Consider the following 40,825-nt stretch of genomic DNA (forward strand, 5'->3'; position numbering starts at 1 on the left):
CGATAAGCCCGAGGGAATCTGAAGGAAAGGCCAAAGGCCTTGACGAAGATGACGAAGGGGCAGTCCGGAGCGAAGGCTCCGGACCGCAATCGTTGCCCCGCGCGCCCCAGGCCCCCGACGCCCCAAGCGCCCTAAGAACCTGCAACGTCCCGCATAAAAAGGCCACCTCAAGGCAACCGATACCGCTCTTCCCGATAAGCCCAACTAGCCCACAACGCATGCGCCAAGGCCTCTTCCGAGAGCTGAGAATCCAAAGGCTCCACCGGCGCATAAACCTCGTCACGCCCCACCGGCGCCGCCTCATACCGAAACTGCCGCGGCGGCTTCGAAGGCTCCAGCACCAGCAGTTGATCCCCCTGCAGATACCCGAAATTATCCGCGTACTGCATCATCGCCCGGTTCGGATCCCGCTGCGTCAGATCCGCGCCCAGCATCGGATTCACATTGTCCAGCCCAATCAAGGACAACATGGTAGGCGCCATGTCGATCTGACTCACCAGCCGCTCATCCTGCCGCGGCGCAACCCCCGCCCCCAGAATCAGCGCAGGAATCTGGAAATGCCGCACCGGCACCGGAATGGAGCCATAGACCCGCGAATCGTGATCCGCGATCACCAGGAACACCGTGTTGTCCCAGTACGGCGCCTTGCGCGCCTTATCGAAAAACTGCCCCAGCGCCCAGTCCGCATAGCGCACCGTGTTGTCCACCGTCGCCGGATCTCCCACCGGCTTGATGCGCCCTTCCGGATATTCCCACGGCGAATGGTTGGATACCGAGAACGCCAGCGTGAACACCGGCTTGTCGCCATCCGCACGCAGCAGCCGGTCCAGTTGGTTGAACATATCCTCGTCCGACGCCCCCCAAGACCCCTCGAACACCGGATTGACGAACTTCGGACGATCCACGATCTCATCGAAACCGTTGCCCAGGAAAAACGCCCGCATATTGTCGAAGTGCGACTCGCCCCCGTACACGAAGCGCGAGTGGTAGCCGTGCTTGCCCAGCACCTGAGCCAGCGTGAAGAACCCCGTCTGCGAACGCGGCAGCTTCACCACCGCGTCCGCCACGCTCGGCAGGAAGCCCGCCGTGACCGCCTCGATGCCCCGCACCGAGCGCGTACCCGTCGCATAGGCCCGGTGGAACATCCAGCCTTCCTTGCCCAGCCGGTCGATATTCGGCGTCAGATCGCGCCCGCCCAGACTGCCCACATACTGCGCGCCCAGGCTCTCCTGCAAGATGATCACCAGGTTCAGCGGCTTGTCCCGGCGCACCGTCGCCTTCTGCTCGTGCAGGCTGGGATAGCGCGGATCCAGCGGCGCGCCCGTCAGCCCGGCCTTCTCGCGCACGATGGCATTCATCTCATCCACTGCCATCTTGGGATACATGGCGGCAGAGGAACGCTCATCGCGCATCCGGTAGGCGGCGTCAAACACGCTGTACAAGGAATTCAGCGCCAGCGAATTCACCATGGCATCGGAGCTGTAGGCCACCTTGGCCGGATTGATGGGACGATGCTCCAGCGTGCCGCGCGCACCCAGGAACACCAGCGCCAGGATCACGAACGAAGCCACCGGCCGCTTCCACCAGGACATGAACGGATCGCGCACGCGGGTGGGGAACAGCCGGACCGACAGCCAGGCGGCCAGCACCAACACCACCAAAGCCGCCAGCAGCACGCCTTTGTAGCCCTGCCACAGCATCGACCCGACTTCCTTCGGGTTGAGCAGATAGATGAAATAGAGCCGGTTGGGCCGCGTGTCGTACTCCGCGATGAACTGCGGCGTGGAGACTTCCAGCAGCACATACAGCATCCACCAGACGCGGAACCACCAGGCGGTGATACGGGCCGCCAGCGGCCGGTGTCCGAACCACGGCGAAAACACTGCCGGCAGCGCGATCACCATGGACATCAGGCAGACATCGATGCGCAGCCCGCCCAGCAGCAGCGGACCCAGCCCGCCGGCCGCCTCGACCCGGTCCCACATCCAGAAGGCCAGCCCCAGCCGCGACAGCGTCAGCAGCGCCAGGACGGCGATAACAAACCGTAGCGTCAGACGGCGCATGCTAGCGCCCTCCGCTGGCGCCGCAACGCCCGTTCAAATGTGGAAATACCGCCGTGTATGCCGAGCAGAGCCATGCCGCCTCGTGGTCAGAAATTTGAAAACGCGCAAAGATTAACGCGGTTTGGCGCGAGCCACCGGCTGCCCTTACTGGGCGCGGCGCAGCCGCTCCCGGCTGTTGCTCAGATGCGTGCGCATGGCCGCGCGCGCAGCCTCCGCGTCCTGGCGCTGAATCGCGCCGTAGATATCCTCGTGTTCGAGATTCACGCGCGCCAGATAAGCAGCGCGGTCCTCGTGCGCGAACTTCGCCGAATTGATGCGGGTGCGCGGGATGATGGCCGAGCCCAGATGCGACATGAGATCCGCGAAATAGCGGTTGTCCGTGGCTTGCGCGATCAGCAGATGGAACTGGAAATCCGGCGTGACAGTGTCTCCACCGCCGTCCAGCGCGCTCTTGAAGGCATCCAGCGCGCGCCTCATCTCGAGCAGTTGCTCCGGGCTGCGCCGGGCAGCGGCCAGGCCGGCCGCCTCGCTTTCCAGGCAGATGCGCAGCTCCAGCAGCACCAGCACGTCGCGCACCGTGGCGATATCGGCGGGATCCACGCGGAAATCGCCGCCGCCGCTGGGCTCCAGCGCATAAGTGCCCACGCCATGATGCGTCTCGACCAGGCCAGAGGCCTGCAGCCGGGACAAGGCCTCGCGCACCACCGTCCGGCTGACGCCGAACTGGCGCATGATCTCGGACTCCGTCGGCAATTTGTCGCCGGGCCGGATGTTCCCGCCACGGATGCGTTCCGTGATGCTCTCGACCAGCCCCTGGGCCAGGTTCCGGGGACGACGCCGCGGCGTGACGGGAGTATCGGCGGGAACGTTCATTGGGAGTTGTCCGGAAGCAGTTGAGCACGGCCCGGGGCCGAGCATCGGCGCCCATTGTACTTTGGGGCGCCCTGCGGCTAGTGGTCCGAGCGGCTGGCGGCCGGCCGGGCCACAATGAGGGGATAGAAAAACAGGGTCGCCAGGAACCACATCAACGCCGCGGACCAGAGCGTCTGGCTGAGGAAATGGGCGCCCTGCAGAATGCGCACCACGGAAAAGCCTACGCCGGCCGCGATGCCGACGGCCAGGCCCCACCAGCGCCAGGTTGGGCGCCCCAGCGCCCAGCCCACGAAATACAGGGTCAGCATCGAAAAGCCCGCGCCGGCATGGCCACTGGGCAAGGCGCCGCCCGCCCCGGTTCGCGCCCAGGTCCACCAGTGCGACGGATAGGGGGTATAGCCGCCCAGGAAGTCCAGGTCATACGGACGGGGCAGCGTCGTGTAATGCTTCAACTGGTTCACCAGCACTTGCCCGGCCAGGCAGGTCGCCGCCAGCGCCAGCGCCGGCCCGCGCCACGCCCGCCAGGCCGGGATGCGATAGCTTGCCGCCGCCACGCCCACGGCGGCCAATCCTATTCCGATGGGCAAGGCCAGCACCATGCGGTGACCGACCAGTTCCAGCCAACGATTCAGCCGCAGTGGAAAATCGTCCAGCGCCGGGTCGAACAGCGCCCGGGCGATACGCAGATCCAGCCCGGAAGCGTTGGCCCACCACGCCAGACAGGCCAGTGCCAGCGTGACCGCGGCGATATGGCTGAACAGATACGAGGCCGGCGTCGGCTGGCGCAGCGCGGGCGGCGATAAGGGCGGCATGGTGGGCGGCAGGCGGTCCGTCAGGCAAACGAGCAGCTTAGGCCCCGGACAGTCGAACTTTCGTCAAATTTGACCTTGCGCCCCGCCGGCCGCCTCCGTCGCCTGGTCCTCGCGGATATCGAAGCGCAGCGTGAAGCGGGTGCCGCGCTGCTCGCCCTGCCGGGAGGAATCGACGGTCAGCGACCAGCCTTGCATATCGCAGACGCGCTTGGCGATCGCCAAGCCCAGGCCGCGCGCCGTCTCGTCGGGGCTGCCCGCCCCGGAATCCCGCATGCGGCCGCTGTAATAGCGGCGGAACAGGAACGGCAGGTCCTCGGCGGCGATACCCTTGCCGTCGTCGCGCAATTCCAGCGCGCCGTCGGCCGCAATGCTGGCGGTCAGCGTCGCTGGCGCGGCGTGCTCGACCGCGTTGCGGACCAGATTGCGCAATACGGTCAGCAAGGCGTAGCGGTCCAGGGAGCGAACCTGGCCGGCGGAGATGCGGTTCTCGAACCCCAGCTTGGCCAAGCCCGCCTGGGCTTCATAGCCGCGCCAGGCATTGTCCATGCATTCCGCGAGGTCGACCGGCTCCGCCGGGCGCAGTTCATCGCGCGCCATGGCTCGCGCGCTCTCCAGTGAAACGATCACATCATCCACGTTGTCCACCACGCGGGTCAGGCGCTGGCGCTGGTCCGGAGTCAGCGCTTGCGTCAGCAGCATCAATTCGCTGTCCGAACGGATCGCGGCCAAGGGCGTGCGCACCTCGTGGCTGAGATTGCCCGCGAACTCGCGCTCCCGGGCAATCGACCTGTCCACCTGGTTCTGCACCCGGTTGAAGGCCTCTATCAGCCGGCCCGCCTCGTCGTCACGCGTCACCGCCATGTCGGGCGACCCCGGCGCCCAGGTCGCCAACCGGTCGGTCAGGTCCAGCAGCGGGCCGACCGCGATGGCGGCCACGCGCCGCGACAGCGCATAGGCGCCCACCACGCAAATGGCGCCCACCCCCAGAACAATCAAGCCGAAGTCATGCACCCGCCCCTCGTTCTCGGTGGCGTCGTACAGCAGGTACACCTTGGCACGCGCCGTTTCGGCCACCATCACGTGCCAGGTGTAAGCGCCCGGCTCGACCAGGTGCAGGCCGCTATCCAGGGATTCGATTTCCTGGGGCATGCCGGCGGGGCGCTTGCCCTCCACGCTGACCCAGGCCCGCATGGAACCGCCCAGCTCGCGCACGCCGTCGCGCGGCAGGAAACCGTCGCTGACGCGCGCATGCTGCACCAGCCGGTCCATTTCGGTATTGAGGATGTCGTTGACCAGATCGTCTTCCATCTGGTCGAAGGTCAGGTAGGCCAGCAGAGCCAGCGCCGTCACGAACAGCGCCACCGTTCCGGTCAGCGCCCACACCACGCGCTGAGTCAGGGTGCCCCCGGCAGAGGCCGAAGAAACGCCGCTCATCTCGCCGCCCCGGCTTCCAGCGTCAGGCGCCAGCCGGTGCCGTGTATGGTCTCGATGCCGTCGAAACCGGCATCGGCCAAGGCGCGGCGCAACAGGTGGACCTGGCTGCGCAAGGCGTCCGACGAAGGCGGCTCGTTGCCCCAGAGCGTGGATTCCAGCTCCTCGCGCGACACCACCCTGCCGGGATCGCGCAACAGCGCTTCGATGATGAGGCCGGCCTTGCGCGTCAGGTGCACGGGGTTGCCGTTGACCGACACGGCGCGGTTACGGGTGTCGTAGGACAAAGGGCCGAACGCCCGCACCGAGTCCACCGTCGCGCCCTTGGCGCGCTGGATCAGCGCGATCAGGCGCGCTTCCACCTCCAGCAGCGCGAAGGGTTTGGTCAGGTAATCGTCCGCGCCATGCGAGAACCCGGCCAACTTGTCTTCCAGGCTGTCGCGCGCCGTCAGCATCAACACCGGCACGTCCACGCGCATATCGTTGCGCAGCGTGTGCAGCACCGCGTTGCCGTCCATGCCCGGCAGGCCGATGTCCAGGACCAGGGCGTCGAAACGCTGCTCTTTCAGCCGCTCCAGCGCGGCCGGACCTGAATAGGCGGCATCGGGCAGGAAGCCGCGCGCCTCCAGGAAGATGTACAGATTGCCGGAGATGACGGGGTCATCCTCGACGATCAACACCCTGTAATTCGCGCCCGCCGCGGGACTGGTTGCCATGGTTGCGATCCTCTGTCGTGCGCGGTCAGGCCCGCAGCACCTTGCCCGGATTCATCAGCCCTTGCGGGTCCAGCGCGCGCTTGATCCTGCGCATCAGATCCAGTTCGACGGCGCTCTTGTAGCGCGGCAGCTCGTCGAGCTTGAGCTGACCGACGCCATGTTCCGCGCTGATCGAACCGTTGTGCGCGTGCACGCTGTCGTGCACCACGCCGTAGATATCGCCTTGCAGCGCCAGCAGCTCGGCCTCGGTCTGCCCCGGTGCGTGGGCCACGTTGTAATGCAGGTTGCCGTCGCCCAGGTGGCCAAAGATCACGTGGCGCACGCCCGGAAAGCGCGCCTGCAGCAAGGCGTTGGTCTTGTGCACGAAAGCGGCGATGGCGGAGATCGGAATCGACACGTCATGCTTGACCGACTTGCCCAACTCCGCCTCGGCCAGCGGAATGCTCTCGCGCAGATGCCACAGCGCCTTGCTTTGCGCCACGTTCGCGGCGATGGCGGCATCGTTCACCAGCCCGCTCTCGATGGCCTCGCCCAACACGGTCTCGAAGCGTTCGCGCGCATGCGCCTCGCTTTCGCTGTCGGAGAGCTCCAGCAGGGCGAACCACGGCGAGGCGGCGGAATTTCCCTCGAAGGGCAGGCGCTGCTGCGGAAACAGGCGCACGACCGCCTGCAGGCAAGCGCCGCTCATCAGTTCAAAACCGGTCAGCGCGGCGCCGAAGCCCGCGCGGGCGCGCGACAGCAGCTCGACTGCCTGGTCGATGCCGTCCAGCGTCAGCAGTGCCGTGCACGAAGCCACCGGCCTTGGAAACAGTTTCAGCGTTGCGGCGGTGATGATGCCCAGCGTACCTTCGCTGCCTATGTACAGGTCGCGCAGGTCGTAGCCGGTATTGTCCTTGCGCAGGCCGCGCAGGCCGTTCCAGATCTCGCCTTCGGCGGTCACGACCTCCAGGCCCAGCGTCAGTTCGCGCGTGTTGCCATAGCGCAGCACCTGCGTGCCGCCGGCATTGGTCGCGAGGTTGCCGCCGATGGTGCAGCTGCCTTCCGCGGCCAAGCTCAACGGAAACAGCCGGCCGGCGGCGGCCGCCGCCTCCTGCACCGCCTGCAGGACGCAGCCCGCCTCCACGATGATCGTGTCGTTGTCGGTATCCAGGGCGCGCACGGCCGTCAAGCGGGCGGTGGACAGGATCACCGCGCTGCCGGAAAGGTCGGGCGTGGCCCCTCCGCACAAGCCGGTATTGCCGCCTTGCGGCACTATCGGCACGCCATGTGCGGCGCACAGTTTCACCGCTGCCGCCACCTCCGCGGTCGAGCCTGGACGGATCACCGCCAGCGCCGCGCCTCGATAGCGGCGCCGCCAATCCAGCACATATGTGTCGGCGTCCGTGCCCGTCAGCACGTGAGAAGCGCCCAGAAGGGACTGTAGATCGCTCAGCAAGGTCATATGCGCCGCACTCGTAAGGCCTGGTCGCCCCAGGCTAGGGATGTGCGGACTATTGTAGGGGCTGAAATGCCCCGGGCGCGGCCCGGCGGACTCGCGCTGTCCGCCGGAAAAAACAGTTCAGCCGACCGCCTGGTCCAGCCGCGCCCCAGTCAGGCCTGAGCAATAGGCCCGGGAGGCGATGCGGTTCATGAGAAAAGCCCGATCCACGCCCGCGGGGCCGGGCATTTCCGACAAGGCGCGATAGGCGCGGCGCAAGACCTCGCCCCGGGTCGCGCCGCATACCAGCAGCCGCGTGCACGGCAGGCGGCGGTCCACGCAGCCGTCGATACGCACTTCCAGCGCATGGGCGGCGACGGGCTCGCAGTCATGCACGGCCGCGCCGGAATGAGCCTGCGCCTGCGCGTCGATCACGCGGAACACGCCGCTGCGGTCGTCCAGCGCGAAGGCGACGGTGCCCATGCCCTGCCAGCCACGGTCCCGCGCCACGTCGGCGGCGACGGTGCGCAAGGCGGTTTCCACGGAAACAGGAAGATGCGGCGCCGGGGATTCGGCGATCAGGACGCGAGCGTCGCGCCAGACGCAACGCTCCCAGGCCCGGCCCGTGACCAGGCCGCCCGCTTCGGAAACGAACACGTGGATGTCGAGCCGGCGCTCGCGGCCTGCGGCCGGCCCGGCGTGATCCGTGGGCGGACCCCGCCGGCTTGAGGCGCCCCTGGATGACATGACAGTAGAAACTTTGGCGCCCATGGCCCCTCCCGGTCTTTCTGCTTGCATAGCAAGCGTATCACCTTCGGACGAAGAGCAACTTTTATGCCATGCCCCGCTCCCTGGGCCAGACCCAGGAACGTGGGCTCGATCCGCACCAGAACAAGGCACCCATGCCCGCGCGCGCACCAGATCAGCGCATACGCCCTGCCGTGCCGCCAGGACGGAAAACGCCCTACGCCGTCTGCCGGATGAAGGGGGAGCGCCAATGGGGGATAATTCCGCTTTATTCCCTAGCCAGGCGCGTTTTGATACACGGGTTTGCCAGAATCCGCGCCAGAACCCGAACTGCAACCCCTCATCAAGGAACCGCCGTGGGCAACAACACGCAATTTCCGGGATCGGTCTTCAAGGCCTATGACATCCGCGGCACCGTGCCCGACCTGATCGACGCCCGCTTCGCCCGCGCCCTGGGCGCGGCGCTGGCCGCCCGCGCGCGCGAGCAAGGCGTGCAGACCCTGGTCGTCGGCCGCGATGGCCGCCTGAGCAGCGAAATGCTATCGGTGGCGCTGCAGGAAGGCATGCTGGAAGGCGGCGTGGACACCCTGGACATCGGCATGGTGCCCACCCCCCTGGTCTACTTCGCCGCCAACGTCATGCAAACCGGCTCGGGTGTCGCCATCACCGGCAGCCACAACCCGCCCAAGTACAACGGCTTCAAGATGATGATGGGCGGCCGCGCGCTCTACGGCGAGGACGTGCAGGCCCTGGCCGCCAGCATGAACGGCGCCGCCAGCATGAACGGCGCCGCCAGCGCCCCGGCGGCGCGGCCCGGCGTGCGCCGCCAGCTGGACCTGGTGGCCGCTTACATCGCGCGCGTGGCATCGGGCATCCAGCTGGCGCGACCCATGAAGATCGCCATCGATTGCGGCAACGGCGTGGCCGGCGCAGTCGCCCCGGCGCTGTTCCGCGCCCTGGGCTGCGAAGTCACCGAACTGTTCTGCGAAGTGGACGGCACCTTCCCCAACCATCATCCCGATCCTGCCGAGCCCAAGAATCTGCAGGACCTGATCAAGTGCGTGGCCGAGACCGACTGCGAACTGGGCCTGGCATTCGACGGCGACGGCGACCGCCTGGGCGTGGTGACCAAATCGGGCCAGATCGTCTGGCCGGACCGTCAACTGGTGCTGTTCGCCCGCGATGTGCTGGACCGCAACCCGGGCGCGACCATCATCTATGACGTGAAGTGCAGCCGGCATGTCGGCCTGTCGGTCGAGGCCGCCGGCGGCGTGCCGCTGATGTGGAAGACCGGCCATTCGCTGGTGAAGGCCAAGCTGGCCGAGACCGGCGCTCCGCTGGCCGGCGAGATGAGCGGCCACATCTTCTTCAAGGAGCGCTGGTACGGCTTCGACGACGGCCTCTACACGGGCGCCCGCCTGCTGGAGATCGTGTCACGCGACGCCGACCCCTGCGCGGTGCTGGAAGCTCTCCCGCAAGACGTTTCCACGCCCGAACTGAAGCTGGAAATGGAAGAAGGCCAGCCTTTCACCCTGGTCCAGGCCCTGCAGGACCAGGGGCAGTTCCCCGGCGCGGACCGCGTGATCACGATCGACGGCGTGCGCGCGGAGTATCCGGACGGCTTCGGCCTGGCGCGCCCCTCGAATACCACTCCGGTAGTCGTGCTGCGCTTCGAAGCCCAGACGCCCGCGGCGCTGCAACGCATACAAGCCGACTTCCGCCGCGAGCTGAGCAAGCTCGCGCCCCAAGCCGATCTGCCTTTCTAGATTGCCTATGTCCTTATCGAACAGCCCTGCCTGGCAACAGTTCATCACGGCCACGCGCGCCGCGCCATGCCGCGGCGAGCAATTGCGCCTTATCAGTGCGCCCGGGCTGCGCCTGGATCTGAGTGCGCAGGCGTATTCTCCAGACCTGCAACAAGCCGAGGCCGCGCTGCTCGCGCAACAAGGCTTCGACGCGGCCCGGGCCTGCCTGTTCGACGGCGGCAACGCCAACTGGACCGAGCAACGCCCCGCCTGGCACACGGCCTTGCGCGCGCCGCAACCGCCCGCCAGGGTGGCCAAGGCCGTGCTGGCCGAGCGCGAGCGCATGCGAGAATTCGTGCGCCAGGCCGACGCGGCCGGACGCTATGGCAGTGTGCTGCACCTGGGCATAGGCGGCAGCGACTGGGGTCCGCGGCTGGTCACGCGCGCCCTGCGCCACGGCGGCGCGCGGCGCGAAGTGCGTTTCGCGTCCAACGTGGATTCGCATTCGGTTGCGGACGCGATGAGCCGGCTGGATCCCCACGACACCCTGGTCATCGTCGCCTCCAAGTCATTCACCACGACCGAGCCGCTGGCCAACGCCGAAGTCGCCATGAACTGGCTGCGCGACGCCGGCGTGGCCGATCCGATCAAGCAGGTCGTGGCGGTCACCGCCAACGTCGAGGCGGCCCTGAATCTGGGCATCCTGCCCGACCACATCTTCCAGATCTGGGACTGGGTGGGCGGACGCTATTCGCTCTGGTCCGCGATCAGCCTGCCGGTCGCGCTGGCGCTGGGCACCGACGCGTTCGACCAGTTGCTGGCGGGCGCCGCCGCCATGGACGAACATTTCCGCACCGCCCCCATCGAGGAAAATGCGCCCGTCCAGCTGGCGCTGGCGGGCGTCGTGAACCGCAGCGTGCTGGGCTACGACTCCCTGGTGATCGCACCCTACGATTCGCGGCTCTATCACATCGTGCCTTGGGCCCAACAGCTGGAAATGGAATCGCTCGGCAAGGTCGCCACCGCTGACGGCAGCCCGGCAGGCGTGCCCACCGGCCCGGCGGTCTGGGGCATGTCCGGCACCGACTGCCAGCACACCTTCTTCCAATGGCTGCACCAGGACACCCGGGGCGCTCCCGTCGACTTCATCCTGTGCGAAAAGCCCGACCACGCCTACGCGCGGCATCATGAACTGCTGATCGCCAACTGCCTGGCGCAGCGTTCCGCGTTGCTGCGCGGCAAGTCCTTCGACGAAGCGCTGGCCGAAACCTCCGCCATCGAAAGCGATCCGGACCGCGCGCGACTGCTGGCGCAGCATCGCGTCCACCCGGGCGGGCGGCCGTCCTCGCTCATCGTGCTGCCGCACCTGGAGGCCTACACGCTGGGCGCGCTGCTGGCGCTATACGAGCACAAAGTGTTCACCCAGGGCGTGGTGTGGGGCATCAATCCCTTCGACCAATGGGGCGTGGAGTTCGGCAAGGCGTTGGCCAAAGGCATCATGCACGAGCTGAATTCGCAGCAAGCCAGCCAGCAAGATCCCTCTACCCGCTACTGGATCGACGCGATCACGCGCCGTCCTTGAGGACCGGCCAGCGCCGGCACTTCCGCTCAGGCGCCAAGCGCGTCGTAAATTTCCACTTGAAGGCGCGCCACGCGCTCGATATTGAACTCGCGCTCGGCCAGCGTCCTGCCCGCAGCGCCCATGGACTGGCGCAAGGCGGGATCCTCGGCCAGACGGGCAATGGCGTCCGCCAGCGCCTGCGCATCGCGCACCGGCACCAGCAGCCCGGTCTCGCCGGGCTCGATCGCATCGCGGCAGCCGGGAACGTCGGTGGTCACGACCGCCCGCGCGCAAGCGGCGGCCTCGATCAGCGATTTGGGCAGACCTTCCCGATAGGAAGGCAGCACGGCGATATGTGAAGCGGCGTACAGCGCGGCCACGTCGGAACGCTCGCCCAGCGCGCGCACGCAGCCTTCGCGCTGCCAGGCGTCCACATCGTCCGGCGTCGCCGAAGCAGGATTGCCGGCATCCACGCCGCCGACCAACTGCATCGTGACGGGCAAGCCGCGCTCGCGCAACAGCCTTGCCGCCTGCACGAATTCCTGCACGCCCTTGTCGCGCAGCAGCCGCGCGACCATGGTGACCACGACCGGCGGGGCCGGCGGTTCGGGCTGGGCACGGTATTCGTTCAGATCCACGCCCGCGCCGCGGATCATGACGACCTGGGCGTCGCGCACCGCGCCCAGCGACTGGAGCAGATCGCGGTCGCTGGCGTTCTGGAAGATCACGCGACTGTTGGGGTGGCCCAGCGCCAGCCGGTACAGGCGCGCCACCACCGCGCGCACCAGCTTCATCTTCAGCGAATTGGACAGGAACACGAAGCCCAGGCCGGAGATCGCCGCGACCATGCCCGGCACGCGCGTCAAGCGCGCGGCGATGCCCCCGTAGAGCACGGGCTTGATCGTGACCAGATGCACGATCCGAGGCCGCAGGCGCCGGAACAAGCGGATCAAGGCCAGCAGCGTGCCCAGTTCCTGCAAGGGATGCTTGCCGCTACGCGTCATCGGAATCGCGTGGTGCGTCATGCCCAGCGCCTCGATCTCAGCCACTGCGGGGCCGTCCATCGTGGCGACGTGCACCTCATAGCCCGCCTGTTGCGCGGCCAGCGCCACCGGCACGCGGTGCGACATGAAGAAAGCCGGATTGTTGACGACAAACAGCAGGCGGCGCGCGGCGCTCATGCTTGTGCTCCTGAAATGCGGCGCCACACCGCGATGTAGCTATGCACCATGCGCACAAGGTCGAAATTTTCCAGCACACGGGCGCGGCCCGCCTCGCCTGCGCGTTCGCGGCCGCGCGAGGCCACCTCGCGCAAGGCCGTTTCGATGCCGCGGGCCAGCGCCTCGGACTGCTCCGGCGGCACCACCACGCCCGCATCGCCGACGATGTAGGCGGCGTCGCCCACATCCGTCACGACGCAGTAGACGCCGCAAGCCATGGCCTCGGCCACTACGTTGGGGAAGCCCTCGGCGCAGCTGGACAGCACATGCAGGTCCAGTCCATTCATCGCGGCAGGCACGTCGTCGCTAGGCCCCGCCAGCACCAGCCGGTCGCGCAGGCCCAGCCTGTCTATCAAGGCGGCCAGCTCGGCATTTGCCGGATCCATGCCGCGGCCTATCAGCACGCAACGCAGTCCGGCATCGCGGCCGTCGCGCACCAATGCCGCGACAGCGCGCAGCAGGTTGGCATGGTCCTTGAGCGGATCCCAGCGGGCCACGCAACCGATGGCCGGCACGTCCTGCGGCAAGCCCCATTGCGCGCGCATGCGCACCCGGGCCTCGCCGTCGGGCGCATAGCGCGACAGATCATAGCCATTGGCGATCACCACCATGCGCTCGCGCGCATAGCCCTTGTCGGCATGGCGCTGCGCCGACTTCTGGGCGGCGCACACAATAGCCTTCGGTATGCGACCCGACAGCAGCGCGCATGCCCGCAGCACCATGCGCGCCGAACGGCTGCTGCGTTCCAGATGCTCGCCAGAATTGCGGATACCCCAGGCGATGGCGCGCACGCCCGCCAGGCGCGCCGCCAGGCCGCCGATCAGGTCGGCGTGGTACATCCAGGTCTGCACCGCGTCGGGACGCGTTGCGGCGATGAGCGAGCGCAACGCCATGAAACCGGCCAGGGTGATGCGCCCGCGCTTCATACCCAGCGCATGCACGGCGATGCCTGCAGCGCGCAGGCGTTCGCCATAGATACCCTCATCGGTGAGCGACACCACGACGTGCTCCACGTCCGCCTCGGGATAGGTGGCCAGGCGGAACAGCACGGACTCCGCGCCTCCCTGCCCCAGGCCGGTGATGATGTGCAGGACACGCAGCCGCCGCGCGTTCATCGCCCCTCCCGCACGGCATCGAACAATTCGTCCCACTCCCCCAGCACGCTGGTCAGCGCATAGCGCTGCCGCACCGCGAAAGCGCCACGCATGCCCAGCTGCTGGCGCAAGGAGAGGTCCCCCAGCAGGCGGCGCAGGGCCTCGCGCAGGGCATCGCGATTGCCGGCGGGTACCAGCAAGGCATCCTCGCCGTTGCGCGTCATTTCGCGCGGGCCGCTAGGGCAATCGAATGCCACGCAGGGTAGCCCCAGCGACATGGCTTCCAGCAACACATTGGGGAAGCCCTCCACCAGGGAACTCAGCACGAAAGCCTGCCCGCGCGCGAGCTCATCCCAGGGCGCCTCGGTCCGGCCGGGCAGGCTGACGCGGGACTGCAGACCCAGGCGCGCGACCTGCTGCTCCAGCGCGCCGCGTTCGGGGCCTTCGCCCCAGATGCGCAGGTTCCAGTCAGGAAAATCAGGCGCCAGCTGCCCGAACACGTCGATCAGCAGGTCGAATTGCTTGTCGGTGACCAGGCGTCCCATGGCCAGCAGCTCGCGGGGCGCGTCATCTTCACGCTGCGGCACCATCGGCGCGTCCAGCAGGGGCGCCGGCAAGGGGTTGGGAATGACGGCCAGGCGCTTGATGCCAGGCACCTGGCGGGCGAACGGACCGGCAGTGTCCTCCGCCTGCACCGTGACCATGTCGGCGCGGGGGTACAGAACGCGGCGCAGCTTGCGCCACACCGTTCCCGTCGTGGTCTCGGCCACCGGGTTGGTGCGCTCGCAAACGATGAGCGGCACGCCCAGCCCGCGGGTGGCAAGGATGGCGGCCACATTGACGTTGGTCAGGAAGGACACCACCACGTCCGGCTTGGACTCACGGATGTGCCGGCGCAGCGCCAACAGACGCTTGAACGCGGCCATGGCGCCCGACACGCGCGTACCCGCCAGATCCGCCAGCCAGGCCAGTTCGACCTTGTCCGACAGCGGATAGAAACAGGTTCCCTTGGACGAGTAGGTCGGCGTCAGGATGACGGAATCCCCGCGTTCGGCCCATGCGTTGACCAGCGTGGCGGCGACTCTTTCGGCGCCGCCCGCATGCATGGAACTGACCAGCATCAAGATTTTCATGCGTCAAAGACTCCCAACCGTTCCTCCCTGCTCCTTGGCGCCGCGATAGCGGTCGAGCCAGGCCTGCATCATCAGCACACCCCACAGATGGCTGTCCCAGTTCCGATGGCCAGAGGTGTGCTCGCGCCACTTACGCAGGATGGGCTCGGGTTCGAACCAGCCTTCCTGGCGCAGGCGCGCCGGATCCAGCAAGGCATCGGCCCACTCGCGCAGCGGGCCGCGCAACCAGGCGGCCAGGGGCACGGCGAAGCCGCGCTTGGGACGGTCCACCAGCGCCTGCGGCACATGGCGGTGCAGCACCTGGCGCAGCAGCCACTTGCCGGTATTGCCGCGCACCTTGTATTGGTGCGGCAGGCTCCAGGCGAATTCATACACGCGGTGGTCGATCAGCGGCACGCGGGTTTCCAGGCTGACGGCCATGGCCGCGCGATCCACCTTGACCAGGATGTCGTCCGGCAGATAGGTCACCGTGTCCAGCTTCATCATGGCTTCGAAGGTGGAGCCCTGCATCGCCCGGGCGAACTCGGACACCGGCTCCACGCCGCCCTTCACCACGCTGGACGGATCGGCCCAATACGACACGAAATGGCGGTAGAACTCGCCGCGCGTGTCGGCGCGCAGCAGCTCTCCCAGCTTGCCGACCTTGCCGCGCCAGGCGCCGCGCCCCGGCAGATGCGTGGATGCGCTGAGCAGCGCGCCGGCGGGCTTGCGCAGCAAGGCAGGAACGCGCTCGCATTGCTGCCACCAGTTGTTCACGCGGAAGTAGCGCGAATAGCCACCGAAAAGTTCGTCGCCGCCGTCGCCGGACAAGGCCACCGTGACGTGCTGGCGCGCCATGCGCGTCACCAGCGAGGTCGGGATCTGCGACGAATCCGCGAACGGTTCATCGTACATATCGGCCAGCGACGGCACCACGGCCAGCGCATCTTCCGCCGTCACGTATAGCTCGGTATGGTCGGTTCCCAGATGCGTGGCCACGGCCTTGGCGTGCTGCGCCTCGTCGTAGCCTTTCTCGTGAAAACCGATGGCGAAAGTGCGCACGGGCTGCGAGCTCTGCGACTGCATCAGCGCCACGATGGTGGACGAGTCGATGCCGCCCGACAGGAAGGCGCCCAGGCTCACATCCGACAGCATCTGGCCGCCGACCGCCTTGGACAGCACGCCCTCCAGCGCATCGGTGGCCTGCGCGTCGGATTCGAACGACAGCAGCGATTGCGCCGAGGTGTCGGCGGCCTCGCGGGCCGACCAGTACACGCGCGGCTCGGGCATGCGGCGGCTGCGGGTATCGTCGGCCGTGAATTCGACCCACGTACCCGGCGGCAGCTTGGCGATGCCTTGATAAATCGATTGCGGCGCGGGAATGTAGTTGTGCCGCATGAACGACGCCAGGGCGTTGCGGTTCAACTCGCGGCCGAAACCCGGAATCGGCATCAAGCCCTTGAGTTCTGAAGCGAACACCAGTTCCGCGCCCGAATAGCCGTAGTACAGCGGCTTTTCGCCCATGCGGTCGCGCGCCAGCATCAGCTTGCGCGAGGCGCGGTCCCACAGCGCGATGGCGAACATGCCCACCGCGGCCTGCAGGGTGGCCTCGATGCCCAGGGCGGTGAAACCCGCCAGCAGCGTTTCCGTGTCCGAATGGCCGCGCCAGGACGGCGCCAGCGCCGATTGCTCGAGCTGCTTGCGGATGTCCAGGTGGTTGTAGATCTCGCCGTTGAACACCATGACATAGCGGCCGCAGGCCGACGTCATGGGTTGATGGCCTGCCTCGGTCAGGTCAAGGATCGCCAGGCGCACGTGCGCCAGCGCCAGTTCGGCCTCGGTGTCTTCCCAGAATCCGTTGCTGTCCGGCCCGCGGTGGCGGATGCGACGGCAGCTTTCCGCCAACACCTGCGCCTTGTTCCCGACAGGGCCCCAAATCCCGACTATTCCGCACATGATGAAGTTCTCGTTATCACTGTAGCAACGGCGCGGCGCGCGGCCTCATCGGCCGGCTTCGCGCACGCCGTCAAAAAGTTCTTGCCATTTCTGCAGCACGCGCGCGGCCGAAAAACGGTCGCGCACCTCGGTCGCCGCCTGCGCCATGCGCAGACGGTCCGCGTCATTGCGCATGACGGCGTCCAGCGCCTGGCACAGCGCGCCCACGTCACCATTGGGGCGCACCAGTACGCCATCCACGCCTTCACGAATGATCTCGCGCGGTCCCGTGTCGCAATCGAACGATACGGCGGCCAGCCCGCTCGCCATGGATTCGAGCAAGGTATTGGACAGCCCCTCGAAGCGTGAAGTCAGCACGTACAGGTCGGCGCTGTCATACCAGTCGCCGACGTTGCCCGCACGCCCCGGCATGAAGACGCGCGACTCCAGACCGGCCTCGCTCACCTGCGCCTCGAGGGCGCGTCTTTCGCCGCCCTCGCCCAGGATAACCAGATCCCAGCCGGGATGCGATGCCGCCAGTTGCGCGTAGGCCTGGATCAGCAGGTCGAAACCCTTGTCGGCGTGCAGGCGGCCCACCGCCAGCAGCCGTTTGCGGCCGTCGCCCGACACGGGCCGCAGGACAGGCTCGGCGCGCGGCAATGGGAAGTGCACGGGGTTGGGGATGACGGCCAACTTGCTGCCCGGCACGTGCTGCGCCAACCAGTCGGCAGTGCCGCGGGTCAATGCGACCACGCTGGCCGCGCGCGGATACGTCAACCGGCGCAAGCGCTGCCAGAAGCCCGACAAAGTCTGCGAGGGCGGATGCGTATGCTCGGTCGCGACCACCTGGCAGGACAGGCCCGCGCAGGCCAGGACCGACAGCACCGAGGCGGTCGTCATCATGCCCAGCACGATGTCCGGACGGAACGACTTGACCACACGGCGCAAGGCGCGCACCCGCTGCACATTGCTCCAGATGCCGCGCAGGCCGCCGCCCTCGCCCGCCGTATGCAGCACCTCGCGGCGCACCTTGGGGTGCAGCGCGTAGACGTCACCCTCGGCGCTTGCCTGCGTCACCACCATTACCTCGCGGCCCATGCCCGCCCAATGCGCGCTCAGGTCGGCGGCCACGCGCTCCGCGCCGCCGCCATGCAGGGAATGGATGAATAGCAGGACGCGCGGCGCCGGGCCGGGATCGGTCTCGGGCATTCAATCGGCCTCTTTGGGTTCAGCCTTGCGCATCGCCACCACCAGATAGCACGCAAAGGACAACAGATACATGAGGCTGGTCGCCAGCATGATGCCGGCTGCGCCCATCTTGGGCGCCAGCACGGTATTCAACACCGCCTTCAGGGCGAAATTGGCGACGGCGATGGCAGCCATCACGCGGTAGCGGTTCTGGCTGGCCAGCAATTGCACCAGGATCAGCACGCCGAAGTAGAACGGCAGTTGCAGCAGCCCCCAGCGAAACACGTGGGCCACAGCCTGGGTATTCTCGGCGGTGAAGGCGCCGCGCTGGAACAGCACCGCCACGCCCCAAGGCGCCAGCACCCACCCCACGGCGACGGCGACAGCGCCCGCGGCCACCATCAGCACCGACCATTTCAGGGCCATGCCGCGCGCGCGAGCGGTATCGCCGCGCGCTTGCACATCAGCCAACACGGGCAAGGCCGCGCGCCCGACCGACACGGCGCCGATCCCCAGCACCAGCGACAGCAGCCGGCTGGCGTAGCCCAGCGTGGCGTTGGCGTTCGCGCCCAGGTTGGCGGCAGCGTACTGGTCCAACGGACCGACGAAGCTCATGGCGACTTGACCGATCAGCATCACGCCCGCGGCGCCCAGCAGTTCGGGCCAGTGCGGCGATTGCAGCGAGAACCGGGGCGCGCCCCAGAAACCGCCGTCGGCGCGCGCCGCCAGCCAGGCCAGCCAGACGGTCTGGATGGCGTAACCCACCAGCGTGCCCCACAACAGCGGCCCGACGCCGTCGGCGCTGGCGGCCAGCATCACCCAGGCCAGCGTCGCCACGGCGGGTACGCTGTCCAGCAAGGTATTGACGTGCCTTTCCTGCGCCCGCAGGCGCGCGGCGCTGATGCCGGCGATGAGCAGCAGCGCCGACACCGGGGCGAAGGCGGCAAGCAATTGGCCAGTCATGTCGCCCACGCGGGCCGACAAGCCCTGCCCCAGCACACCCACCACTTGCGGCCAGGCGAACCAGGTCAACAGTGCCAATGCAATGCCCGCGGCGGCGACCCAGCCCTGCAGTTCGCCGATGAACAGGTTTCTTTCAGCGGCGTCGGCGCGGCGCAACCGCACCAGCACCGGAATCAGGACCACCGACAACACGCCCACGATGGTGACCGGCAGCCAGGTGGCCATAGTCATCGTGAACTGGTAGGCGTCCACGGCGTCGCTGACGCCGTAGCGGTACGCCACCGCCATCTCCTTGATGGCGCCGGCGGCCTTGCCCAGCAGCAGGAACACCGCCACCCGGAAGGCACCCTTGAAGATGCGCTGGTGGTCCGGGTGGATGCTGCCGAGTTTTCTGACGAGTGCTTTCAAATCAACGCAGGAATTGCGTGTACCAGGGCATGGCCACTTCCAGGCCTTGCAGCACGGTGTGCGTCGGCTCGTAGCCCAACAGCCGGCCGGCCTTGCTGACGTCGGCCTGCGAGTGGCGCACATCGCCCGCGCGGAAATCGGCGTAGACCGGCTTCTTGGCATAGACCACGCCCTGGTTGCCCAGGGCTTGCACCAGGAAACCAAACAATTGGTTCAGCGTACTGCGACCGCTGACCGCCACGTTGTAGACCTGATTGCGGCCTTCCGGCGCGGCCATTGCCGCGAGGATATTGGCCTGCACCGCGTTTTCAACGAAGCAGAAGTCGCGGCTGGTCTCGCCATCGCCGTTGATGGTGACGTCCTCGCCCTGAATCATCGCGGCCGTCCATTTGGGAATCACGGCCGCATAGGCGCCATTGGGATCCTGACGCTTGCCGAACACGTTGAAATAACGCAGGCCCACTGTCTCGAAGCCGTAGGAACGCGCGAACACGTCCGCATAGAGCTCGTTGACGTACTTGGTGACCGCGTAGGGCGAAAGGGGCTTGCCGATGTTTTCCTCGACCTTGGGCAGCGCCGGATGGTCGCCGTAGGTCGAGCTGGAGGCCGCGTAGACGAAGGACTTGACTTCGGCATCGCGCGCCGCCACCAGCATGTTCAGGAATCCGCCGATATTCACCTCGTTGGTGGTGATCGGATCCTTCAGCGAACGCGGCACCGAACCCAACGCGGCCTGATGCAGCACCAAATCCACGCCCTGCACCGCACGGCGGCAGGCTTCCAGGTCGCGGATATCACCTTCGATGAAGGTAAAGCGCGCCCACTGCTCGGGCGTGACCGAATCGCGCACTTCATTCAGGTTGTGCTGATGGCCGGTGGCGAAGTTGTCCAGGCCGGTCACGGTCTGGCCCAACTTGAGCAGGGTTTCCAGCAAGTTCGAGCCGATGAAGCCGGCGCAGCCGGTCACCAGCCACTTGCGCGGCGCAGCCGAGAGTTCCTTCTTGGCGGTCTCAAAGCGGGAAGTCATGGTCGCTCCTTTACAGACGCAGATCGGATTCGGAAGGCGAAAGCACATACTTCAGGTCGTACAGGATGTGCTGCGGCTTGCCCAACTTACGGATGCCTTCCGCGCCCATCGCCTTGAACTGATTGTGCGCCACGCCCAGGATCACGGCGTCGTACTTGCCTTCGTCGGGCTTGGCCACCGGGGTCAGGCCGTATTCATGCACGGCCTCTTCGGGGTCGACCCAGGGGTCGTACACGTCGACGTCGACGTTGTAGTCGCCCAGTTCCTTCACAATGTCCACGATGCGCGTGTTGCGCAGGTCGGGGCAGTTTTCCTTGAACGCCAGGCCCATGACCAGCACGCGGGCGCCCTGCACGTGGATGCGGCGCTTGGTCATGGCCTTGACCAGCTGCGACACCACGTAGCTGCCCATCGAGTCGTTCAGGCGGCGGCCCGCCAGAATGATTTCCGGATGGTAGCCAATGGACTGCGCCTTGTGGGTAAGGTAGTACGGGTCCACGCCAATGCAGTGGCCGCCCACCAGGCCCGGACGGAACGGCAGGAAGTTCCACTTGGTGCCTGCCGCCTGCAGCACGGCTTCGGTGTCGATGCCCATCTTGTTGAAGATCAGGGCCAATTCGTTGATCAACGCGATATTCACGTCGCGCTGCGTGTTCTCGATCACCTTGGCGGCCTCGGCCACGCGGATGCTGGACGCCTTGTGGGTGCCGGCGGTGATGATCTGCTTGTACAACTGGTCGACCAACTCGGCCACTTCGGGCGTGGAGCCGGACGTGACCTTCTTGATCGTGCTGACGCGGTGGTCCTTGTCGCCCGGATTGATGCGCTCGGGGCTGTAGCCGGCAAAAAAGTCCACGTTGAACTTCAGGCCCGACACGCGTTCCAGCACCGGCACGCAGTCTTCTTCCGTGGCGCCCGGGTAAACGGTGGATTCGTAGATGACGATGTCGCCGCGCTTGAGCACGGCGCCGATGGTCTCGCTGGCCTTGACCAGCGGGGTCAGGTCCGGCTGCTTGTATTCGTCGATAGGGGTCGGCACGGTCACGATGTACACGTTGGCCTGGCCCAGCACGGCGCGGTCGGCCGTGTAGCTCAGTTGGGCCGCTTCCTTCAGCTCTTCGTCGCTGACTTCCAGCGTGTGGTCGTGGCCGGCCTTGAGTGCATCGATGCGGCGCGTATTGATATCGAATCCGATGACCGAACGCTTCTTGCCGAACTCCACCGCCAGGGGCAGGCCGACATAGCCCAGGCCGACAACAGCGAGTTTCACATCCTGAATTCGCAACATAACTCTCCCTTCACCGTAGAACGATTACGGCATTTCAAATATGGTCGGGTGATTAAAAAAGATCACTGAGCCCCCGGCGGCAACCGCCGGGGCGCCCAAAGCTAATCCGAAGTCCGCAAAACGGAGGGCAGCAGCAGCCAGCCCGGACGGCGCCAGGACACCAGCCGCGAATACAGCCAGATATAGACGGCGGCGAACACCACCAGGCTGGCGCACAGCGCCCAGGCGTTGTCCCACCAGATGGTGGCGGGCACCAGGCCGATCAGGGCCAGCACCCACATGTAAGGCGAAGCCAGCGCATTGCACAAGGCCGGCACCGCATGCCGCCGGCCCCGGCTGAACGTGACCCGGACCAGGCGGCGGAACACCAGCTGATGCAAGTGCAGCGCATCCGGCTGATCCACCGGCACGCCACGCTTGAAACGGCGGCGCCAGATCGAGAAGCCGGTTTCAAAGACGGGGTAGAACAGCACCGCCAGGGCGTAGAACGGCGACACCGAGGGATTGCGCACTACCAGCAATACCGCCAGTTCGGCCAGCATGAAGCCCAGGAAGTACGCGCCGCCGTCGCCCAGGAACACGCGCCCGAACGGGAAATTCCACACCAGGAAACCCAGCGTGGCCGAGGCCAGAGCCGCTGCCACCAGGAAAATCGGCACATCGCCTACCTGCAGCGCCACCAGGCTGATCGATACCGCCATCAGCGTGGCAACCATGCCAGCCAGGCCGTTCATGCCGTCGACGATATTCAGCGCATGCGTACAGCCGCCCACCGCAAACATGGTGAACAGCAGCGACACCGGCCAGAAGGACAGCACGTAATCCACCGGCGCCATGCCGACGCGGCTGACCCCGCCCAGCAGCCACCAGGCGATCGCGGCCGACAGGAAGGCGGCCAGCAGGCGCTTGCTGGCGCCGATGTCCTTGGTGATGTCTTCGAGCAGGCCGGCGACGAACACAGGCAGCGCCGCGACGAACAGCGCGGGCCACAGCCAAGTCAGCGTCATGTTGCTGGGTCCGAGGACCAGCAGGCCCGCCAGCGTGCCCGCAAGCACGGCCAGACCGCCAACGCGGGGCGTGGCGCGGGAATGGTTGGCTTGGGGTTTATTGAGGTCGCTGTCGCCGGTAAAGGCGCCATGCCAGCGCTCCGACGCCACGATGAGTCCCCCCACCATGAATGCGACCACGCAAATGTACAGCCAGGTCACCGAATCACCTCTGGTTGGTCTATCGAGACAGGCCCGCCATTATCGGGGGCAGGTGTAACGCCCATATATGGGAGGAATAAGGAAGTGCAATTCACCGGCACAGAACGTAACGCCTGGCGCCTTGCCGTCGCGGCCGCGCCCGGCTCGCCATCTGACTGGACCGGCAAGGCGAAACCGCATAGGCGCGGAAATAGGGGGTTCATGAAATGATTGTAGAACTTTCCGTCTGTACGCACGCGAAAAATCCGAGGGAAAACGCGAAGATCCCCCTATGACGGAACCGCCGCGCAAGCGTATGGCTCATGCTTCGCCCCACTTAAATGGGGACGCATTTGAAATGCCGAAAAAAAAGCCCGAGATCGTAAGATCTCGGGCTAAATCCACCAAAGGAGGAGGGTGGAGGAGACAACCGTGGCATGTTGGGAGCTGGCCTGCTGCTCGCTACGCTTCCGGGGTTTTGCACCGCGCCGACTGCGTTTCAACATCCGATGAGTGAATAGTACCGAGGTTTTTTGTGCGATGCAAGAATTTTTTGAGCCTGCCGCACGAGAGATTTCTTGCGTTGCATTTTTGCCGCAAAACCTGATACCGCTGCCTGGAAACCCGCGCCAATCAATGTCCGTTCCAAAAACAGGGTTTCTGCCGAATGGGTAAACCCGCCCGGGACTTACCCTAGCCAGCACCGGGTAATCCCGCTCTGGCTTTCGCACCGAAATGGTGCGCCCGGCACCAACTTGCAGCTATTTTTGCGCATTGCAACATTTTACCTGCCTAGCCGTTCAAACCCAGTAGGCCGTGGTCGTCATGACCTTGGACATGGCGCGCATTGCAGCTTTCACCGGGGCTGGCAGCGGCACGCCGCCCGCCGCTTCCGCGCTGGCGCGATGCTGCGCCTCGTCCTCTTTCATCTTCTGGACGATCTGGCGTGAGCGCTCGTCCTGCACCGGCAAGGTGCGCAGATGTTCTTCCAGATGGGCTTCAACCTGCTTTTCGGTTTCCGCCATGAAACCCAGGTTGCGCGGCACGCCGGCATAGCTGGCCAGCACGCCCAACGCGAACGAGCCCGCGTACCAGACCGGATTCAGCAGACTGGGACGGCTGCCCAGTTCGGTCAGCCGCTGATTGCACCAGGCCAGGTGATCCACTTCCTCGGACGCGGCATTCAGCAGCAACGCTCGCGGCGCCGGTTCGCGGCAGACCGAGGCCTGCCCCCGGTACAGCGCCTGGGCGCAGACCTCGCCCACATGGTTCACGCGCATCAGCCCGGCCGCGTGGCGTTTTTCCTGGGCCGACAGGGCCTGCGGCGCCTCGTCGGCGGTGGCCGGATAGGGGCGGCCAGCCGTGGCGCTGCCGGACAGCACGCGCAACGCGCGGTCAGCCTCGGCCAGCAAGGCATCCACGGGACTGATGCGGCGCAGGAAGGAAACGGGGCTGGGGCGGGACAGAGCGGTGGACATGGGCAACTCCTCGGCAAGGCAGGCGCGCACGCCCCTGATGCGGGGCGGGGCTCTCATGCCCGGAATTGTACGCAACAGGTATCATCAGCCATTGACAGCGCTCAAGCTCAAGGACACGACAAATGGAATGCACGATCGACTGGGGCGGCCCGAACGGCATGCTCTTCACCGCCAGCACCGGCAGCGGCCACGTGGCCGTCATGGACGGCGCCGTGGACGGCGGCGGGCACAACCTCGCCCCCCGCCCCATGGAAATGCTGCTGGCCGGCACCGGCGGCTGCACTGCGTACGACGTGGTGCTGATCCTCAAGCGCGGACGCCACGCCGTCAGCGGCTGCAGCGTCAAGCTCCAGGCCGATCGCGCCGATGCCGACCCCAAAGTCTTCACCCGCATCCATTTCGCCTTCACCGTCACCGGCCGCAATCTGCCGCGCGCCGCGGTGGAGCGCGCGGTGCAGCTGTCGCATGAGAAATACTGCTCGGCCTCGGCCATGCTGGAAAAAACCGCGGCGCTGACCTTCTCGGTCGAGATCGTCGACACGCAGGAAGCGCCCGCCGCCGCCTGAACCGCGCCCGCGTGGTGTAATTCGTCTATCCCTAACTTATAAGAGCCGCCGCGGCCCATTCGCGGCGGCTGTTTGCGTCACCCGCCGGGCGAGCGTGCGCAAGGACCGCCATGAAACAATACCTGGACCTCGTTCAATCCATCCTGGACACCGGCGCGTGGCAGGAAAACCGCACGGGCATACGCACCCTGAGCATGCCGGGCGCATCGCTGCGCTTCGACCTGCAAAAGGGCTTTCCCGCGGTGACCACCAAGAAGCTGGCGTTCAAGTCCGCCATCGGCGAAATGGTCGGCTTCCTGCGCGCCTCGCGCAGCGCGGCGGAATTCCGCGAGCTCGGCTGCAAGGTCTGGGACCAGAACGCCAACGAAAACAGCCAGTGGCTGGCCAATCCGTACCGCGAAGGACCCGACGACCTGGGGCCGGTCTACGGGGTGCAATGGCGCCAGTGGCCGGCCTACAAGATGCTGGACGCCAGCCGCCCGGCGCAAATCGCCGACGCCCTGTCGCGCGGCTACGCCCAGGTGGCCGAGCTGGAGGAAGGCGGCGCGCCTAAGGTGCTGCTCTACAAGGCGGTGGACCAACTGCGCCAATGCCTGGACACCATCCATGAGCGCCCCGGCGACCGCCGCATCCTGTTCCATGGCTGGAACTGGGCGCAGATCGAGGAAATGGCGCTGCCGCCCTGCCACCTGCTCTACCAATTCCTGCCGAACGCGACGACCCGCGAAATATCGTTGTGCCTGTACATCCGCTCCAACGATGTCGGTCTGGGCACGCCGTTCAACCTCACCGAGGGCGCGGCCCTGCTGCATCTGGTCGGCCGGCTGACCGGCTACACGCCGCGCTGGTTCACCTACTTCATCGGCGACGCGCACATCTACGAGAACCATCTGCCGATGCTGCGCGAACAGCTCACGCGCGAGCCCTACGAAGCGCCCACCCTGGTCCTGTCGGACCGCATCCCCGATTTCGAGGTCACCGGGCGCTACGAACCCGAATGGCTCGAGAAGGTGGAACCGGGCGACTTCTCGCTGTCCGGCTATACCCATCACGCCCCCCTCACCGCCGCCATGGCCGTATAAAACGCCCCGCCTGCGCAACCCAGGGCGGCAGGTGAAGATTGGTGAGCTTCTAGAAGCGCGTTTTCGGTATAACCCATCCCTTAGCCATGGACGTGTGTCCAGAAATTCCCGCGCGCCATTGCTTCCGACCGGCACCAGCCAGGCCGTGCCGGTCGCTCGCCGCGAAACCGGGCAATCCGCCCGGCAGCGCCGTCCGCCGGCGTTGCTCAGCCGCCCCCTTCTCAAGAAAGAGAGCACGTGCATCACCAGCGTCGTCCGCCGGATTTTGTCTTGCGACCGACTTGCAACCATAGACTACCAATTGATTTGATATGAAGCCCGCGCGGCGGCAGTATGCGCCAAGGACAGGACCCCACAAATGCTCGTCGGAACGTATAACCCTTCGCTCGTCCTCGTATCTCTAGGAGTCGCCATCCTGGCGTCGTACACGGCGTTGGGCATGGCCAATCGCGTCAGGGCCTCGAACGGGTTGCCCAGCGCGCGCTACTGGCTGGCGGGCGGCGCTTTCGCGATGGGCGTGGGCATCTGGTCCATGCATTTCGTCGGCATGCTGGCCTTCAGCCTGCCCATTGCCATGGGCTATGACTTACCCCTGACTGTCCTGTCGCTGGTCATCGCCATCGGCTGCTCTGCCTTCGCCTTGTGGACCGTGAGCAAGGACGAGTTGCCGCGGCGGCGGCTGATGATCGGCGCCCTGCTCATGGGCGCCGGCATCGCAGCCATGCACTACCTGGGCATGGCCGCCATGCTCATGGAACCAGGCATCGTCTACGACGCCAAGTGGTTCGCGCTATCCATCGTGATTGCCGTTGCCGCCTCCGGCGCGGCGCTGTGGATCACCTACCGTCTGCGTCACGGCGGCCCGCGCGTGGCCTGGTCGCGGCCGCTGGCGGCGGTGATCATGGGCATCGCCATCGTCGGCATGCACTACACCGGCATGGCCGCCGCCGGGTTCCCCGCCGGCAGCATCTGCATGGCGGCCAACAGCGGCATCTCGGCCGGCTGGCTGGCCATCGCCGTCACGGCGGTGACCCTGAGCGTGCTGGCCATCGCCCTGCTGGTCGCGGTGCTGGACAACCGGCTGGAGGCGCGCACCTCGGCCCTGGCCTCTTCGCTGGCGGAAGCCAATGAAGAACTGGTGCAGCTGGCGCTGCACGACACGCTGACCAAATTGCCCAACCGCATCCTGCTGGAAGACCGGCTGGAGCAGGCGATCGAAAGCGCCACCCGGCGCAAGGGTTACTTCGCGGTGCTGTTCTTCGACCTGGACGGCTTCAAGGCGGTCAATGACGCCTACGGACACCACACCGGCGACGCATTGCTGATTGACCTGGCGCAGCGCATCCGCCTGACTCTGCGCACCCAGGACACGGTGGCGCGCCTGGGCGGGGACGAGTTCATTGTGCTGAGCGAAGTGGTCGAGCCCACGGACGCGGCCAACGTGGCCGACCGCCTGATCGAGGCCATCGCCCGGCCGGTCACGGTCTACGGGCATGAGGTCATGGTGACCTCCAGCGTGGGCATCGCCATCTATCCCAACAACGGCCAGGATACGCATGCCCTGCTGACCAACGCCGATGCGGCGATGTACCACGCCAAACGCCTGGGCGGCACCGGCTACAGCTTCTTCGAACCGTCCATGAACGCGGACGCGCATGAGCAGATCGAATTGCTGCACGACCTGCGCCTGGCGCAGGAACGCAACCAGCTCGTCCTGCATTACCAGCCCAAGTACGAAGCGCCCGCCGGCCCCATCATCGGCGCCGAGGCCCTGCTGCGCTGGAACCATCCGACGCGCGGCCTGGTGGGCCCGGACCAGTTCATCCCCACGGCGGAAAAGACCGGCCTGATCCTGTCCATCGGCGAATGGGTGATCAACGAGGCCTGCCGCCAGATGCGGGAATGGATCAACGCCGGCCAGGGCCACTGGACCGTCGCCGTCAATATTTCGGCTCTGCAGTTCGCCCACGCCAGTCTGGTGGAAACGGTGCGTTCGGCCCTGGAACGCCACGGCGTCCCGCCTGCCTGCCTGACCCTGGAAGTGACCGAATCCACCGCCATGCGCGACGCCGAGGCCAGCCTGGCGGTGCTCAAGCGCCTGTCGAACCTGGGCGTGACGATTTCCATCGACGACTTCGGCACCGGCTATTCCAGCCTGCTCTACCTGAAGCGCTTGCCGGCTACCGAACTGAAGATCGACCGCGGTTTCGTCAACCAACTGGAAAACGACAACGAGGACGCCGCCATCGTGTCGGCCATCGTCGCGCTGGCGCAGCAACTGAACCTGCGCATCGTGGCCGAAGGCGTGGAAACGCCGGCGCAGCAGAAATTCCTGACCGGCCTGGGCTGCGATTCACTGCAGGGCTTCCTGCTGGGCAAACCCATGCCCGCCACCGAATTCCTGGAACACGCGGTCGACTGAGGCAGCCAGCGCGGCGCAGGCCGCCGCGCAAATTTGCTACGCTTGCCGTAGCCAACCGGCCGAACCTCTACCGTCCCGACCCGCATGCCCGCCAGCCTTACCCTCATCGTCGCCTATTCCGCCAATCGCGTCATCGGACGCGACAACGCCCTGCCCTGGAAACTGCCGGGCGATCTGGCGCACTTCAAGCGCAGCACCCTCGGCCATCCCATCATCATGGGCCGCAAGACCTGGGACTCGCTGGGCCGGCCGCTGCCCGGCCGCAGCAATATCGTGATCAGCCGCAATCCGGATTTCAGCGCCGCGGGCGCCATCGTGGTCCCATCGCTGGAGGCTGCCATCCAGGCCTGCGGCGACATCGACGCGGCCTTTGTCATAGGCGGCGCGCAGATCTACGCGCAGGCCCTGCCCCTGGCCCGGCGCGTCCTGGCCACCGAAGTCCGCGCCGAGGTCGAAGGCGATGCCTTCTTCCCGCTGCTGCCCGCCTTCCAATGGCAGGAAACGGCGCGCGAAGCACAGCCGGCCGAAAACGGCTACGAATACGATTTCGTGACCTACGAGCGGCAGTGACTCAGGCCGCCGCCCCGGCATTGCGCATGAAGCGCCAGAGTGCCGGCGCCTCCGAATAGGCCACGTTGAAGCGCACCCAGGGGGTATCGGCCTCGTCGGCCTCGAAATAGGAGCCAGGCGCCAGCCAGATGCCATCCTTGAGCGCCAGTTCCGCCAAACCATTGGCGCCACGCTCGCGCCATGGTCCGCCCACCTTGGCCCACAGGAACAGGCCGCCTTGCGGCCTCCCGTAGATCTCGAAGCCGTGCTGCGCCATCAGTTCGGCCACGCCCGCATGCGCCTCTGCCAGGCGCTCGCGGGTGCGAGCGATGTGGGCGCGGTAACGGCCCTCGCGGATGACCTGGTGCACGATGCGCTCCATGATCTCTGGCGAGGTCAGGCCCACCGCCATCTTGGTGCGCGCGATATCGCGCGCCAGATCGCGGTGCGCCACCACATAGCCCACCCGCACCGACGGACTGATGACCTTGGAGTAACCGCCCAGGTAGACCACGCGCCGCGCCCCGTCCAGGGCGGCCAGCATGGGCGTCACGCCGGGCGCGAGTTCGCGCGAGATATCGTCTTCCACCACCCACAGGCCGTGCCGCTCGGCCGCCTGCAGGATGCGGAAGGCATTGGCCATGCTGATGCTGGCGCCCGACGGATTCTGCAAGGCGGTATTGACGACCAGGGCCCGCGGCCGGTGGCGCGCCACCACCGCTTCCAGCGCCTCGCAGTCCAGCCCATCCAAGGTGCGAGGCACGGGCACCGCGCGCAAACCGGCCAGGCGCAACATCTGCAGCAGGTTGGCATAGGCGGGCTGCTCCACCACCACCGTGTCGCCCGGCCGCAGCAAGGTGCGTATCACCATGTCCAGCCCGTGCGTCACGCCCTGGGTCAGCACGACCTGCGAGGCCTCGACCTCCATGCCCTGCGCGCTCAGGCTGGCCGCGATGGTCTCGCGCAGCGGCGCATAGCCGTAGGGATGGCCGTAATTCGCAATGCGCATGGCCGGCACTCGCCCCATGTGGCGCAAGGCCATGTGCAGCCCTTCTTCGTTCAGCCATTCGCCCGGCAGCCAGCCGCAGCCCGATTTAATGGGGATGGAATGGTCCGCGAAGATATCCGACAGCAGCCAGCCGGCGTTCAGGCGCGGCGGCTCCCAGGACGGCGGCTGGCTCGGGCGTGCCGGCGCGTCCGGCGTCGCGACCCGATAGCCCGCACCCGGCCGCGCCACCAGCCAGCCCAGCGATACCAGGCGGCTATAGGCGCTGGCCACCGTGAAGGTGCTGACCTCGTACAGGCGCGCGAACTCGCGCACCGAAGGTAGGGACATACCCGGACGCAGGGTCTGTTCTTCGATGGCGCACAGGATGGCTGCAACCAGCTGCTCGACCAGGGTCGGCGCCTGTCCGCGGCCACGGGCGCGGTTTGGCTGAAAATCGATCACGGCATTAACTGTACAGTTGTGTCGCTGATAACTATACAGTTAGCCGCATTTGCGCGGATCGTATATTTTCATTCCCCTGCGGACGCACCAGAATCATTTCAATCCCGCTGGCTGCACACCCGTCGCCCAAGTCCAGCGCTTGTCCGTCCCCTGGAGCCGCCATGAACGCCCCCGACAAACTGCCCGACCTGTCCCACCTCTGGATGCCCTTCACGGCCAACAAGCAGTTCAAGGCCCATCCGCGCATGCTGGCGACCGCCAAGGGCATGTACTACACCTCGACCGACGGCCGCCAGATCCTGGACGGCACCGCCGGCCTGTGGTGCGTCAACGCCGGCCACGGCCGCGAGGAAATCGTCGCCGCGATCTCCCGCCAGGCGGGCGTGATGGACTACGCGCCAGGCTTCCAGCTGGGACACCCGCTGGCCTTCGAAGCCGCCACCGCCGTCGCCGGCATGATGCCCCAGGGCCTGGACCGGGTCTTCTTCACGAACTCGGGTTCCGAATCCGTCGACACCTGCCTGAAGATCGCCCTGGCCTATCACCGCGCCCGCGGCGAAGGCCAGCGCACCCGCCTGATCGGCCGCGAACGCGGCTACCACGGGGTGGGCTTCGGCGGCATTTCGGTCGGCGGCATCTCGACCAACCGCAAGACCTTCTCCGGCGCGCTGCTGCCCGCCGTGGATCATTTGCCGCACACCCACAACATCGAGCAGAACGCCTACTCCAAGGGCCAGCCGGCCTGGGGCGCGCACCTGGCCGATGAACTCGAGCGCATCGTCGCCCTGCACGACCCCTCCACCATCGCCGCGGTCATCGTCGAACCCATGGCAGGCTCGACCGGCGTGCTGATTCCGCCCAAGGGCTATCTGGAAAAGCTGCGCGAGATCACCTCCAAGCACGGCATCCTGCTGATCTTCGACGAAGTCATCACCGCCTACGGCCGCCTGGGCGCCGCCACGGCATCCGAATTCTTCGGCGTCACGCCGGACATCATCGCCATGGCCAAGGGCGTGAGCAACGCCGCGGTGCCGGCCGGCGCCGTCGCGGTCAAGCGCGAAGTGCATGACGCCATCGTCAACGGCCCCGCCGGCGGCATCGAGTTCTTCCACGGCTACACCTATTCGGCGCACCCGCTCGCGGCCGCGGCCATCCTGGCCACGCTGGACATCTACCGCCGCGAAGACCTGTTCGGCCGCGCCCGCAAGCTGTCCGGCGCCTTCCAGGAAGCCGCCCACGGCCTGAAGGGCGCGCCGCACGTCATCGACGTGCGCAACCTGGGCCTGGTTTGCGGCATCGAGCTGGCGCCGCGCGCGGGCGCTCCCGGCGCACGTGCCGCCGAAGTGTTCCAGAAGTGCTTCGACAGCGGCTTGATGGTGCGCTACACCGGTGACATCATCGCGATCTCGCCCCCGCTGATCATCGAAGAAGCCCAGATCGGCCAGATCTTCGAACAGATCGGCAAGGTACTGAAAGAACTCGCCTGATTATGCGCCGCCCTGCGAGGGGCGGCTTTTCGCCAGGGCGGCCCCAGGCCGCCCTCCGGCATTTTTCCAAGCCCCGGATTCGAGCGTTCGACCCATGAAGAAGATCCCCCATTTCATCAACGGCCAGCACTACGACGGCCGCAGCAACCGCTACGCCGACGGCTTCAACCCCGCCACCGGCGAAATCACCTCCTCCATTCCGCTGGCGTCCAACGACGAAGTGGCGCTGGCCGTGGCCGCCGCCCGCGCCGCCTTTCCGGCTTGGTCCGAAACGCCCGCGCTCAAGCGCGCGCGCATCCTGTTCAATTTCAAGGCGCTGCTGGACAAGCACCAGGACGAACTGGCCGAGCTGATCACGCGCGAGCACGGCAAGGTCTTCTCCGATGCCAAGGGCGAGGTCACGCGCGGCATCGAAATCGTCGAGTTCGCCTGCGGCATTCCGCAGCTGATGAAGGGCCAGTACTCCGACCAGATCGGCGGCGGCATCGACAACTGGAGCATGCGCCAGGCCCTGGGCGTGGTGGCCGGCATCACGCCGTTCAACTTCCCCATGATGGTGCCGTGCTGGATGTTCCCGGTCGCCATCGCCTGCGGCAACACCTTCGTGCTCAAGCCTTCCGAGCGCGATCCCTCGGCCTCGCTGCGCCTGGCTGAACTGCTGGCAGAGGCCGGCCTGCCCGCAGGCGTGTTCAACGTCGTGCATGGCGACAAGCAGGCCGTGGACGCGCTGATCGCGCACCCGGACGTGGAAGCCCTGTCCTTTGTCGGTTCGACCCCCATCGCCGAATACATCTACGCCGAAGGCACCCGCCGCGGCAAGCGCGTGCAGGCGCTGGGCGGCGCCAAGAACCACATGGTGATCATGCCCGACGCCGACCTCGACCAGGTCACCGACGCCCTGATGGGCGCGGCCTACGGCTCGGCCGGCGAGCGCTGCATGGCCATCTCGGTGGCGGTGGCAGTGGGCGACGTGGCCGACAAGGTGGTCGAGCGCCTGACTCCGCGCGTCAAGGCGCTGGTGGTCAAGGACGGCATGCAGGGCGACGCCGAAATGGGTCCGCTTGTCACCTCGCAGCATCGCAACAAGGTCCTGGGCTACATCGAGGACGGCATCGCCGCGGGCGCCACGCTGGTGGCCGACGGCCGCGGCCTGCAAGTGCCGGGCAACGAAAAGGGCTTCTTCCTCGGCGGCACGCTGTTCGACAACGTCAAGCCCGCCATGAACATCTACCGCGAAGAAATCTTCGGACCGGTGCTGTGCGTGGTGCGCGTGCCGGACTTCGCCTCGGCAGTGGCACTGATCAACGCCCATGAGTTCGGCAACGGCGTGGCCTGCTTCACGTCCGACGGCGGCGTGGCGCGCGCCTTCGCCCGCCAGATCAAGGTCGGCATGGTCGGTATCAACGTGCCCATTCCCGTGCCGATGGCCTGGCATTCCTTCGGCGGCTGGAAGCGTTCGCTGTTCGGCGACCATCACGCCTACGGCGAAGAAGGCATCCGCTTCTATTCGCGCTACAAGAGCGTGATGCAGCGCTGGCCGGACAGCATCGCCAAGGGCGCGGAATTCACGATGCCAGTCGCTGAGTGAGGGTCCCCCCCCGAAGCGCTGCGCGCTTCCCCCCCAGGGGGGCGTCGCTGCGGACCGGCGGAGCCGGATCCGCGCGACCCCGCTTAGGGAACGTCTTGCCTGATTGCGGCGTTGTGCCTGTTTTCGTTGTTCCTGTTTTCGTCGTACCTATTTTCGTCGTACCTGTTTTGTGCGTGGCTGGTGGTGCGGTGGCGCCACTTTAGAACTGACTTGGGCGCGGCTTGGCCCGCGCCTTTCCTGACATCAAAACAACAAGGGGATCCTGATGCGCATCGGGATAGGCGGCTTTCAGCATGAAACCAATACGTTCGCGCCTTCGCGCGCGGCGTGGGAGGACTTTGCCGAGAAGGGCGGCGGCTGGCCCAAGCTGGTCAGCGGGCCCGCGATGTTCGCGGCGGTGGCGGGCGCCAACATTCCGGTGGCGGGCTTTATCGAAGCCATGGGACGGCACACGCTGCTGCCCACAACCTGGGCGGCGGCCAGCCCCTCGGGGCCGGTCACCAAGGATGCATTCGAACGCATCAGCGCGATGATCCTGCAAGGTCTGTCGCTGGCGTTGCCGCTGGATGGCGTCTATCTCGACCTGCACGGCGCCATGGTCACCGAGCATCTGGACGATGGCGAAGGCGAGTTGCTCAGGCGCGTGCGCGAGCTGGTAGGCCCGGACGTACCGGTCGTCGCCAGCCTGGACCTGCACGCCAACGTGACCCGTGCCATGGTGCGCCACGCGGATGCGCTGGTCTGCTACCGCACCTATCCGCATATCGACATGGCCGAAACCGGACAACGCGCCGCCGAGCTGCTGGCCGCGCGGCTGGCCGGCGCGCCGCGGCCCTGTGTGTCCCTGCGCGCGCTGCCCTACCTGATATCCCTATGCTGGCAGTCCACCGATATCGAACCGTCGCGCAGCCTGTACCAGCTGGTGGGCGACATCGAGGCGCGCGGCGCTCTCAGCCTGTCGTTCGCCACGGGTTTTCCCGCAGCCGACTTCCCCGAATGCGCGCCCACGGTATGGGCCTACGGCGCCACGCAAGCCGAAGCCGATGCCGCGGCCGACGAGATGACGCGTGCCGTGTTGAACGCGGAGCGCGACTTCGGCGGCAAGCTCTACACGCCCGACGAAGCCGTGCAGGAAGCCATGCGCCTGGCGCGCGACGCGCATAAACCCGTGGTTATCGCCGACGCGCAGGACAATCCGGGCGCCGGCGGCAGTTCGGACACCACTGGCGTGCTGCGCGCGCTGATCCGGCACGATGCACGCGACACCGCCATTGGCCTAATCGTGGACCCCGCGGCGGCGCTGGCGGCCCATCGCGCGGGGGCCGGAAACAAGGTACGCATTGCATTGGGTGGACACTCGGGTATTCCCGACGATGAGCCGCTGGACAGCGAATTCATCGTCGAGAAAACGTCGGATGGACGCTTCGATACGCATGGCGCTTTCTATCGCGGCTTCCATATGGACCTGGGTCCCAGCGCCTGCCTGCGCGTAGGCGGCGTGCGCATCATCGTCGCGTCGAACAAGGTGCAGATGGCGGACCAGGAAATGTTCCGTTTCGCCGGCGTGGAGCCGCAACGCGCCGCGATCCTGGTGGTCAAGAGTTCCGCGCACTTCCGCGCCGATTTCACTGGCATCGCCCAAACGATCCTGGTGTGCGCGGCCCCCGGTTCCATGCTGATGGATGCGGCAAAACAACCATGGACACGGTTGCGTCCCGGCATCAGAATGGCGCCTTGCGGACCTGTCTTTTCGGTCAGGTCCGCTACCGCCTGAAGCTCGCACGCCGCCCCAGCGCGGCGGACCAACGACGCAGCGGCGCGATGGCGCCGCTCACTACGCATCAAGGGGAACATTCATGCTGAAGTACGTCCGAGCGGCCGCGCTGGCCGGCGCCACCCTGATGATGGCTCACGGCGCCTACGCCGAGACCGTCATCAAGTCGGTCATGCATTCGCCTCTGCGACTGACCGATCCGCATGCCACCACCGCGTACATCACGACGTGGCACGGCTACATGATTTACGACACCCTGCTGGCCACCGACGCCGACAACAAGATCCAGCCGCAAATGCTGGAAAAGTGGGAAGTCTCGCCCGACGGCAAGACCTACACCATGACCTTGCGCGACGGCCAGAAGTGGCATGACGGCAAGCCGGTGACCTCCGAGGACTGCGTCGCTTCGATCAAGCGCTGGGCCGCCGGCGACGGCATGGGCCGCACGCTGCTGAAGTTCACCGACAAGATCGAAGTCATCGACGACAAGAACTTCCGCATCGTCATGAAGGAACCCACGGACCTGGCGCTGCGCGCCCTGTCCAAGCCCACCGGCACCGCGCCGTTCATGATGCCCAAGCGCATCGCCGAACAGGCCATCGGCCAGCCCATCACCGACATGACCGGTTCGGGTCCGTTCAAGGTCATCGAATTCAAGCCCGGCGTGAAGACGGTCTACGCCAAGAACGCCGACTACGTGCCGCGCAAGGAACCCGCCAGCGGTCTGGCCGGCGGCAAGGTCGTCAACGTCGACAAGGTCGAGTGGGACGTCATGCCCGACGCGCTGACCACCGCCAACGCATTGTTGGGCGGCGAGATCGACTTCGTCGAACAGTTCCCCTACGATCTGCTGCCGATGATCGAAGGCAACAAGGATCTGAAGGAAGAGTCGCTCAGCCCGGTCGGCTACTTCACGATGTACCGCTTCAACTTCAAGTACCCGCCCTTCAACAACAAGAAGGTGCGCCAGGCCGCGATGTACGCCATCGGCCAGGAAGACGTGATGAAGGCGCTGGTCGGCAATCCCAAGTACTGGAAGACCTGCGCCTCGCTGTGGGGCTGCGGCACGCCGCTGGAAAGCGACATCGGCAAGGACATGGTGGTGCCGTCCAACATCGAAAAGGCCAAGGCGCTGCTGAAGGAAGCCGGCTACGACAACACGCCCATCCTGGTCATGCACGCGACCGACGTCGGCACCCTGTCGGCCCAACCGGTGGTGATGGCCCAGGCGCTGCGCAAGGCCGGCTTCAACGTCAACCTCGCCGCGATGGATTGGCAGAGCGTGGCCACCCGCCGCGCCTCGAAGGCCGCGCCCGCCGAAGGCGGCTGGAACATCCACAACACCAACTGGTACGCCACCGACGTGATGGACCCGGTCCGTTCCGCTCCGGCCGCGGCCAACGGCGACAACGCCTGGTTCGGCTGGCCCGACTTCCCGCAGATCGAGGAACTGCGCACCAAGATGGCGCTGACCTCCGACCCCGCGGAACAGAAGAAGATCGCCGAGGAAGTGCAGCGCATCGGCATCGATGAAGGCCTGTACGTGCCGCTGGGCCAGATGTCCGTGCCCACCGTCTACTCGACCAAGCTGTCGGGCCTGGTGCACGCGCCGGTGTTCGCGTTCTGGAACGTCAAGAAAGCCCCTTGACGGGCAAGTAGTTCAGGGGGAAATACATGCTGGCATTTGTCTCACGCCGGCTCCTCGCGACCATCCCCGTTCTGGTGATGGTCGCGGTGGTGGTCTTCGCGATATTGCGTTTCAGCCCGGGAGATCCGGCCATCATCATGGCGGGCGATGGCGCCACGCCCGAGCGTATCGTGCAGATACGCCAGACGATGGGCCTGGACCAGCCGGTCATCAAGCAATTCTTCATTTGGGGCGGCAAGCTCCTGCAAGGCGACCTGGGCACTTCGCTCATGTCGGGCGTGCCGGTCACCAAGCTGATCGGCCAACGCCTTGAACCCTCGCTCAGCCTGGCGGTGCTGACCCTGGTGTTCACGCTGATCGTCGCCATCCCGCTGGGCGTGCTGGCCGCGTGGCGGCAAGGCAAGCTGCTGGACCGCGCCGTCATGGGCTTCTCGGTGCTGGGCTTCTCGGTGCCGGTGTTCGTCACGGGCTATGTGCTGATCTGGCTCTTCGCCATCAAGCTGGGCTGGTTCAACGTGCAAGGCTACACGCCGCTGGAAAAAGGCTTCTGGCCCTACCTGCACCGCCTCATCCTGCCGTCGCTGGCCCTGTCCACGGTCTACGTGGCGCTGATCGCGCGCATCACGCGCACCAGCGTCATCGAGGTCATGGGCGAGGACTTCATCCGCACGGCGCGCTCCAAAGGCCTGGGCGAAACCGGCGTGCTGCTGGGCCATGCCCTGCGCAACGCCGCGGTGCCCATCGCCACGGTGGTGGGCCTGGGCATCGCGCTGCTGATCAGCGGCGTGGTCGTGACCGAATCGGTGTTCAACATCCCCGGCCTGGGCCGGCTGGTGGTGGAAGCCGTGCTGGCGCGCGACTACCCGGTCATCCAGGGCCTGACGCTCTTCTTCGCGTTCGTCTACGTGTTCATCAATCTGGTTGTCGATTGCGCCTACACGGTGTTCGACCCGCGGATCAGGTACTAACGATGCAAACGCCAACCGATGCCGCCGCGCAAGCGGCCGCCGATCTCCCCGGAGGCGGCACGCCCCAGGCCACCGCCTGGCGCCAGATCCGGCAGGGGCTCAAAAGCTGGCCCGTGATGCTGGCGCTGATCGTGCTGGTGGCCGTCGTCGCCATCGCGCTGTTCGCGCCGCTGCTGGGCACCGTCGACCCCACTTTCATCAACCCCGGCGCGCGCCTCAAGCCGCCCTTCTCCGATTACCTGCTGGGCACTGACGCGTTCGGCCGCGACGTCTGGTCGCGCGTGGCCTACGGCGCCCGCATCTCGCTGATTGCAGGCCTGGGCGCGGCGCTGGTCAGCGTCGCCCTCGGCCTGGTCATCGGCGTGATCGCGGGCTGGTTCCGCTCGCTGGACGGGCTGATCATGCGCACCATGGACGCCATCATGGCCATCCCCGGCATCCTGCTGGCGATCGCCCTGGTGTCGGTCACGGGCGCCAGCATCACCACGGTGCTGGTGGCCATCACCATCCCGGAAATTCCGCGGGTGGTGCGGCTGGTGCGCGGCCAGATCCTGACCGTGCGCGGCGAACCCTACGTCGAGGCGGCGCTGGCCCTGGGCACGCCGCTGCCGCTGCTGCTGTGGCGCCACATGGTGCCCAGCACCATCGCGCCGCTGACGGTGCAGGGCACGTACGTCTTCGCCTCCGCCATGCTCACCGAAGCCATCCTGAGCTTCCTGGGCGCGGGCATCCCGCCCGAGATCGCCTCCTGGGGCAACATCATGTCCGAAGGGCGCATGTATTTCCGCATGCTGCCTGGCCTGATCCTCTTCCCCGGCCTGTTCCTGTCGCTGACCGTGCTCAGCGTGAACATCCTGGGCGACGCCTTGCGCGACGCGCTGGACCCAAAAATGGTGCGCAGGATCTGATGCCGATGACCTACTCTCCCATTCCTCCCGCGGGCGACACCTCGTCCGCCATCCTGGCCATCCGCAACCTCTCGGTCGAAGTCGCCGGCGCCGGCAACCGCGTCGTGCGCAACCTGAGCCTGGACGTGCACGCCGGCGAAACCGTGTGCGTGGTCGGCGAGTCCGGCTCGGGCAAGTCCGTCACTTCGCTGGCCGTGATGGGCCTGCTGCCGCCCGGCGTGCTGGGCGTCAGCGCGGGTTCCATCCGCGTCGAAGGCGAAGACGTGGTCAGCGCCACGCAGCGCCGCCTGCGCGAAATGCGCGCCACGCGCATGGCCATGGTGTTCCAGGAACCCATGACCGCGCTGAACCCCGTGCACACCGTGGGCAAGCAGGTCGACGAAGTGCTGCGCCTGCACCGCAAGCAGATGTCGGCCGCGGAACGCCGCGCCAAGGTGCTGGACATGTTCCGCTCCGTGCACCTGCCCGACGTCGAACGCATCTTCGAGGCCTATCCGCATCAGCTGTCGGGCGGCCAGCGCCAGCGCATCGTCATCGCCATGGCGCTGATCCTGGAACCCAAGCTGCTGATCGCCGACGAGCCGACCACGGCGCTGGACGTCACCACGCAGAAGCAGATCCTGGCGCTCATCAAGGAACTGCAGGTCAAGCACCAGACCGCCGTGCTGTTCATCACGCACGACTTCGGCGTGGTGGCCGAGATCTCCGACCGCATCGTGGTGATGAACCGCGGCGACCTGATAGAAAGCGGCACGCGCAACGAGATCCTGGCCGAACCCAAGCAGTCCTACACCCGCCGCCTGGTGTCCTCCGTGCCCAGCCTGGTGCCCTCGCGCCGCGAGGCGCCGGCCGGCATGCCGGTGCTGCACGTCAAGGGGCTGGGCCGCACCTACGGCACCAAGAGTTCGCTGTTCTCGCGCCAGACCGCGCGCAGCGTGATCGCGGCCACCGACGTCAACCTGACGCTGCGCAAGGGCGAGATCCTGGGCATCGTGGGCGAATCCGGCTCGGGCAAGTCCACCGTGGCGCGCTGCATCGTGCGCCTGATCGAACCCACCGCCGGCCACATGATGATGGGCGGCGAAGACCTCAGCACCCTGTCCGGCGCGGCGCTGCGCCCCGTGCGCCGCCGCATCCAGATCGTGTTCCAGGATCCGTACCGCTCGCTGAATCCGCGCCGCACCGTCGGCGAATCCATCATCGAGGGCCTGCTGAACTTCGGCGTGGCCCGCGAGCAGGCCTTGAAGCGCGCCGGCGAAACGCTGAGCGTCGTGGGCCTGAGCCCGGACGCGATGAACCGCTATCCGCACCAGTTCTCCGGCGGCCAGCGCCAGCGCATCTGCATCGCGCGCGCGCTGGTCATGGACCCCGAGGTCCTGGTGGCCGACGAGGCGGTGTCCGCCCTGGACGTGTCGGTACAGGCGCAGGTACTGGAGCTGCTGGAGCAGGTGCGCCAGCGCACCGGCGTGGGCGTGCTGTTCATCACCCACGACCTGCGCGTGGCCGCGCAGATCTGCGACACCATCATGGTGATGCAGCGCGGCAAGGTCGTCGAGACTGGCTCCGCCGAAACCGTGCTGACCGAACCGCGCCACGAATATACGCGAGCCCTGATCGACGCCGCCCCCGGACGCGACTGGGATTTCCGCAACTTCCGGCCGGTCGCCGCCGGCCTGGGCCACGCCGCCGCGCCCTGAGACGCGCGCAGCCTGTACACACACTGGAACCGAAATGCCGCAACCGCATGAACTGTCCGCCGTGGAACTGCTCCAGGCCTACCGCAACAAGACGCTCTCGCCCGTCGAGGTCACCCGCTCGGTGCTGGACCATATTGCGCGCTGGGAGCCGCAGCTCAAGGCCACCTACGCCCTGGACGCGGATGGCGCGCTGGCCCAGGCCCGCGCCTCTGAAGCCCGCTGGATGAAGGGCGAACCGCTGGCTACCGGAGGGCACACGCTGGATGGCGTGCCGGCCACCATCAAGGAAAACATTGCCACGCGCGGCGTGCCGGTGCCCCTGGGCACGGCCGCCACGGAACTGAAGCCCGCCGCCGCCGATGCGCCGCCGGCCGCGCGCATGCGCGAGGCCGGCGCGGTACTGCTGGGCAAGACCACCATG

At 66.7% G+C, this 40,825-nt stretch carries 32 protein-coding genes; 14 read left to right on the forward strand and 18 right to left on the reverse strand.

All coding sequences use genetic code 11. The features are described 5' to 3' along the window. Positions 1-167: 167 nt before the first annotated feature. From AC6LKD_RS23730 to AC6LKD_RS23760, 7 genes are all read right to left on the reverse strand, one after another. On the reverse strand, positions 168-2,063 hold the full coding sequence (locus AC6LKD_RS23730; RefSeq protein WP_498117652.1) for an LTA synthase family protein: 1,896 nt from the start codon (positions 2,061-2,063) through the stop codon (positions 168-170). A 144-nt stretch (positions 2,064-2,207) separates the two neighbouring features. After that, positions 2,208-2,936 carry a FadR/GntR family transcriptional regulator gene (locus AC6LKD_RS23735; RefSeq protein ID WP_498117653.1) on the reverse strand — a complete coding sequence of 243 codons (729 nt, stop codon included), beginning with the start codon at positions 2,934-2,936 and terminating at the stop codon, positions 2,208-2,210. Between the two features lie 77 nt (positions 2,937-3,013). Then, on the reverse strand, positions 3,014-3,748 hold the full coding sequence (locus tag AC6LKD_RS23740; RefSeq protein WP_498117655.1) for a phosphatase PAP2 family protein: 735 nt from the start codon (positions 3,746-3,748) through the stop codon (positions 3,014-3,016). 63 nt (positions 3,749-3,811) lie between these two features. Beyond that, positions 3,812-5,182: a sensor histidine kinase gene (locus AC6LKD_RS23745; protein WP_498117657.1), complete on the reverse strand. Its 1,371-nt coding sequence runs from the start codon at positions 5,180-5,182 to the stop codon at positions 3,812-3,814. Further along, a complete protein-coding gene (locus tag AC6LKD_RS23750; protein WP_498117658.1) occupies positions 5,179-5,895 on the reverse strand; it encodes a response regulator transcription factor in 717 nt (238 codons plus the stop codon). The genes AC6LKD_RS23745 and AC6LKD_RS23750 overlap by 4 nt, the downstream gene beginning before the upstream one ends. Before the next feature lie 25 nt (positions 5,896-5,920). Beyond that, positions 5,921-7,336 (reverse strand): FAD-binding oxidoreductase, encoded by a 1,416-nt coding sequence (locus tag AC6LKD_RS23755; RefSeq protein WP_013396203.1) that lies wholly within the window; start codon positions 7,334-7,336, stop codon positions 5,921-5,923. Positions 7,337-7,453: 117 nt separating this feature from the next. Further along, positions 7,454-8,083, reverse strand: a complete 630-nt coding sequence (locus AC6LKD_RS23760) for a BPTD_3102 family carboxylase-like protein (protein WP_498117659.1) — start codon at positions 8,081-8,083, stop codon at positions 7,454-7,456. 332 nt (positions 8,084-8,415) lie between these two features. Here AC6LKD_RS23760 and AC6LKD_RS23765 point away from each other — a divergent pair, with 332 nt between their 5' ends. Together AC6LKD_RS23765 and pgi are read left to right on the forward strand one after the other, a co-directional pair. Continuing rightward, positions 8,416-9,825: a phosphomannomutase/phosphoglucomutase gene (locus AC6LKD_RS23765; protein ID WP_498117660.1), complete on the forward strand. Its 1,410-nt coding sequence runs from the start codon at positions 8,416-8,418 to the stop codon at positions 9,823-9,825. Positions 9,826-9,832: 7 nt separating this feature from the next. Beyond that, positions 9,833-11,386, forward strand: a complete 1,554-nt coding sequence (gene pgi / locus AC6LKD_RS23770) for a glucose-6-phosphate isomerase (protein WP_492274288.1) — start codon at positions 9,833-9,835, stop codon at positions 11,384-11,386. Positions 11,387-11,412: 26 nt separating this feature from the next. Here pgi and AC6LKD_RS23775 read toward each other — a convergent pair whose 3' ends face one another. The 10 genes from AC6LKD_RS23775 to coq7 form a co-directional block, all read right to left on the reverse strand. Next, on the reverse strand, positions 11,413-12,546 hold the full coding sequence (locus AC6LKD_RS23775; RefSeq protein ID WP_498117661.1) for a glycosyltransferase family 4 protein: 1,134 nt from the start codon (positions 12,544-12,546) through the stop codon (positions 11,413-11,415). Further along, on the reverse strand, positions 12,543-13,700 hold the full coding sequence (locus AC6LKD_RS23780) for a glycosyltransferase family 4 protein (RefSeq protein WP_498117662.1): 1,158 nt from the start codon (positions 13,698-13,700) through the stop codon (positions 12,543-12,545). Before AC6LKD_RS23780 ends, AC6LKD_RS23775 begins: the two co-directional genes overlap by 4 nt. Continuing rightward, complete coding sequence (locus AC6LKD_RS23785; RefSeq protein ID WP_492274285.1) at positions 13,697-14,812, reverse strand: glycosyltransferase family 4 protein; 1,116 nt, start codon at positions 14,810-14,812, stop codon at positions 13,697-13,699. Before AC6LKD_RS23785 ends, AC6LKD_RS23780 begins: the two co-directional genes overlap by 4 nt. 3 nt (positions 14,813-14,815) lie before the next feature. Continuing rightward, positions 14,816-16,747 carry an asparagine synthase (glutamine-hydrolyzing) gene (gene asnB / locus AC6LKD_RS23790; protein WP_013396210.1) on the reverse strand — a complete coding sequence of 644 codons (1,932 nt, stop codon included), beginning with the start codon at positions 16,745-16,747 and terminating at the stop codon, positions 14,816-14,818. Between the two features lie 45 nt (positions 16,748-16,792). After that, positions 16,793-17,935, reverse strand: coding sequence for a glycosyltransferase family 4 protein (locus AC6LKD_RS23795; RefSeq protein WP_013396211.1), 1,143 nt, complete (start codon positions 17,933-17,935; stop codon positions 16,793-16,795). Beyond that, positions 17,936-19,285: a murein biosynthesis integral membrane protein MurJ gene (gene murJ, locus AC6LKD_RS23800; RefSeq protein ID WP_013396212.1), complete on the reverse strand. Its 1,350-nt coding sequence runs from the start codon at positions 19,283-19,285 to the stop codon at positions 17,936-17,938. A 1-nt stretch (position 19,286) separates the two neighbouring features. Next, positions 19,287-20,312: an SDR family oxidoreductase gene (locus AC6LKD_RS23805; RefSeq protein WP_498117663.1), complete on the reverse strand. Its 1,026-nt coding sequence runs from the start codon at positions 20,310-20,312 to the stop codon at positions 19,287-19,289. Between the two features lie 10 nt (positions 20,313-20,322). Beyond that, positions 20,323-21,600 carry a Vi polysaccharide biosynthesis UDP-N-acetylglucosamine C-6 dehydrogenase TviB gene (tviB, locus tag AC6LKD_RS23810; RefSeq protein WP_498117664.1) on the reverse strand — a complete coding sequence of 426 codons (1,278 nt, stop codon included), beginning with the start codon at positions 21,598-21,600 and terminating at the stop codon, positions 20,323-20,325. A gap of 101 nt (positions 21,601-21,701) precedes the next feature. Beyond that, positions 21,702-22,808: an MraY family glycosyltransferase gene (locus AC6LKD_RS23815; RefSeq protein ID WP_013396215.1), complete on the reverse strand. Its 1,107-nt coding sequence runs from the start codon at positions 22,806-22,808 to the stop codon at positions 21,702-21,704. Between the two features lie 779 nt (positions 22,809-23,587). Continuing rightward, positions 23,588-24,265 (reverse strand): 2-polyprenyl-3-methyl-6-methoxy-1,4-benzoquinone monooxygenase, encoded by a 678-nt coding sequence (coq7, locus tag AC6LKD_RS23820; RefSeq protein WP_013396216.1) that lies wholly within the window; start codon positions 24,263-24,265, stop codon positions 23,588-23,590. A 122-nt stretch (positions 24,266-24,387) separates the two neighbouring features. On the opposite strand from coq7, the gene AC6LKD_RS23825 reads away from it, so the two are divergent. The 4 genes from AC6LKD_RS23825 to AC6LKD_RS23840 all read left to right on the forward strand — a co-directional run bounded on the left by AC6LKD_RS23825 (position 24,388) and on the right by AC6LKD_RS23840 (position 28,905). Next, positions 24,388-24,831 (forward strand): OsmC family protein, encoded by a 444-nt coding sequence (locus tag AC6LKD_RS23825; protein ID WP_013396217.1) that lies wholly within the window; start codon positions 24,388-24,390, stop codon positions 24,829-24,831. 110 nt (positions 24,832-24,941) lie between these two features. Continuing rightward, the gene (locus tag AC6LKD_RS23830; protein ID WP_498117666.1) at positions 24,942-25,913 is read left to right on the forward strand and encodes a thymidylate synthase; all 972 of its coding nucleotides are present in this window, start codon (positions 24,942-24,944) and stop codon (positions 25,911-25,913) included. 358 nt (positions 25,914-26,271) lie between these two features. Continuing rightward, positions 26,272-28,335, forward strand: coding sequence for a putative bifunctional diguanylate cyclase/phosphodiesterase (locus AC6LKD_RS23835; RefSeq protein ID WP_492274281.1), 2,064 nt, complete (start codon positions 26,272-26,274; stop codon positions 28,333-28,335). An 84-nt stretch (positions 28,336-28,419) separates the two neighbouring features. Then, positions 28,420-28,905: a dihydrofolate reductase gene (locus tag AC6LKD_RS23840; protein ID WP_013396220.1), complete on the forward strand. Its 486-nt coding sequence runs from the start codon at positions 28,420-28,422 to the stop codon at positions 28,903-28,905. 1 nt (position 28,906) lies between these two features. On the opposite strand, the gene AC6LKD_RS23845 is transcribed toward AC6LKD_RS23840, so the two are convergent. Next, positions 28,907-30,334 carry an aminotransferase-like domain-containing protein gene (locus AC6LKD_RS23845; protein WP_498117667.1) on the reverse strand — a complete coding sequence of 476 codons (1,428 nt, stop codon included), beginning with the start codon at positions 30,332-30,334 and terminating at the stop codon, positions 28,907-28,909. 161 nt (positions 30,335-30,495) lie between these two features. Here AC6LKD_RS23845 and aptA point away from each other — a divergent pair, with 161 nt between their 5' ends. From aptA to AC6LKD_RS23885, 8 genes are all read left to right on the forward strand, one after another. Then, positions 30,496-31,821 carry an omega-aminotransferase AptA gene (aptA, locus tag AC6LKD_RS23850; protein ID WP_498117668.1) on the forward strand — a complete coding sequence of 442 codons (1,326 nt, stop codon included), beginning with the start codon at positions 30,496-30,498 and terminating at the stop codon, positions 31,819-31,821. 94 nt (positions 31,822-31,915) lie between these two features. Next, the gene (locus AC6LKD_RS23855; RefSeq protein WP_498117669.1) at positions 31,916-33,409 is read left to right on the forward strand and encodes a CoA-acylating methylmalonate-semialdehyde dehydrogenase; all 1,494 of its coding nucleotides are present in this window, start codon (positions 31,916-31,918) and stop codon (positions 33,407-33,409) included. Positions 33,410-33,674: 265 nt separating this feature from the next. After that, the gene (locus tag AC6LKD_RS23860) at positions 33,675-35,183 is read left to right on the forward strand and encodes a M81 family metallopeptidase (protein WP_498117670.1); all 1,509 of its coding nucleotides are present in this window, start codon (positions 33,675-33,677) and stop codon (positions 35,181-35,183) included. Positions 35,184-35,265: 82 nt separating this feature from the next. Continuing rightward, a complete protein-coding gene (locus AC6LKD_RS23865; RefSeq protein ID WP_042795171.1) occupies positions 35,266-36,831 on the forward strand; it encodes an ABC transporter substrate-binding protein in 1,566 nt (521 codons plus the stop codon). Between the two features lie 26 nt (positions 36,832-36,857). Then, positions 36,858-37,799, forward strand: a complete 942-nt coding sequence (locus tag AC6LKD_RS23870; RefSeq protein WP_013396226.1) for an ABC transporter permease — start codon at positions 36,858-36,860, stop codon at positions 37,797-37,799. 2 nt (positions 37,800-37,801) lie between these two features. After that, positions 37,802-38,707, forward strand: a complete 906-nt coding sequence (locus tag AC6LKD_RS23875; protein WP_013396227.1) for an ABC transporter permease — start codon at positions 37,802-37,804, stop codon at positions 38,705-38,707. 5 nt (positions 38,708-38,712) lie between these two features. Next, complete coding sequence (locus AC6LKD_RS23880; RefSeq protein ID WP_207472469.1) at positions 38,713-40,404, forward strand: ABC transporter ATP-binding protein; 1,692 nt, start codon at positions 38,713-38,715, stop codon at positions 40,402-40,404. A 34-nt stretch (positions 40,405-40,438) separates the two neighbouring features. Then, positions 40,439-40,825: amidase family protein (locus tag AC6LKD_RS23885; RefSeq protein ID WP_498117671.1), on the forward strand; the 387-nt coding region annotated here is incomplete at its 3' end.

Source organism: Achromobacter sp. D7-1 (assembly GCF_059760445.1).

Excerpts from the sequence above, each read along its gene's own strand:
- AC6LKD_RS23730 (WP_498117652.1), bottom strand. The coding sequence starts at position 2,063 with ATGCGCCGTCTGACGCTACGGTTTGTTATCGCCGTCCTGGCGCTGCTG.
- asnB (WP_013396210.1), bottom strand. The coding sequence starts at position 16,747 with ATGTGCGGAATAGTCGGGATTTGGGGCCCTGTCGGGAACAAGGCGCAG.
- AC6LKD_RS23755 (WP_013396203.1), bottom strand. The coding sequence starts at position 7,336 with ATGACCTTGCTGAGCGATCTACAGTCCCTTCTGGGCGCTTCTCACGTG.
- tviB (WP_498117664.1), bottom strand. The coding sequence starts at position 21,600 with ATGTTGCGAATTCAGGATGTGAAACTCGCTGTTGTCGGCCTGGGCTAT.
- AC6LKD_RS23875 (WP_013396227.1), top strand. The coding sequence starts at position 37,802 with ATGCAAACGCCAACCGATGCCGCCGCGCAAGCGGCCGCCGATCTCCCC.
- AC6LKD_RS23860 (WP_498117670.1), top strand. The coding sequence starts at position 33,675 with ATGCGCATCGGGATAGGCGGCTTTCAGCATGAAACCAATACGTTCGCG.
- AC6LKD_RS23855 (WP_498117669.1), top strand. The coding sequence starts at position 31,916 with ATGAAGAAGATCCCCCATTTCATCAACGGCCAGCACTACGACGGCCGC.
- AC6LKD_RS23760 (WP_498117659.1), bottom strand. The coding sequence starts at position 8,083 with ATGGGCGCCAAAGTTTCTACTGTCATGTCATCCAGGGGCGCCTCAAGC.
- AC6LKD_RS23835 (WP_492274281.1), top strand. The coding sequence starts at position 26,272 with ATGCTCGTCGGAACGTATAACCCTTCGCTCGTCCTCGTATCTCTAGGA.
- AC6LKD_RS23880 (WP_207472469.1), top strand. The coding sequence starts at position 38,713 with ATGACCTACTCTCCCATTCCTCCCGCGGGCGACACCTCGTCCGCCATC.
- AC6LKD_RS23805 (WP_498117663.1), bottom strand. The coding sequence starts at position 20,312 with ATGACTTCCCGCTTTGAGACCGCCAAGAAGGAACTCTCGGCTGCGCCG.
- AC6LKD_RS23775 (WP_498117661.1), bottom strand. The coding sequence starts at position 12,546 with ATGAGCGCCGCGCGCCGCCTGCTGTTTGTCGTCAACAATCCGGCTTTC.
- AC6LKD_RS23780 (WP_498117662.1), bottom strand. The coding sequence starts at position 13,700 with ATGAACGCGCGGCGGCTGCGTGTCCTGCACATCATCACCGGCCTGGGG.
- AC6LKD_RS23735 (WP_498117653.1), bottom strand. The coding sequence starts at position 2,936 with ATGAACGTTCCCGCCGATACTCCCGTCACGCCGCGGCGTCGTCCCCGG.
- coq7 (WP_013396216.1), bottom strand. The coding sequence starts at position 24,265 with ATGTCCACCGCTCTGTCCCGCCCCAGCCCCGTTTCCTTCCTGCGCCGC.
- AC6LKD_RS23825 (WP_013396217.1), top strand. The coding sequence starts at position 24,388 with ATGGAATGCACGATCGACTGGGGCGGCCCGAACGGCATGCTCTTCACC.
- AC6LKD_RS23830 (WP_498117666.1), top strand. The coding sequence starts at position 24,942 with ATGAAACAATACCTGGACCTCGTTCAATCCATCCTGGACACCGGCGCG.
- AC6LKD_RS23745 (WP_498117657.1), bottom strand. The coding sequence starts at position 5,182 with ATGAGCGGCGTTTCTTCGGCCTCTGCCGGGGGCACCCTGACTCAGCGC.
- AC6LKD_RS23750 (WP_498117658.1), bottom strand. The coding sequence starts at position 5,895 with ATGGCAACCAGTCCCGCGGCGGGCGCGAATTACAGGGTGTTGATCGTC.
- AC6LKD_RS23865 (WP_042795171.1), top strand. The coding sequence starts at position 35,266 with ATGCTGAAGTACGTCCGAGCGGCCGCGCTGGCCGGCGCCACCCTGATG.
- aptA (WP_498117668.1), top strand. The coding sequence starts at position 30,496 with ATGAACGCCCCCGACAAACTGCCCGACCTGTCCCACCTCTGGATGCCC.
- AC6LKD_RS23870 (WP_013396226.1), top strand. The coding sequence starts at position 36,858 with ATGCTGGCATTTGTCTCACGCCGGCTCCTCGCGACCATCCCCGTTCTG.
- AC6LKD_RS23840 (WP_013396220.1), top strand. The coding sequence starts at position 28,420 with ATGCCCGCCAGCCTTACCCTCATCGTCGCCTATTCCGCCAATCGCGTC.
- AC6LKD_RS23795 (WP_013396211.1), bottom strand. The coding sequence starts at position 17,935 with ATGCCCGAGACCGATCCCGGCCCGGCGCCGCGCGTCCTGCTATTCATC.
- AC6LKD_RS23785 (WP_492274285.1), bottom strand. The coding sequence starts at position 14,812 with ATGAAAATCTTGATGCTGGTCAGTTCCATGCATGCGGGCGGCGCCGAA.
- AC6LKD_RS23740 (WP_498117655.1), bottom strand. The coding sequence starts at position 3,748 with ATGCCGCCCTTATCGCCGCCCGCGCTGCGCCAGCCGACGCCGGCCTCG.
- pgi (WP_492274288.1), top strand. The coding sequence starts at position 9,833 with ATGTCCTTATCGAACAGCCCTGCCTGGCAACAGTTCATCACGGCCACG.